Source organism: Corynebacterium sp. HMSC05H05 (assembly GCF_001807265.1).
Taxonomy (GTDB): domain Bacteria; phylum Actinomycetota; class Actinomycetes; order Mycobacteriales; family Mycobacteriaceae; genus Corynebacterium.
In genome coordinates, this window is the sequence record NZ_KV788396.1 from 1 (window position 1) to 56,482 (window position 56,482).

The 56,482-nt window shown below is 66.2% G+C and carries 51 protein-coding genes and 1 tRNA gene (1 of these 52 cut by a window edge); 35 read left to right on the forward strand and 17 right to left on the reverse strand.

The genetic code is table 11. The features are described from left to right. The first annotated feature begins 234 nt into the window (after positions 1–234). Positions 235–1,011, forward strand: coding sequence for a chymotrypsin family serine protease (locus HMPREF3151_RS06865; protein WP_141741359.1), 777 nt, complete (start codon positions 235–237; stop codon positions 1,009–1,011). 194 nt (positions 1,012–1,205) lie between these two features. Here the strand turns inward: HMPREF3151_RS06865 and HMPREF3151_RS06870 are convergent, their stop codons facing one another. From HMPREF3151_RS06870 to putP, 3 genes are read right to left on the reverse strand one after another with little or no spacing between them, the layout of a single operon-like run. Next, positions 1,206–1,688, reverse strand: a complete 483-nt coding sequence (locus tag HMPREF3151_RS06870) for a DUF2269 domain-containing protein (protein WP_070474821.1) — start codon at positions 1,686–1,688, stop codon at positions 1,206–1,208. A 33-nt stretch (positions 1,689–1,721) separates the two neighbouring features. After that, on the reverse strand, positions 1,722–2,321 hold the full coding sequence (locus HMPREF3151_RS06875) for a GmrSD restriction endonuclease domain-containing protein (RefSeq protein WP_070474822.1): 600 nt from the start codon (positions 2,319–2,321) through the stop codon (positions 1,722–1,724). A 6-nt stretch (positions 2,322–2,327) separates the two neighbouring features. Continuing rightward, positions 2,328–3,896 carry a sodium/proline symporter PutP gene (gene putP / locus HMPREF3151_RS06880; RefSeq protein ID WP_070474823.1) on the reverse strand — a complete coding sequence of 523 codons (1,569 nt, stop codon included), beginning with the start codon at positions 3,894–3,896 and terminating at the stop codon, positions 2,328–2,330. A 166-nt stretch (positions 3,897–4,062) separates the two neighbouring features. Between putP and HMPREF3151_RS06885 the strand changes: the two genes are divergently transcribed. The 6 genes from HMPREF3151_RS06885 (at position 4,063) to HMPREF3151_RS06910 (ending at position 12,648) form a co-directional block, all read left to right on the forward strand. After that, complete coding sequence (locus HMPREF3151_RS06885) at positions 4,063–7,167, forward strand: DEAD/DEAH box helicase (protein ID WP_070474824.1); 3,105 nt, start codon at positions 4,063–4,065, stop codon at positions 7,165–7,167. Beyond that, positions 7,160–7,981 carry an SWIM zinc finger family protein gene (locus tag HMPREF3151_RS06890; RefSeq protein WP_070474825.1) on the forward strand — a complete coding sequence of 274 codons (822 nt, stop codon included), beginning with the start codon at positions 7,160–7,162 and terminating at the stop codon, positions 7,979–7,981. Before HMPREF3151_RS06885 ends, HMPREF3151_RS06890 begins: the two co-directional genes overlap by 8 nt. 57 nt (positions 7,982–8,038) lie before the next feature. Next, positions 8,039–9,190, forward strand: coding sequence for a metallophosphoesterase family protein (locus HMPREF3151_RS06895; RefSeq protein WP_070474826.1), 1,152 nt, complete (start codon positions 8,039–8,041; stop codon positions 9,188–9,190). A 3-nt stretch (positions 9,191–9,193) separates the two neighbouring features. Further along, positions 9,194–11,842 carry an AAA family ATPase gene (locus tag HMPREF3151_RS06900; RefSeq protein WP_070474827.1) on the forward strand — a complete coding sequence of 883 codons (2,649 nt, stop codon included), beginning with the start codon at positions 9,194–9,196 and terminating at the stop codon, positions 11,840–11,842. Positions 11,843–11,853: 11 nt separating this feature from the next. Next, positions 11,854–12,327, forward strand: a complete 474-nt coding sequence (locus HMPREF3151_RS06905; protein ID WP_070474828.1) for a MarR family winged helix-turn-helix transcriptional regulator — start codon at positions 11,854–11,856, stop codon at positions 12,325–12,327. Positions 12,328–12,417: 90 nt separating this feature from the next. Then, on the forward strand, positions 12,418–12,648 hold the full coding sequence (locus HMPREF3151_RS06910) for a PspC domain-containing protein (RefSeq protein ID WP_070474829.1): 231 nt from the start codon (positions 12,418–12,420) through the stop codon (positions 12,646–12,648). On the opposite strand, the gene HMPREF3151_RS06915 is transcribed toward HMPREF3151_RS06910, so the two are convergent. The 7 genes from HMPREF3151_RS06915 to HMPREF3151_RS06945 all read right to left on the reverse strand — a co-directional run bounded on the left by HMPREF3151_RS06915 (position 12,645) and on the right by HMPREF3151_RS06945 (position 19,254). Beyond that, positions 12,645–13,475 (reverse strand): polysaccharide deacetylase family protein, encoded by an 831-nt coding sequence (locus tag HMPREF3151_RS06915; protein ID WP_246815228.1) that lies wholly within the window; start codon positions 13,473–13,475, stop codon positions 12,645–12,647. The genes HMPREF3151_RS06910 and HMPREF3151_RS06915 overlap by 4 nt on opposite strands. A gap of 46 nt (positions 13,476–13,521) precedes the next feature. Then, positions 13,522–14,049 (reverse strand): YceI family protein, encoded by a 528-nt coding sequence (locus HMPREF3151_RS06920; RefSeq protein WP_070474830.1) that lies wholly within the window; start codon positions 14,047–14,049, stop codon positions 13,522–13,524. A gap of 139 nt (positions 14,050–14,188) precedes the next feature. Continuing rightward, positions 14,189–14,265 (reverse strand) — tRNA-Arg (locus tag HMPREF3151_RS06925). A gap of 211 nt (positions 14,266–14,476) precedes the next feature. Next, positions 14,477–15,151: a LutC/YkgG family protein gene (locus HMPREF3151_RS06930; RefSeq protein WP_070474831.1), complete on the reverse strand. Its 675-nt coding sequence runs from the start codon at positions 15,149–15,151 to the stop codon at positions 14,477–14,479. Then, a complete protein-coding gene (locus HMPREF3151_RS06935; protein ID WP_070474832.1) occupies positions 15,152–16,705 on the reverse strand; it encodes a LutB/LldF family L-lactate oxidation iron-sulfur protein in 1,554 nt (517 codons plus the stop codon). Next, positions 16,702–17,487, reverse strand: a complete 786-nt coding sequence (locus tag HMPREF3151_RS06940) for a (Fe-S)-binding protein (RefSeq protein WP_070474833.1) — start codon at positions 17,485–17,487, stop codon at positions 16,702–16,704. Before HMPREF3151_RS06940 ends, HMPREF3151_RS06935 begins: the two co-directional genes overlap by 4 nt. 96 nt (positions 17,488–17,583) lie before the next feature. Beyond that, complete coding sequence (locus HMPREF3151_RS06945; RefSeq protein ID WP_070474834.1) at positions 17,584–19,254, reverse strand: L-lactate permease; 1,671 nt, start codon at positions 19,252–19,254, stop codon at positions 17,584–17,586. Positions 19,255–19,417: 163 nt separating this feature from the next. Here HMPREF3151_RS06945 and argS point away from each other — a divergent pair, with 163 nt between their 5' ends. The 4 genes from argS to thrB all read left to right on the forward strand — a co-directional run bounded on the left by argS (position 19,418) and on the right by thrB (position 24,816). Further along, positions 19,418–21,070, forward strand: a complete 1,653-nt coding sequence (argS, locus tag HMPREF3151_RS06950) for an arginine--tRNA ligase (protein WP_070474835.1) — start codon at positions 19,418–19,420, stop codon at positions 21,068–21,070. After that, the gene (lysA, locus tag HMPREF3151_RS06955) at positions 21,071–22,435 is read left to right on the forward strand and encodes a diaminopimelate decarboxylase (protein WP_070474836.1); all 1,365 of its coding nucleotides are present in this window, start codon (positions 21,071–21,073) and stop codon (positions 22,433–22,435) included. An 86-nt stretch (positions 22,436–22,521) separates the two neighbouring features. Further along, the gene (locus HMPREF3151_RS06960; protein ID WP_070474837.1) at positions 22,522–23,874 is read left to right on the forward strand and encodes a homoserine dehydrogenase; all 1,353 of its coding nucleotides are present in this window, start codon (positions 22,522–22,524) and stop codon (positions 23,872–23,874) included. Between the two features lie 12 nt (positions 23,875–23,886). After that, entirely contained in the window at positions 23,887–24,816 is a 930-nt protein-coding gene (thrB, locus tag HMPREF3151_RS06965) for a homoserine kinase (RefSeq protein WP_070474838.1), read from the forward strand. On the opposite strand, the gene HMPREF3151_RS06970 is transcribed toward thrB, so the two are convergent. The 3 genes from HMPREF3151_RS06970 to HMPREF3151_RS06980 form a co-directional block, all read right to left on the reverse strand. After that, positions 24,817–26,124 (reverse strand): HNH endonuclease signature motif containing protein, encoded by a 1,308-nt coding sequence (locus HMPREF3151_RS06970; protein WP_070474839.1) that lies wholly within the window; start codon positions 26,122–26,124, stop codon positions 24,817–24,819. It abuts the gene before it with no gap. A gap of 324 nt (positions 26,125–26,448) precedes the next feature. After that, positions 26,449–27,594: a glycerol dehydrogenase gene (locus tag HMPREF3151_RS06975; RefSeq protein WP_070474840.1), complete on the reverse strand. Its 1,146-nt coding sequence runs from the start codon at positions 27,592–27,594 to the stop codon at positions 26,449–26,451. A gap of 29 nt (positions 27,595–27,623) precedes the next feature. Beyond that, positions 27,624–29,354 (reverse strand): long-chain fatty-acid--CoA ligase, encoded by a 1,731-nt coding sequence (locus tag HMPREF3151_RS06980; protein ID WP_070474899.1) that lies wholly within the window; start codon positions 29,352–29,354, stop codon positions 27,624–27,626. 183 nt (positions 29,355–29,537) lie between these two features. On the opposite strand from HMPREF3151_RS06980, the gene rho reads away from it, so the two are divergent. The 19 genes from rho to HMPREF3151_RS07075 all read left to right on the forward strand — a co-directional run bounded on the left by rho (position 29,538) and on the right by HMPREF3151_RS07075 (position 45,823). Continuing rightward, entirely contained in the window at positions 29,538–31,346 is a 1,809-nt protein-coding gene (rho, locus tag HMPREF3151_RS06985) for a transcription termination factor Rho (RefSeq protein WP_070474841.1), read from the forward strand. Beyond that, positions 31,346–32,425: a peptide chain release factor 1 gene (gene prfA / locus HMPREF3151_RS06990; RefSeq protein ID WP_070474842.1), complete on the forward strand. Its 1,080-nt coding sequence runs from the start codon at positions 31,346–31,348 to the stop codon at positions 32,423–32,425. Before rho ends, prfA begins: the two co-directional genes overlap by 1 nt. Next, positions 32,412–33,257 carry a peptide chain release factor N(5)-glutamine methyltransferase gene (gene prmC, locus HMPREF3151_RS06995; RefSeq protein WP_083290233.1) on the forward strand — a complete coding sequence of 282 codons (846 nt, stop codon included), beginning with the start codon at positions 32,412–32,414 and terminating at the stop codon, positions 33,255–33,257. Before prfA ends, prmC begins: the two co-directional genes overlap by 14 nt. Before the next feature lie 25 nt (positions 33,258–33,282). Further along, positions 33,283–33,939: an L-threonylcarbamoyladenylate synthase gene (locus HMPREF3151_RS07000; RefSeq protein ID WP_070474843.1), complete on the forward strand. Its 657-nt coding sequence runs from the start codon at positions 33,283–33,285 to the stop codon at positions 33,937–33,939. A gap of 6 nt (positions 33,940–33,945) precedes the next feature. Beyond that, positions 33,946–35,109, forward strand: coding sequence for an MraY family glycosyltransferase (locus HMPREF3151_RS07005; protein WP_070474844.1), 1,164 nt, complete (start codon positions 33,946–33,948; stop codon positions 35,107–35,109). 19 nt (positions 35,110–35,128) lie between these two features. Then, positions 35,129–35,527, forward strand: coding sequence for a Cg1360 family ATP-synthase-associated protein (locus tag HMPREF3151_RS07010; RefSeq protein WP_070474901.1), 399 nt, complete (start codon positions 35,129–35,131; stop codon positions 35,525–35,527). Positions 35,528–35,882: 355 nt separating this feature from the next. Continuing rightward, entirely contained in the window at positions 35,883–36,677 is a 795-nt protein-coding gene (gene atpB / locus HMPREF3151_RS07015; RefSeq protein WP_034999809.1) for a F0F1 ATP synthase subunit A, read from the forward strand. A 97-nt stretch (positions 36,678–36,774) separates the two neighbouring features. Then, positions 36,775–37,020, forward strand: a complete 246-nt coding sequence (locus HMPREF3151_RS07020) for an ATP synthase F0 subunit C (protein ID WP_034999811.1) — start codon at positions 36,775–36,777, stop codon at positions 37,018–37,020. Positions 37,021–37,068: 48 nt separating this feature from the next. Continuing rightward, a complete protein-coding gene (locus HMPREF3151_RS07025; RefSeq protein WP_070474845.1) occupies positions 37,069–37,641 on the forward strand; it encodes a F0F1 ATP synthase subunit B in 573 nt (190 codons plus the stop codon). 5 nt (positions 37,642–37,646) lie between these two features. Continuing rightward, a complete protein-coding gene (locus HMPREF3151_RS07030; protein ID WP_070474846.1) occupies positions 37,647–38,480 on the forward strand; it encodes a F0F1 ATP synthase subunit delta in 834 nt (277 codons plus the stop codon). A gap of 8 nt (positions 38,481–38,488) precedes the next feature. After that, entirely contained in the window at positions 38,489–40,153 is a 1,665-nt protein-coding gene (gene atpA / locus HMPREF3151_RS07035) for a F0F1 ATP synthase subunit alpha (RefSeq protein ID WP_070474847.1), read from the forward strand. A 51-nt stretch (positions 40,154–40,204) separates the two neighbouring features. Next, positions 40,205–41,173, forward strand: a complete 969-nt coding sequence (locus tag HMPREF3151_RS07040; RefSeq protein WP_070474848.1) for a F0F1 ATP synthase subunit gamma — start codon at positions 40,205–40,207, stop codon at positions 41,171–41,173. 3 nt (positions 41,174–41,176) lie between these two features. Beyond that, the gene (gene atpD, locus HMPREF3151_RS07045; RefSeq protein ID WP_246815229.1) at positions 41,177–42,688 is read left to right on the forward strand and encodes a F0F1 ATP synthase subunit beta; all 1,512 of its coding nucleotides are present in this window, start codon (positions 41,177–41,179) and stop codon (positions 42,686–42,688) included. An 11-nt stretch (positions 42,689–42,699) separates the two neighbouring features. Then, a complete protein-coding gene (locus HMPREF3151_RS07050) occupies positions 42,700–43,068 on the forward strand; it encodes a F0F1 ATP synthase subunit epsilon (protein WP_070474849.1) in 369 nt (122 codons plus the stop codon). 140 nt (positions 43,069–43,208) lie between these two features. Continuing rightward, complete coding sequence (locus HMPREF3151_RS07055) at positions 43,209–43,673, forward strand: DUF2550 domain-containing protein (protein ID WP_070474850.1); 465 nt, start codon at positions 43,209–43,211, stop codon at positions 43,671–43,673. A gap of 22 nt (positions 43,674–43,695) precedes the next feature. After that, a complete protein-coding gene (gene nucS, locus HMPREF3151_RS07060; RefSeq protein ID WP_070474851.1) occupies positions 43,696–44,388 on the forward strand; it encodes an endonuclease NucS in 693 nt (230 codons plus the stop codon). After that, positions 44,388–44,675: a hypothetical protein gene (locus tag HMPREF3151_RS07065; RefSeq protein WP_070474852.1), complete on the forward strand. Its 288-nt coding sequence runs from the start codon at positions 44,388–44,390 to the stop codon at positions 44,673–44,675. Before nucS ends, HMPREF3151_RS07065 begins: the two co-directional genes overlap by 1 nt. A gap of 10 nt (positions 44,676–44,685) precedes the next feature. Next, complete coding sequence (locus tag HMPREF3151_RS07070) at positions 44,686–44,988, forward strand: MTH1187 family thiamine-binding protein (protein WP_070474853.1); 303 nt, start codon at positions 44,686–44,688, stop codon at positions 44,986–44,988. A 1-nt stretch (position 44,989) separates the two neighbouring features. After that, positions 44,990–45,823: a tetratricopeptide repeat protein gene (locus tag HMPREF3151_RS07075; RefSeq protein ID WP_070474854.1), complete on the forward strand. Its 834-nt coding sequence runs from the start codon at positions 44,990–44,992 to the stop codon at positions 45,821–45,823. Here HMPREF3151_RS07075 and glgB read toward each other — a convergent pair. Beyond that, a complete protein-coding gene (gene glgB / locus HMPREF3151_RS07080; protein ID WP_210383721.1) occupies positions 45,820–48,009 on the reverse strand; it encodes a 1,4-alpha-glucan branching protein GlgB in 2,190 nt (729 codons plus the stop codon). The two genes, HMPREF3151_RS07075 and glgB, sit on opposite strands and share 4 nt — an antisense overlap. Positions 48,010–48,017: 8 nt before the next feature. Next, positions 48,018–50,045: a maltotransferase domain-containing protein gene (locus tag HMPREF3151_RS07085; protein ID WP_070474855.1), complete on the reverse strand. Its 2,028-nt coding sequence runs from the start codon at positions 50,043–50,045 to the stop codon at positions 48,018–48,020. A 139-nt stretch (positions 50,046–50,184) separates the two neighbouring features. On the opposite strand from HMPREF3151_RS07085, the gene HMPREF3151_RS07090 reads away from it, so the two are divergent. Genes HMPREF3151_RS07090 through HMPREF3151_RS07110 form a run of 5 tightly spaced genes read left to right on the forward strand, consistent with a single transcriptional unit; the run spans position 50,185 to position 55,238 of the window. Next, on the forward strand, positions 50,185–50,979 hold the full coding sequence (locus HMPREF3151_RS07090) for an ABC transporter ATP-binding protein (RefSeq protein WP_070474904.1): 795 nt from the start codon (positions 50,185–50,187) through the stop codon (positions 50,977–50,979). An 18-nt stretch (positions 50,980–50,997) separates the two neighbouring features. After that, positions 50,998–51,873, forward strand: coding sequence for an NUDIX hydrolase (locus tag HMPREF3151_RS07095; protein ID WP_141741360.1), 876 nt, complete (start codon positions 50,998–51,000; stop codon positions 51,871–51,873). Further along, a complete protein-coding gene (locus HMPREF3151_RS07100) occupies positions 51,863–53,002 on the forward strand; it encodes a THUMP-like domain-containing protein (protein WP_070474906.1) in 1,140 nt (379 codons plus the stop codon). The genes HMPREF3151_RS07095 and HMPREF3151_RS07100 overlap by 11 nt, the downstream gene beginning before the upstream one ends. Before the next feature lie 10 nt (positions 53,003–53,012). Then, complete coding sequence (locus HMPREF3151_RS07105; RefSeq protein WP_070474907.1) at positions 53,013–54,122, forward strand: cysteine desulfurase family protein; 1,110 nt, start codon at positions 53,013–53,015, stop codon at positions 54,120–54,122. Positions 54,123–54,173: 51 nt separating this feature from the next. Beyond that, positions 54,174–55,238, forward strand: coding sequence for a glycoside hydrolase family 25 protein (locus tag HMPREF3151_RS07110; protein ID WP_070474856.1), 1,065 nt, complete (start codon positions 54,174–54,176; stop codon positions 55,236–55,238). 8 nt (positions 55,239–55,246) lie between these two features. Here HMPREF3151_RS07110 and HMPREF3151_RS07115 read toward each other — a convergent pair whose 3' ends face one another. After that, the gene (locus tag HMPREF3151_RS07115; protein ID WP_070474857.1) at positions 55,247–56,035 is read right to left on the reverse strand and encodes a spermidine synthase; all 789 of its coding nucleotides are present in this window, start codon (positions 56,033–56,035) and stop codon (positions 55,247–55,249) included. A gap of 14 nt (positions 56,036–56,049) precedes the next feature. After that, a protein-coding gene (locus HMPREF3151_RS07120) for an ABC transporter permease (protein WP_070474858.1) crosses the window boundary here: on the reverse strand, positions 56,050–56,482 show its 3' portion. 317 nt of this gene lie beyond the right edge of the window; the window shows 433 of its 750 coding nt (coding positions 318–750); the start codon falls outside the window, past its right edge; it ends in the stop codon at positions 56,050–56,052.

Here is a 56,482-nt window from a genome sequence, read left to right on the forward strand (position 1 = left end):
CGCGGCGGCCGCGGGGGCTACCGCGGCGGACGCGGACGCGATGACAGGGGCGATCGCGGGGGACGCGGCGGTTACCGCGGCGGACGAGGCCGTGGCCGCGACGACAGGCGCGACCGCTGGGATTAACCCCTCAACCTGATGCAACCGGCACAGCTCACAAGCAGCGTGCCGGCTGCTTGGGGTTTGGGTGGGGGCCGGAGGGCGTCGATAGGCAAGAGTGCTAGGTTAATGCGCATGTCTTCCCAGTGCACGCACCGAATTTCCCGAGCTTTTCTCGCAGCGGCCGTGGCGCTGGGGATGCAGGCCGCACCCGCCGAGGCGCAAACGCGGGTGGAACAAGGCGCGCCCGTGCTTATCCACGGCACCGGCACCTGCACCATCGGCTTCAACGACCCCGCGCGCCACCGCAGCCTCGTCGCCGCGCACTGCGGAGCCGAAGGCACGCGCGTCAACGCTGGCGGCGCCACCGGCACGCTGTACCGCTCCAAGGCCTACGACGGCCACCTGAGCAACGACTGGGCCGCCATCCAATGGGACGCAGGCGTGGCTGTCGGCGGCAACCGTTTCTCCGGCGATAGGTGGGTCCACCCGGGTGACGTGCGGCTCGGCGAGACCATCTGCTACTTCTCCCGCACCCGCGGCGCGCAGACCTGCGGGCGCTTTGCTGGCTCCGCCGACGGCACCTTCTTCGTCGCCGCGCCGTTGAGCCACCCCGGCGACTCCGGCGGGCCCATGTGGGTGCCCGGCCGCGGCTTCGTCGGCGTGGTCTCCAGCATGTGGACCTCCAACCCGCTGCCGTTTCTGCGCGGTGGGGACTACGTCATCGGCATCGTGCCCCACGACGGCCCCGCCGTCCCCGAAGCCCGCCTGGTGGGCGTGTGGGCGCAGAACGCGCTGTTCGGCGGGCTGACCGGGCCCGTGGCGGAGGTGCTGCGCAAGGCCGTGGACGGGATCTTCCGCTTCTTCGCCAGCCTGGGCCTCGGCGGCGCCTCCGCGCTGCGGTACACGTAGGGGGTCGTCCCGGTCACCGGGATCAGTCCGAAACTGGGTCGATCTCGGCCCGCGCCACCCCCAAATTCCTGTTTTCAGCTAGTAAGGCCCAGCTATCCGCCGAAAAATCGGGAATAGCTGGGCCTTAGTAGCTGGATCCAGCCGAGCGAGGGGGCGAAACGCGCCCGGGAGAGGGGGCGAGCCCCCGCGCTCCTTTACGCCGGGGTCGGCAGGAACATCAGGATCAGGGTGAGCATCCACAGCAGGTTGAAGATGCCGGCGCCGGCGGTTGCCTTTGCCTTGGACTTCTCAAAGTTGTTGGTCACATCGGCCGGGTCTGCGTCAGCGGCCGGCAGCGCGCCGAGGGTGCCCATCATCTTGCGCTGCTGCGGGATGACCATGCCCAGCAGGATGGCCCAGGCGATCACGGAGAGCACGATGGCGGTGTGGAACCAGTAGTTGGCCTTGTAGGTCTCCCAGTCGGAGGCGAGCACGGCGCCGCCGAGCAGCGGGACGAGCAGGGAGAGCATGCCGTAGGTCTTGGTGATGCGGTAGAGCACCGACGCACGGCCGGTGGCCTCCTCGCCGCCGGCGCGGGATTCTGCGACCTGGCGCGGGAACATCGAGGTCGACACGACAACGGGGCCGAGCAGCAGGATGGCCGCGACCACGTGCAGGAAGATGAGGAATGTAGTCATGGGCCCACACCTTACGGCATGGTGGGAAAATCCTCACAGCTCGCCGCGCGACAGCAGACCGGCGACCCCAGAGCACGCGCGCCGCACCGCCCGCAGGTCAGGCTTCGGCAAAGGGAGGGCGTAGTGCTTTGCGACGTCCACGAGCCTGCGCCCATACGCACAGCGCGAGCGTCTGTCTGAGGGCATCCATTCGGAGGGGAGTTTGTCGCCTTTGGCCTGGTTGGCGGCGGAGGAAACGGCGACGAGGTTTCGCGGGTCGTTGTAGAAGCGCTCGCGCGTGGCGGCGTCCCACCGGTGGGCGCCTAAGTCCCAGGCGGCGGAGACGGGCAGGATGTGGTCGATTTCCACGTCGTGGGGTAGAAGAAAATCCCCGGTGTAGGGGTCTACAACTCGGGGATTGCCCCACTGTGGCCAGGGCTGGGCGCAGTCCGCGTCAAACGCGGCGGCCATCACCGCGGCGCGGGTGTCGCAGCCGCGGGTGCCGGCGGCCCAGCCGGGGCCGAACTCGGCTCTGTCATAGCCAAGGGTGGTGGTGCGGTGGGGCACCGTTGGGACGTCGCTAGGCAAACGCCCCGTGGGAAACGGCACCACCAGAACAGTGAGAGCGGACAGAATAAGAAGGTATTGGCGCATACCTTCTTAGACTGCGGTGGAGCCTCCGCGGTTCCCAAGGGCTGCGGCGAAGTCCTCGTCAGGGTGGGCCAGCGCGTAGTCGGTGGCGTCCGCGGCGGACTCGAACTCTTCTTCCACACCCTCCTTCGGGCGGGTGGCCAGGGAGACGATGACCATGGCCAGGGTGGCCAGGATGACGCCCGGGACAATCTCGTAGATGATGCCGTTGAGCGCGTCGACGGAACCCCAAATAAAGGAGGTGACGGCGCCGACGATCATGCCGGCGATCGCGCCCTGGGAGGTGAGGCGCTTCCAGTACAGCGACGCCACAACCACTGGGCCGAACGCGGAGCCGAAGCCAGCCCACGCGAAGCCGACCAGGCCGAGGATGGTGTCGGACGGGTTCAGCGCCAGCGCCATGCCCACCAAGGCCACGCCGATGACCATGGCGCGGGAGAGCACGAGCAGGGTGGTGTTGTTCGGGTTCTTCTTGAAGATGCGGTAGACATCCTCAATCAGCGCGGACGAGGTGACCAGCAGCTGCGAGGACATGGTGGACATGATCGCGGCGAGCACGGCGGTGAGCACGATGCCGGCGATCAGCGGGTGGAACATGAGGCGGGCCAGGTCCAGGAACACGGTCTCGTAGCCGGACTGGTCGGTCACGGACGCGGACTTCTGGGAGAAGTAGACGGTTGCCACCAGAGCGGTGAAGATGCCGCCGATGTAGCAGATGGCCACCCAGATGGTGCCGGTGCGGCGGGCCGCCTTCGCTTCAGACGGGGAGCGCAGCGCCATGAAGCGTGTGATGATGTGCGGCTGGCCGAAGTAGCCCAGGCCCCAAGCAATGTTGCCGATGATGGTGCCGGCGGACACGCCCGCGACGATGTTGAAGTAGTTCGGGTTGCCGTCCTCCCACGGGCCGTACGGGTTGGAGGTGGCCCAGCTGAAGATGTCGGACGGGTTGTCCAGGGACATAAGCGCCATGATCGGCACGGCGATCAGGGCGAGGAACATCAGGCCGCCCTGCACGACGTCGGTGTAGCTCACGGCGAGGAAGCCGCCGATGAACGTGTAGAGCACGGTAATCGAGCCGACGATGAGCACGCCGTGGATGTAGTCGCCACCGAAGGTGGATTCGTAGTAGCGGCCGCCGGAAACCATGCCGGAGGAGACGTAGAACGTGAAGAAGAAGATGATGATCACGGCGGAGGTGAAACGCAGCACGCGCGAGGTGTCGTGCGTGCGGTTTTCGAAGAAGCTGGGCAGCGTGATCGAGTTCTTGGCCACCTCGGTGTAAGCGCGCAGGCGCGGCGCGATCCACTTCCAGTTGGCCCAGGTGCCGAGGAACAGGCCGATGACAATCCACAGCTCACTCATGCCGGCGACGAACAGTGCGCCAGGCAGGCCCATGAGCAGCCAGCCGGACATGTCTGATGCGCCTGCAGAGATGCCGGCGACCAGCGGGCCGAGGCCGCGGTCACCGAGGACGTAGTCGTCGTATTTAGTTGTCTTGCGCCACGAGTAGAACCCGATGGCGACCATCACCCCGAAATACAGGACGATGGCAAGCACTAGCCAGAAACTATCGGACATGTGCACTCCCTTGCGTCTATGTAGATGTCGGTCACAGTTCGCCACACTGTAACGCATCCTTCCCCGCCGCTGTTTTAATCTAAGGAATTGCCTGAATGGGTGCTGAAAAATTTTGTTCGAATGCTCGGCGGGGGCGGGTGTCGGCGTCGGTGGTATAAGGGTGGGTATGCCTGAATACCTTCTCCATGGCCTGTGGCTCCCCGAGTCCGGGCTTTCGGTGTGGGTTGAGCGCGTACAGGGACACCGCATTGTGACCATGGATGACGTGCCGCCCGGCACGTTTCCGCCGATCGTGCATTCGCTTTTGGACGGCCAAAGGTTCCACCACATCCACACCCTGATCCTGCAAACCCCGAAGGGTCGGCATGTCAGCTTGAGGGCGCCTCTGGCGCAGTTCGCACCCGAAGATGCAGTGCGTTTTTTAGACAACCTGGCGCACCTGGACGGGGATTCCCCGGCGGCCACGCCTGCGCAGCGCGAGGCGGTCGCGCCGGACATGTACTGGATCCTGCGCATGTATCGGGGCCTGACCCAGTTCGTGCGCGCGGGGCGCGTGAGCATCAACGTGCCGTACCACGACGGGCTGTGGTACGCGCAGTGGCAGTTGGGCACCGGGCTGGAGGAGCGCAGCTGGCTGGCGGAGATGATCGCCGCCTCGCCGGGTGTGCTCACGGTGAACAACGCGAACTTGAGCGAGGACTGCGCGCAGATGTTCACGCACTGGATCGCCACGGAACGCCTGCAGGGCGCGGCGGAGAAGGCGTCGACTAGGCCGTATCCCTGGCACGATTTTGTGAAGTCGCTGCTCTACAGCATCCCGCTGCGCCGCGGCGGGGCGGTGCTGGCCCGTCAGATGGGGGATTGGAACGGCACGATCACGGCGGTGAACATGCAGCTGGTGTTCATCGTGGAGTCGCCCGACGAGGCGGAGGAGTCGGGGCCCGAGACGCTGTGGCCGGTGCGGGTGCAGGTGCGCTCCAGCTCGGATTCGCCGCGGCCGGTGCGGTTGGGGGATTACGACTCGAAGACGGCGGACGTCCTGCGCGGCCAGCTCGATGTGGCGATCGAAGCGACCTCGCTTGTGGATCCGGCGAAGCACGGCAGGTTCCGCTCCACCGCGGACCACGGCTTCGACCCGAACGCGGGCGACTGGGATCTGTACTTAAATGGCGACGAGATTGTGAAGTTCGTCCGCGAGAGCGCCTCTTACCTGAGGGCCCACGGCTTTGTGGTGCTGCTGCCGCGCGCGTGGGCGACGGCGGAGACGGCGTCCAAGCTCAAGGTCGGCGAGCACCAGGACCCGCACGATTCCTCCACCGTGACCATGATGGGCTTTGACACCCTGGTCAAGTACGACTGGCGGCTCTCCGTCGGCGGCGTGGAGCTTTCGGACGAAGAGATGGCCCAGCTGGTCAAGTCCAAGTCCGGCCTGATCAAGCTGCGCGGCGAGTGGGTGCTGGCGGATAGCCGCGAGGTGGCCAAGACGGCGAAGTACCTGGAGAAGCTGCACGACACCTCCCTGGAAAACGCCATGCTCGAGGCGGAAAGCGCCATCAAGCGCGCCCGCATTGCACAGGCCGCCGGCTCCGAGGACGCCGAGGAGCTGCAGCGCCTCGCCGAGGAGGCGCAGGCGGAGTACGAGCGGCTCAAGAATGCCGAGGGCGAGGGCGTGGTGTCTGCCGCGGAGCTGCGCCAGCTCGCACTGGAGGCGGGCGCGGACAGCCCCATCGAGTTCACCGGTTCGCCCTGGTTCACCTCCCTGGTCGGCGGCACGGACCGCCCGGCGCCGGAGCGCGTGGACATCCCGGACACCGTCACCGCGGAGCTGCGCGAGTACCAGCGCCGAGGCGTGGACTGGCTGTGCTTCATGTCCCGCAACAACTTGGGCGCGGTGCTTGCGGACGACATGGGGCTGGGCAAAACCCTGCAGCTGCTCACCCTGCTCGCGGTGGAAAAAGCGCAGGGCACGAGGCGCGGCCCGTCACTGATCGTGGCGCCGACGTCTGTGGTGAACAACTGGGCGCGCGAGGCCGCCCGTTTCGTGCCGGACATGCGCGTGCGCGTGCATCACGGCGCGGGCAGGCTCAAGGGCGACGACCTTTTTGCGGCCGCCGAAGAGTCCGACATCGTCATCACCTCCTACGGCACCGCCGCGCGCGACGCCAAGGATCTGGCTGCAGTGCAGTGGGATCACGTGGTGTTGGATGAGGCGCAGGCGATCAAGAACGCGGGCACGCAGTCGTCGAAAAGCGTTCGCGCAATTCCCGCACGGCACCGCATTGCACTCACCGGCACCCCGATTGAAAATAAGCTCTCTGAGCTGCGCAGCATCCTAGATTTCGTCAATCCCGGAATGCTGGGCTCGCAGAGTTTCTTCCGCAACCACTTCGCCAAAGCCATCGAATCGCGCAGGGACCCGGAGCTCGCGGACGAGATGGGCGAGCGCCTGCAGCGCCTCACCGCGCCGTTTATCCTGCGCCGCCTGAAAACGGACACGGCGATTATCTCCGATTTACCGGACAAGGCCGAACACGTCATCGCCGTGGACATGACCCCGGAGCAGGCCGCGCTGTACAAGGCGCTGGTGGACAGCACGCAGGCGGAGCTGGATGAGCGTAAGGGTATTGCGCGCAAGGGGCTCGTGCTGGCCACGATCACCCGCATCAAGCAGGTGTGCAACCACCCGGCGCACTTTCTTGGCGACGGCTCCGCGGTCACCGACAAAGGCCGCCACCGCTCCGGCAAGGTGGAAAAACTCATGGAGCTTCTGGAGGAAGCCGCCGCGTCCGACCAGCGTGTGCTGATTTTTACCCAGTACAAGGCGTTCGGCGACATCTTGAAGCCCTACCTGTCCGAGCGCCTCGGCGAGGACGTGCCGTTCCTCCACGGCGGCGTGGGCAAATCCGCGCGCGACGCGATGGTGGAGCGCTTCCAGCAGCCGGACGGGCCCCGCGCGATGATCCTCAGCCTGAAAGCCGGCGGCACCGGCTTGAACCTGACGGCGGCGTCCATGGTCATCCACCTGGACCGCTGGTGGAACCCGGCGGTGGAAAACCAGGCCACGGACCGCGCGTTCCGCATCGGGCAGGAGAAGAACGTCACGGTGTACAAGATCATCACCCGCGGCACGATGGAGGAGTCCATCCAGGACATCCTGGACGGCAAGACCCAGCTCGCCGGCGCCGTGGTGGGCCAGGGCGAGGGCTGGATCACCGAGCTGGGCACCGAGGAGCTCGCCCAATTGATCAGTTACAGGGGGCAAAATGACTGAGAAAAAGAAGCGCCCGCAAGAAGACAACGTCATCTACGCCAACTTCGGCGCGCGAAAACGCGTGTCCAGCGCGGCGGAAACTGGCGGCACGGACGTCGGCACGTTCCGTCCGCGGTCGCTGTCGCCTGCGGCGATGACCATTTACAACGCCGCGGTGCGCCAGACCGACGTGGGCCGGGCGAAACGTGGTGCGGAGTACGCCGCCCGCGGGCATGTGGTGGAGCTGCAGGCGGTGCCCCACGGGGTGCGCGCGGAGGTGGTGGGCAGCCAGAACGACCCGTTCCGCGTGGCCATGTACTTGCCGCGGCGCAACGCCGAGGAGATCCGCCGCGCCACCAGCGCGATCGTGCGCGCGCCCGGCTCCATCGCTGCGGCGAAGGCCGGCACGCTCGCCGAGGACGTCCTGGAGATCCTGCTGTGCAAATCCCCGGGGGAAGTCACTTTCTACTGCGATTGCCCGGATAGCGCGGTTGTGTGCAAGCACGCCGTCGCCGTGGCGCAGCGCACCGCGGAACTCATAGACAAAGACCCGAGCGTCATTTTCACCATGCGCGGGCTGCGCCTGGAGGAGCTGGAGAACCGCAAGCGCAATCAGGCGGAGGACTTGGCCAAGGAGAACGCCGAGCCCGGCTCCGACTACTTCTGGTCCGGCCGTCAGTTGCCTGAGCTGCCGCGTCCGAAGGTGGCGCCGATGATCGATGATTCGGACATCGACCTGCTCCACCGCGCGATGCAAACTGTGTCGTTTACCAACATCGACCAGTTGCGCGCGGTGGCGGACATTGAGGATCTCTACGACGAGCTCACCCGTTAGATCATGTGTTCGAATGTTCGTGCTTGGGTGTCGGCCGCAATGGTAGGTGTATAAGACATGACGCACACCACCTTCATCCACACCTCCGACCTGCAGTTAGGCATGCGCCGAAAATTCTTGTCGCCCGAGGCGCAGTCGCGTTTCGACGACGCACGGCTCCGCGCCGTCACCCGCTTGGGGGAGATAGCAACGGAGCGCGGCGCCGAGTTCATCGTGGTCGCCGGCGACGTGTTCGAGCACAACTCGCTCGAGCCCACCACACTCGGCCGCGCGCTCGAGGCGCTGCGCAAACTGCCCGTGCCGGTCTACCTCCTGCCCGGCAACCACGACCCCCTCGTGGCGGACAGCATCTTTCAGCGCACAGAGGGCATCGAGGGTGTCACGGTGCTCACGGACTCTGAGCCGGTGGTCGTGCGCGAGGGCGTCGAGGTGGTGGGCGCCCCGCTGCTAACCAAGCACGCCTCGGAGGACCTCTGCGCCAAGGCCGTCCGCGGCCTGGAGCCGACGGAGGCGGTCCGCATCCTCGTCGGCCACGGCGCCGTGGAGGGCTTCGGGGAAGAGGAGGCGCATTCGCTTATCGACGTTGCTTCGCTCGACACCGCCATCGACCAGGGCACGATCGACTACGTCGCCCTAGGGGACACCCACTCCACCGCGGCACTGACCGCCTCGGAGCGGATCTGGTACTCGGGTGCGCCAGAGACCACGGACTACTTCGACCGCACCCCTGGTGTGGCCGGCGGCGAGGTGGATTCCGGCAACGCGCTGGTGGTCACCGTGGACAAGAGCAGCGGGCGCGCCGACGTTGCGGTGGAGAAGGTCCCGGTCGGTGCCTGGACGTTTGAGGCCCGCTTCTGGGAGGTCGCCGGAGCCGATGACGTGGCCGGGGTGATCGAGGACCTCAAGGCGTACCCGGAGAAGGACCGCACCGTGATCAAGTACGCGCTTTCTGGCACGCTCGGCCTGGAAGACACGCGCACCCTCGAGCGCGAGCTCGCCGAGCTCGAGCCGGTCTTTGCGGCGCTCTACCCGCGTGGTCGGCTGATGAGCCTGCACCTCGAACCCGACGACGAAGAGCTAGAAAACCTGCCGCTGACCGGCTTCGCCCAAGACGCAATGCGGGAGCTGATCGGCCAGGCTGCCGAGGACAAAGCCACCGCCCGCGATGCCGTGAACCTGCTGTTCCGCCTGTCCAAGGAGGTGGGCTAGACCATGCGCATCCACGACCTAGTCATCGACAACTTCCGCGCCATCGAGCACCTGGAGCTGCGCGACCTGCCGGATACCGGCGTGATTGTCATCCACGGCCAAAACGAGGCCGGCAAGTCCACCATCCTTGACGCCATCGGCACCGTGCTGCAGGAGCGCCACTCCGCCGGCGGCAAGAAAATCAAGGTGTTCGCCCCGGTCGGCCGCGACGCTTCCCCCGAGGTCACCATGACTGCGACGGTGGGGGAGACCACCTTCACAATCCACAAGCGCTGGCTGAAGGGCAAGCTCTCGGAGCTGGAGATCCTCTCGCCGGTGCACAAGAACTTCACCGGCCGCCAGGCGGACGACGAGCTCGCGCGCATCATCGCCGAGCAGATGGACACCAGTCTCGCCAAGACCCTGTTCCTGCGCCAGGGCGAGCTGGATCCCGGCATCGCCGCCGCCGGCATTCCGTCCATCTCCCAGGCCCTTGACGCGGAGGACGGCTCCGAGCGCTCGGGCGAGGAAGACACTGAGCTCATGGCCGCCATCGAGGCGGAGTACGCGCGCTACTGGACGGCCGCGACCCCGCCGAAGCCCAAAGCCTCCTTCAGCGCGAAGTCCGAGGCCGTGGACACCGCCCGCGAGACTCTGCGCGCCGCAGAGGCTGAGGTGCAGCAGCTCGCCACGTTTGTGGATGAAGTATCCCGCCGCGAGGACGAAATCCGCACGGTAGATACGGAGCTGCCGCAGGCCCACGAGGAGCTCGCCGAGCGCGAAGCCGAGTACGCCAAGGCCAGCCAACTCGCAGACAAGGCTAAGGCGGCAACCGAGCAGCTGGAGCGCGCCACCGTCGCCAGAAAGCGCGCCGAGCAGGACCTCACCGAACGCACCGCCCTTTCCGAGCGCGTGGCCGCGCTGCGCAAGGAAGAACAGGACCTGCAGGCCGCACTCGCACCGGCCCAGGAGGCGCACGACGCCGAGCGCGAGAAGGTCGCTGAGCTGACGGCGCAGGTCGAGCAGGCCAAGACCCGCCTCGCCACCGCCCGCACCACCTTGCGCGGCGCCGAGGACGTCCGCGATCACGTGCGTGCTTCTCGACGCCTCACGGTCGTCACCGACCAACTCACCCTCATCGGCAAAGCCGAAGAGGCCTACGCCACCCTGCTGAAAAACGCCCCCGCCCTGCAGGTCACGGACGCGGACGTGCGCAAGCTGGAGAAGGCCGAGAGCGAGCTGACCCTGCAACGCCGCCTGCACGAGGCCGCCTCCGCCAAGCTGGAGATCACCGCCGAGAACAAAACCATCCAGGTCGACGGCGACACCGTGGAGATCGACGGCACCGAGTCCGTCGCTGTCTACGAAGGCACGCGCCTGACCCTCGACGAGTTCGACGTGGTCTTCCGCGCCGCCCAAGGTTCTGAGGACCCCCGCCGCGCCGTGGAGAAAGCCGAGGATGCCCTCGCGAGCCTGCTGTCCAAGCTCGGCTGCGCCGACGTCGAGGAAGCCCGCGCTGCCCGCGACGCATGCAAGGCGCACGACGCGGAGGTGAAGTCCGCCCGCCAGCGCCGCGACGACGCTCTCGCAGGCACCGACGCCGACGAGCTTCAAGCCGAGCGTGACCGCCTCACAGCCCAAATCGAGGAGCTCGCCGAAGCGCTCGACGGCATCGAGCTTCCCGATACCGAGCAGTCCGCGGAGCTGGCCGTGAAGGACGCCCAGAAGGCGTTGGACAAGGCGGAAAAGGATGTCGACGCCGTCGACGCCGCGCTCAAGCCTTACGCCGACCGCACCGCCACCAGCGAACTGACCGTGGTGCAGACCAAGCTCGAGGCGAAGCAGGCGGAGGCCAGCCACGCCGCTGACGAACTGGAGCGGGCCGAACAGGCTGCCACGAAGTCGTCCCTCGAGAAAGCGCTCGAAACTGCCCGCGAGCACGAGCGCGACGCCGACGAGGCGCACGCTGCCCTGTCCGCCGAACTCGCGGCCGCCGACCCGGAGATCGCCCAGCAGATGCTCGAGGGCGCCAAGACGCGCCTGCAGAACCTGGAGAAGCGCCAGGCCGAGGCGAAAAACCGCATCACCGAGCTGACCGGCCGCATTGAGATCGCCGCCGGCGCCGCCGAGAAAGCCGACCGCGCTGCCGCGGAACTGGACGCCGCGGAGACCGAGCTGGCTCGCACCACCCGCCGCGCCGACGCCGTGCGGCTGCTGCGCGAGACGATGCACACCCACAGGGATGCTGCCCGTGCCCGTTACACAGCGCCATTCAACGACGCGATCCGCAACCGCGCACGCGTGCTGTTCGGCCCGACCGTGGATTTCAACTTCGGCGACGACCTCACCGTCACCGAGCGCACCGTCGACGGGGTGAGCGTGCCGCTAGATCAGCTCTCCGGGGGCACGAAGGAGCAGCTGGCCATCCTCACACGGTTCGCCATCGCGGACCTGGTCACCGCCTCCGGGGAGACCACCCCGGTGCCTGTAGTGGTCGACGACGCCTTAGGCGCCACCGACCCGGAGCGGCTCGCCCGCATGAACTCGCTGTTTTCCCAGGTGGGCACGACCTCGCAGGTGTTGGTGTTGACCTGCTTCCCGCAGCGTTTCGACCGTGTCGCGGCGGCACGTACGTACTCCATGGACGAGTTGAAAACCGGTTTCATGAGCTAAGATCTGCCGGTATGAGTACTCAACCGCGGTGGCTTGACGATGACGAGCAACAACTATGGCGGTTGATATTGAACGGGTTTAACAAAATCTCGCGGACCATCGACGATCGCCTCCAGGAAGGCAGCGATATCTCATCGTCGGAGTTTTCTGTGCTCGTCACGTTGTCGGAGGCGGAGAACCGGACCCTGCGCCTGCGCGAGCTGTGCGAAGAACTCGGCTGGGACCGCTCACGTGCCTCCCACCAAGTCACCCGCATGAAAAAGCGCGGGCTGCTGACCAAAAACAAGTGCCCCGGCGACGCGCGCGGCGTGTTGGTCACCCTGACCGACCAGGGCATGGCGCACCTCGAGGAAGCGGTGCCGGACCACGTTGAAACGGTGCGCCGCCTCGTCTTCGACAACCTCGACCCGGACCGCTCCGACGGGATCCGCGAGTTCTTCACCGACGTGCTTGCTTCCAAGGAACTCCCCGCCAACCAGCTCTAACCGTGCGATACGCGATAGCTGTCCTTGCGAACGCGCAGTAGCAGGGGTTGGATGGGGCCCACCAATTCCACGGACGAAAGGACCCCGGAAATGTCCAGCCCCTACAACCCGCAGAACATCAACCCCGGCAACTCCCCGAAGCGCCTCGAGCGCTCCATGACCGACAAGTACATCGCCGGCGTCTGCGGCGGCATCGCCCAGTACCTCGGCGTGGACCCGACCGTCGTGCGCGTCATCTTCATCGTGCTCGTACTTGCCGGTGTGTTCCCGGGCTTGCTTGCCTACGGCGTGGCCTGGCTGATCATGCCGGCCGAGTTCTAAGGCCGGCTCCCGTCTAGGAACGTAAACCGCACAGCGTCGCCGCGTAGTTGTTCCAGCGCGTGGCGCACACCCGGCCCTGTGCCCGAGGTGGGGTGGTTCATGTGCGCCAGCACGATCGCCCCGTCGGGGGCATGCATGATTGTCGACGCCACATGGCCCGCCGTGGCCGTCGCCCCGACGTCAGCGTTGACGCTGAAGCCGGCGATTTTTACCCCGCGATCGCGGGCGATGTCGACGGCGACGTCGTCGTAGTGGGCCGTGCCTGAGCGAAACCACGCAGAATCCACCCCGTACTCCGCCAGCAGCGCGCGGTTGTCGTCGATTTCCGCGATGGCCTCCGCCGGCGTTGCGGTGCCCGCGATGCCGTAGGCCGCCTGGCCGTTGACGCTCAGCGGCAGGTGGCGCGTACCGTGGTTTTCCAGGCGGAACAGGGGATCGGCCGCAAGCTTCCGCGTCGCCTCCGGGTTTGCCTCGATCCAGGTGGCGCTCAAAAACAGCGTCGCGGGCACGGCATACTCGCGCAGCGCGTCTATCAGTCCCTGGTCCACTGCTGAACCGCTCGGCCCGCCGCAGGCGTCGAACGTCAGCGCAATCGCGCGCCTGCCCGGGGTGACCGGCACCGTCTCCACGATGCCGCGCATGGAGGTCCCAAACGCTTGCGGCGTCCGGCCCGCGTAGCGCTCCGGACCGGGATACGCCGTCACCGTCTCGCGGGCGGTGGTGGTAGCCGTCTCCGTCACTGTCGTGCCCCGCGGGCCGGCACACCCCACCAACGCAGAAAAGCCCGCCACTGCCGTGGCGGACATGAAGGTTTTCCTGCTCAGCACAGGCTGAGAGTCTAATGGGTGGGGGAGCGGAGTGCTCGTCGAGAAGCTACTGCTTGATCGCGGAACCCTCGATCTCGATGCCCACCTTTTCGCTGACCAGCATGCCGCCGGAGTTCAGCGGCGCCTGGAAGTCGATGCCGTACTCGCTGCGGTTGATGGTGGTGTGCGCCTCGAAGCCGAGACGGGTGTTGCCGAACGGGTCCTCCTCCACGCCGAAGGTCTCGACGTCGAAGGTGACCGGCTTGGTGGTGGTCTTGATGGTCAGGTCGCCGGTGACGGCGCCGTTGCCCTGCGCGTCCACGTCGAAGCTGGTGGCGGTGAAGGTCATCTCCGGGTACTGCTCGACTGCGAAGAAGTCCTCGCCGCGAACGTGTGCGTCGCGGTCGGCGTTGCGGGTGTCCACGCTGGCGGTGCGCACGGTGCCGGAAGCGGTGCTTGCGGACGGCTCCTCCGCGATAGTCACGGACGCGTCGAAGTCGGTGAACTCGCCGCGGACCTTGGTCACCATGGCGTGACGCACGGTGAAACCGATGGAGGAGTGGGCGGGGTCGAGGGTGTAGGTACCGGTCTGCATGATTGTCTCCTTCGAATCATGTTGATGAGTCAACAATGGAACGAAGGTAATGTTACGGCCGCTATGGTGACGTGTCAACAATGAGGGGAAAGATGAAGGGTTTTGCCACAGTATCTATGTGGCAAAACCCCTGTAAACGTGGTGTCCCCGACAGGATTCGAACCTGCGACCTTCGGTACCGGAAACCGATGCTCTAATCCACTGAGCTACGGAGACAATGCCGTCTAGGTTAGCACCCGGATCCACAGCCAACGAAATTGGAACGAACCCTAGGGCGACTCCCAGCTTCACCCCATGGATTTGCAACACCCATGTCGCATAATCATTGGTGCGCGCCGCGGGAACGGCGTGACACGGGAAACAATGACAGCGAAACGGCCGGCCCCGAAAGGGACCGGCCGCTTCGTTATTCCAGGCTAAGCGCTGGCTACTTCACAACCATCACGATCAGGTCGCGCGGGCCGTGCACGCCCTCGACGCGTACGAGCTCGATGTCGGAGGTCGCGGACGGGCCAGAGATCATGGTCGCTGGGCGCTCCGGGTCGATGCGGGAGATCATCTCCGGCACGCCGAAAACGACGGAGTCCGGGCGCACGATGCAGATGTGGCGGTCCGGCACCAGAGACAGTGCGCGGCGGCCGCACACGTCACCGGACTCCAGCACGATGGAGCCGGTCTGCGCGGAGGTCACCTTGGAGTCGGTGACTACGGCGTCGACGTCGGAAAGCTCGCGCGGGTCGGTGTCGTTGGAATCGGGGCGGGCGGTGCCAGCGAAGCCGTCGAAAAGCGAGGCGTCCAGGCCGGGGGCGTAGACGACCTCGTTGCACTTGCGGTCCGCGAGCACCTTGGCGATGTCCTCAGCGAGGGTAGCCTCGGTGGTCTCCACAACGTCCGCCTTGTAGTCCACGAGGCGGTCGATGAGGATCTCGCGCAGCTCGTCTCCGGAGATGTCGGAGGAGGTGTTGTAGTTGCGCACCACCTCAACGTGCTCCGGGGTGTTGGACAGCTGCTGCGCGTCGCGGATGCGCTTGAGGATCTCGCGCTTGGCGTCCTCGTTGCGGGCGTCGCGCGGGGCAGAATTACCGGTTACTCGAGTGGTCATTTACTTGTCCTCTTCCTCGAATCGCTTGCCGGCGACCTTCTGGCCCTCCGGAATGCCCTGCTCGCGGGCCTCGGCCAGCAGACGCTCGGCCTCCTCGGAGCCCCACCACTGGCGGAAGGACTTCTTCGGCGGCACGGCCACGTCGCGGTACTCGGTCCAGCCGGAGATCGGCGGCGGCATGAGGTCGATCTTGCCGTTGAAGCCGCCGAGCACGCGGCCCAGGGCCACCATGCGCACCAGCTTGTCCCACACGCCGCTGCGGCCCCAGACCTGGGCCAAGGAAGCGAACGCTGCGCGTTCAACGTGGTTCGGCTCGTTCTTTGCCTTCTGGTAGCGCAGCTCCAGCAGAATGTCCGTGATCGGGATCTTCACCGGGCAGACCTCGTTGCAGCGGCCGCACAGGGACGACGCGTACGGCAGGGAGCCGTTCGGGTCGTCCGCGGAGTCGATGCCGGTCAGCTGCGGGGTGATGATCGCGCCGATCGGGCCCGGGTAGGTGGAGCCGTAGGAGTGGCCGCCGGCACGCTCGTAGACCGGGCAGACGTTCAGGCAGGCGGAGCAGCGGATGCACTTCAGCGCCTCGCGGCCGATCTCGCTGGACAGGGCGGCGGTGCGTCCGTTGTCCAGGAGGATGATGTGGAAGTTCTGAGGGCCGTCGCCCTCGGTCACGCCGGACCACAGGGAGGTGTACGGGTTCATGCGCTCACCGGTGGAGGAGCGCGGCAGCAGCTGCAGGAACACGCCGAGGTCCTCGAAGTTCGGCAGCAGCTTTTCAATGCCCATGACGGTGATCAGGGTCTCCGGCAGGGTCAGGCACATACGGCCGTTGCCCTCGGACTCCACGATGGAGACGGTGCCGGTGTCGGCGCAACCGAAGTTCGCGCCGGAGATGGCCACTTTGGCCTCCATGAATTGCTGGCGCAGGAACTTGCGGGCGGCCTCAGCCAGCTCCGCCGGGTCCTGGGTCAGGGTCTCGTCCGTGTTCGGCATCTTCGCGGCGAAGATGTCGCGGATCTCCGCGCGGTTGCGGTGGATCGCGGGGACGAGGATGTGGGAGGGGAAGTCCTCGCCGAGCTGCACGATGAGCTCAGCCAGGTCGGTCTCCTGCGCGAAGATGCCGGCCTTATCCAGCTCCTCGTTCAGGGCGATTTCCTGGGTGGCCATGGACTTGATCTTGACTACCTTGTCCTCGCCGGTGGCCTTGACCAGATCCTGGATGATCTCGTTGGCTTCCTTGGAGTCGCGCGCCCAGTGGACGTGGCCGCCGCGCTTGGTCACGTTCTCCTCGAACTGCTCCAGCAGCTCGGGCATGCGTGCGGCGACGTCGCGCTTAATGGTGGAGCCCGCCTCGCGCAGATCCTGCCAGTCGTCCACCTCGTCCACGACGTTCTGGCGCTTCACGCGGATGGTGGTGGTGGCGTACTGGTAGTTGCGGCGCTTGGTTACGTCGTTGAGCTCGTGGTGCGCAGCCTTCTGGAACTTCTCCTTGCCGCGCAGGTGGGAAGGGCCGCTCGCGTACGGCGGCATGGTGGGTTGACCGAGTGCGACCTTCACAGCATCTTCTCCTTCTTGTACGCCGCGGACGTCGGGGTCAGCGGGTGCTCCTTGGTGGAGGCGAGGATCTCCGCCATGTGCACAGCGCGGATGCCCTGGTGCTGGCGGGACATTGCGCCCGCGATGTTCATCAGGCAAGAGGAGTCACCGGCGGTGACGTACTCGGCCTGGGTGTCCTTGATGTGGCGGACCTTGTCGGAGACCATGGCGGAGGAGACCTCCGACATCTTCACAGAGAAGGTGCCGCCGAAGCCGCAGCACTCCTCGGAGTTCGGCAGGTCCACCAGCTCCAGGCCCTCGACGTGGCGCAGCAGCTTGGTCGGGCGGTCGCCGACCTTGAGGAAGCGCAGGGAGTGGCAGGAGGAGTGGTAGGTCACGCGGTGCGGGAAGAACGCGCCCACGTCGTAGGTGCCTGCGACATCCACGATGAACTCGGAGAGGTCGTAGGTTTTCTTCGACGCGGTCTTCGCGCCGTCGACAAGCGCCTTGGAACCGAAACGCTCCGCGAGTTCGACGTGCTGCTCGCGCACAGCGCCTGCGCAGGAGCCGGACGGGGCGACCACGTAGTCGATCGACGGATCCGAGAAGGCGTCGACGTAGGTTTCGATGATCGGAAGCGCCTGCTCCTTGTAGCCGGTGTTCACGTGCATCTGGCCACAGCAGGTTTGTTGTTCGGGGAAGACAACGTCGTAGCCCAAGCGGGAAAGCACAATGGCCGAAGCCTTGTGCGCGTCGGGGAAGAGGGCGTCGCCGATACAAGTAGAAAACAGCGCTACTCGCATGTTCGGACTCCTAAAAAGCGATGTGAGATCACAGGGAAATAATGAAAGCCCCCGCAGGCTGTGATGACCTCGAGGGCTCCGATATTCGGTTGTCAGTTACGGAACGACCGGCGCAAGTACGCTCAGAACGTTCGACTGAAGGAAGACTATCACGCACACAGCAACCAAGAAGCCGAAGCTCCAGCCGACCACCTTCTTGAAGATCTCGGACTCTTTGCCCTCCATGTTCACCGCGGTGGCGGCGATGGCGAGGGACTGCGGGGAGATCATCTTGCCCACCACGCCGCCGGTGGTGTTCGCGGCCAGCAGCAGGTCCGGGTTGAGGCCCAGGTTATTCGCTGCGGTGACCTGCAGGTTGGCAAACAGGGCGTTGGCGGAGGTGTCGGAACCGGTCACGGCAACGCCAACCCAGCCGAGCACCGGCGAGAAGAAGGCGAACGCCGGGCCGAGGTTGGCGAAGAACTCGCCGATGGTGACGGTTTGGCCGGAGTAGTTCATCACGTAGGCCAGCGCCAGCACGAGCACGATGGTCAGCGCGGACCAGCGCATCTTCCATACGGTGTCGGTGAACTCCTTGCCCACCTGGCCCCAGGTCAGGCTGTAGCGGCCGTTCTCGTTGAACACCATGTAGGCGACAGACACGATCAGGGCGGAGATGACCAGCAGCGTGCCCGGGTTGTTGATCCAGGCGAAGCTGTAGTCGCTGTTGACGGCCTCGCCGGCGGCGTCGAGAAGCTTGCCGTCCAATCCCGGCCACGGGAAGGAGATCTGGAACTTGTTCAGCCACTCCGGGATGGTGCTGCCCAGGTTGGCCAGGCCGAAGATGACCACCACGACGGCGTAGGGCATAAGTGCCATCCACACGCGGTGGCCCGGCAGTTCCGCGTCCTCCGTGTGCTCGGGCAGCTCGAGGCGCTCGCGCATCTCGTTGATGCCCTTCGGCTGCCAGAAACGCAGCAGCAGGAACGCCGCACCCAGGGCGACGATGCAGGCGACGACGTCGGTGAGCTGGTAGGCGAAGTAGTGGGAGGTCCACCACTTGGCCACGGCGAAGGTCAGGCCGATGGTGAATGCGGCCGGTGCGGTCTCGCGCACGCCGCGCTTGCCGTCGATGATCAGGGCGATGATGAAGGGGACGAAGAAGGCCAGGATCGGGGTCTGGTTACCGATGATTGCCGCGATGTTCTCGGTCTGCTCGACCGTGCGGCCGCCGACCTCGCCTGCGGTGGTGATCGGGATGCCCACGGCGCCGAAGGCGACAGGGGCGGTGTTGGCCAGCAGCACCACGGTGGCGGCCTTCAGCGGCGGGATGCCCAGAGCCAGGATCATGGTGGCGGTGATCGCCACCGGCGCGCCGAAGCCGGCGAGCGCCTCGAGCAGGCCGCCGAAGCAGAACGCGATGAGCATCGCCTGGATGCGTACGTCGCCGTTGCCCATCTTGTCGAAGACCAAGCGCAGGTCTTCGAAGCGGCCGGAGGCGACGGTGATCTGGTAGAACCAGATCGCTGTCAGGATCACAAAGACGATGGGGAACAGGCCGAACAGGCCGCCGCGGAAGGCGGCCGAGATGGCCATCGCGGTGGGCATGTGGAAGCCGAGGATGGCTACCAGCAGTGCGACAACGAGTGCGACGGCGCCGGAAGTGTGCGCTCGGGCCTTCAGACCCAGCAGCATGATGAAGAAGGTGAGCAACGGCAGGGTAGAAACCAGTGCCGAAAGGCCCACGCTGCCACCGATTGCGTCGGTGAACACTTGGAATTGATCCATGGGAGGCTCTTTCGAGTAGGTACGGGCAATGACTGGAAAACAATATGCCACTCACGCCAGTTCGTGACGAATGGAGGGGTATCGCTTTGGTGTGACCTATTGCACCGTGGTGCCTGTGGGCGCGCTGCATGCGGCGTCGGCGGGTGCTTTAGACTTGTGCCCCATGACGCCAGCTGAACTCGCAACCACCGTGAAAGAGGCCGCGACCCGCGTGCTCGCCGCCCACGAACTCGACGCCTCCGTCGTCCCTGAGACCGTGACCGTGGAGCGCCCCCGCAACCCCGAGCACGGCGACTACGCCACAAACATCGCGCTCCAGGTGGCCAAGAAAGCTGGCACCAACCCGCGCGAGCTCGCCACTTGGCTTGTCGACGACCTGTCGGCCAACCCCGCAATCGACTCCGCCGAGATCGCCGGTCCGGGCTTTATCAACCTGCGTCTCGCCGCCGGTGCTCAGGGCCAGCTCGTTGCAAAAGTGCTGGATGAGGCGGAGAAGTTCGGCCACTGCGACCTCTACGCGGACGAGAAGATCAACCTCGAGTTCGTCTCCGCCAACCCCACCGGCCCGATCCACCTCGGCGGCACCCGCTGGGCCGCGGTGGGCGACTCGCTCGGACGCGTGCTCCAAGCCGCCGGCGCGGAAGTAACCCGCGAGTACTACTTCAACGACCACGGCGGGCAGATCGACCGCTTCTCCCGTTCGCTCGTTGCCGCGGCGAAGGGCGAGCCCACCCCGGAAGACGGTTACGGCGGCGATTACATCCGCGAGATTGCCCAGGGGGTCGTCGATAAGCACCCTGATGCTCTCGACGGCACCGATGCCGAGGTGCAGGAGACCTTCCGTGCGGCCGGCGTGGAGATGATGTTCGCGCAGATCAAGCAGTCCCTGCACGAGTTCGGCGTGGACTTCGACGTGTACTTCCACGAGAACTCCCTGTTCGAGTCGGGCGCCGTGGACAAGGCCGTGCAGACGCTGAAGGACAACGGCAACCTGTACGAAAACGATGGCGCGTGGTGGCTCCGCTCGTCCGACTTCGGCGACGACAAGGACCGCGTCGTGCTCAAGTCCGACGGCGACGCCGCCTACATCGCCGGCGACATCGCGTACGTGGCCGACAAGTTCGACCGCGGCCACACCTTGGCTATCTACATGCTGGGTGCGGACCACCACGGCTACATCGCCCGCCTCAAGGCGGCGGCCCAGGCGCTGGGCTACAACGCGGACGCCGTCGAGGTGCTCATCGGCCAGATGGTCAACCTGGTGCGCGACGGCCAGGCCGTGAAGATGTCCAAGCGCGCAGGCACCGTGATCACGCTCGAAGACCTCGTGGACGCGATCGGCGTCGACGGCGCGCGCTACTCGCTGGTGCGCTCCTCGGTGGATTCCACCCTGGACATCGACCTGGACCTGTGGACGAAGCAGTCCTCCGACAACCCCGTCTACTACGTGCAGTACGCCCACGCTCGCCTGTGCTCCATCGGGCGCAAGGCGGAGGAAGCTGGCGTGTCCTTCGCCGACCCGGACCTGGCGTTGCTCACCCACGACAAGGAAGGTGACCTCATCCGCACCCTCGGCGAGTACCCGGCCGTGGTGCGCGCCGCGGCCGAGCTGCGCGAGCCGCACCGCATCGCCCGTTACACCGAGGAGCTAGCCAGCGCGTTCCACAAGTTCTACGACTCGTGCCAGATCCTGCCCAAGGCCGGCGAGGACGCCGAGCCGATCCACACCGCGCGCCTGGCCCTGGCGATGGCCTCGCGCCAGGTCATCGCGAACGCCCTCGGCCTGATCGGCGTGAGCGCACCGGAGCGGATGTAAATGACCGTTTTTGTCTCCACGCCTTACGAGAAAGACAGCGGCGACTTCAACGACCTGCCCGACCACGTCTGGCCACGCTGCGCCAAGCGCGAGGAGGACGGCGTGGTCACCATTGCCGGTGTGCCGCTGCCGGAGATCGCCGCGGAGTACGGCACCCCGGTCGTGGTCATCGACGAGGACGACTTCCGCTCCCGCTGCCGCGACATGGCTGCTGCGTTTCTGGCGCCCGGCAACGTGCACTACGCCTCGAAGGCGTTTCTGACCCGCCGCGTTGCCCGCTGGGTGGACGAGGAGGGCCTCGCCCTCGACGTGGCCAGCGAAAACGAGCTGCGCATCGCCCTGGCCGCGGACTTTCCTCCGGAGCGCATTACCGTGCACGGCAACAACAAGTCGGACGAGTTTCTGCGCCTGTGCGTGGAGTCCAAGGTCGGCCACGTGGTCATTGACTCGCATCAGGAGTTGGCGCAGCTCGAGGCCGTCGCTAAGCAAGCTGGCGTGAAGCAGGATGTCTTCATCCGCGTAAAGCCCGGCGTGGACGCGCACACGCACGAATTCATCGCCACCAGCCACGAGGACCAGAAGTTCGGCATCTCGCTCGCTACTGGCGACGCGCTTACGGCCGCCACCGCAGCCATCGCGTCCGACTGGCTGGAGCTGACCGGGCTGCACTGCCACGTCGGCTCGCAGGTCTTCGACGCCGAGGGCTTCAAGCTCGCCGCCGAACGTGTGCTGGGCCTGTACGCCGAGATCTGGAAGACACAAGGCGTGGCGCTGGGCTACCTCGACCTCGGCGGCGGCTACGGCATCGCCTACATGCCGGGGGAGTCGCCTTTGGACGTCAACGCTGTGGCCCGGGACCTGCTCGCCGCGGTGCAGGAAGTTGCCGACGAGCTGGGCATCGCCGCGCCCACCGTGGTGGTCGAGCCCGGCCGCGCGATCGCCGGCCCGTCCGCGGTCACCGTGTACACCGCCGGCGTGATCAAGGACGTGGACACCTCGTACACCACCTCGCGCCGCTACATCGCCGTCGACGGCGGCATGAGCGACAACATTCGTCCCTCGCTGTACGGCGCGCTTTACGACGCCCGCGTGGTCAACCGCTTCACCGATGGCGCCCCCACCGACACGCGCCTGGTGGGATCCCACTGCGAGTCCGGCGACATTCTGGTGGAGGAGGCCTCCTGGCCCGACGACATCGCCCCAGGCGACCTCATCGCCCTCGCCGCCACCGGCGCCTACTGCTACTCGATGGCCTCGAACTACAACGCGTTCGGCCGCCCGGCGGTGGTTTCAGTGCGCGGCGGTGAAGTCACGCCGATGGTACGTAGGGAGACGGTCGAGGATCTCATCGCCCGCGAATATTAATTGACCGTCGGTGCCATTTGCGCGATAGTAGACAAAGCGGTTCACCGCTGATCCCCGCCACGTACGACGAAGGAGCTACACGCATCATGACTTCCGCCACCGCCGAGGGATACAACGGCAACTACCCGGGCAAGGGCATCGGCACCCCCGTGGGTATCGCTGTGCTGGGCAAGGGCACCGTCGGCACCGAGGTGCTGCGCCTGCTGTCCGAGTTCTCCTCCAACCTGGAGAACCGTATCGGTGGCCCGATTGAGGTGAGGGGCGTTGCGGTATCGGACGTCGAGAAGCATAAGGACGCCCCTGAGGTCCAGGGCTTGTACTTGACCGACGACGCACGCGAACTGGTCACCCGCGACGACGTGGACATTGTGGTCGAGCTCATCGGCGGCATCGACTACCCGCGCGAGCTCGTGCTTGAGGCGCTCAAGGCCGGTAAATCGGTTGTCACCGCGAACAAGGCTCTCGTGGCCGCCCACAGCGCCGAGCTCGCTGACGCCGCCAACGCCGCCGGCGTGGACCTCTACTACGAGGCCGCCGTCGCCGCCGCCATCCCGGTGGTGGGCATGCTGCGCCGCTCCCTTGCAGGCGACCAGGTGCAGAGCATCTCCGGCATCGTCAACGGCACCACCAACTTCATCCTCGACGCCATGGCATCCACGGGCGCGAGCTACGAGGAAGCGCTCGCTGAGGCCACCCGCCTGGGCTATGCGGAGGCCGACCCGACCGCGGACGTGGAGGGCCACGACGCCGCTTCCAAGGCCGCCATCCTCGCCTCCATGGGTTTCCACACCCGCGTGACCTTCGACGACGTGTACTGCGAAGGCATCACCAAAATCACCGCTGACGACATCGAGGCCGCGAAGAAGTCCGGCCACACCATCAAGCTGCTGGCCATTTGCGAGCGGCTTGTCGACGATGCCGGCAACACCACCGGCGTCAACGCCCGAGTCCACCCGACCCTGGTGCCCAACGAGCACCCGCTCGCGTCCGTGGACAAGTCCTACAACGCCATCTTCGTCGAGGCAGAAGCAGCAGGTCGACTCATGTTCTACGGCAACGGCGCCGGCGGCGCCCCCACCGCATCCGCAGTGCTCGGCGACCTCGTCGGCGCCGCCCGCAACAAGGTCCACGGCGGCCGTGCCCCGGCCGAGAACCCCTACGCGGACTACCCGGTCGTCGCGTTCGAGCAGGTGACCACGCGTTACACCATCAACATGACGGTCAACGACCGCGTCGGCGTGCTCGCCGACCTCACCGCCCGCTTCGCCAAGGCAGGCATTTCCCTGTCCGCGGTGCGCCAGGAGGAGTCCGGCGACGAGGCCCACCTGATCGTTGTCACCCACGCCGCGCTGGAGGAGGACCTCAAGGCGATCGTGGAGCAGCTTTCCGGCCACGACGACGTCCTCGCCGTCAACTCCGTTATCCGCCTCGATTCCTAAGGTTTCCGTTTTATGGCTATCGATCTGCAGCCCGGCCTGAAAGTCAAGGTCACCGTCCCCGGCTCGTCGGCGAACCTGGGCCCCGGCTTCGACACCCTCGGCATCGCGCTGAGCATCTACGACACCGTTGAGGTGGAGGTCACCGAATCCGGCCTCGAGGTGGAAATCTTCGGCGAGGGTGCAGACGACCTGCCCCGCGACAGCTCCAACCTCGTCGTCCGGGCCATCCAGTCCGGCCTGACTGCCGCCGACGTCTCCGCACCCGGCCTGCGCGTGGTGTGCCACAACAACATCCCGCAGTCCCGCGGCCTCGGCTCCTCCGCCTCGGCCGCCGTCGCGGGGGTGGTCGCCGCCAACGCGCTGGCAGGCTTCCCGCTGGACGAGGATGCGGTCGTGCAGCTGTCCTCCGAGTTCGAGGGCCACCCCGACAACGCCGGCGCGTCCGCCCTCGGCGGGGCAGTAGTGTCCTGGACGGACATCCCCGTCGACGGCCAGTCCAAGCCGTCTTACCGCGCCGTGCGCATCCCGGTGGACGAGTCAATCAAGGCCGTCGCCCTCGTTCCTGATTTCCACGCCTCCACCAACGCCGTGCGCAAGGTGCTGCCCAGCCACGTCACCCACACCGACGCACGCTTCAACGTCTCGCGCACAGCAGTGATGACGGCCGCGCTGCAGCATCACCCGCAGCTGCTCTTCGAGGGCACCCGCGACCGCCTCCACCAGCCGTACCGCGCCGACGTCCTGCCGGTGACGGCTGAGTGGGTCAACCGCCTGCGCAACCGCGGCCACGCCGCCTACCTCTCCGGCGCCGGCCCGACCGCGCTGGTGCTCACCACGACCGAGGTGGAGCCTTCGCTTCTCGACGAAGCCCGTTCCGCCGGCCTCCGCGTCATCGAACTCGACGTCGCAGGCCCAGCCACCGCGGAGCTCGTGCGCGACTAACTATTCCGCGAACGAGTCACCCGGCGTAACTGTGTCGCGCAGCGGACCAGTGTGGTCGCGCGTCCTCGTCGGCAGGGAGCGGTTCCTAGACACATACTGCGTTCCGTCCTGAAGTCGGAAGTACAGGTCAGGGCCGTGCGGCTGAATATAGGCGAGTCCGTGGCTAATCTTTGCGTGGCAGCTCGAGCACAGTGGGATCAGGTTGTCCATGTTCGTCTCGCCACCTTCTTCCCATTCCCGGATGTGGTGGATCTCGATGAAACGCTTGTGGTTGCAACCGGGCATCGCGCACTGGTGGCCCCAGGCCGTGAGCAAGGCGAGCACCTGGGCGTCCGTGGCGAAGCGGCGGGACCGGCCGACGTGGATAGTCAGTCCTTTCTTGTCTAGCAGGTGCAGCCGAACATTCGCGTTTGCGATGTAGCTTCGAACCTCCGCTGAGCGAGCCGAGGTGTTCTGCGGCATCCATGCCCCGCCGTCCTCCGTGAGCACAATATTGACGTGGGCGCCCGGTGCGCGCAGGGCGCTGACTGGGTTCGTACGCACCATCTCCATCATGGCAACAAAAGCGGGGTAGAGGTCCTTCCTTTCCGGATTGCCGTAGCGGGACGGGGGCCGCAAGATGCTGTCCATGTCCAACTTTGTCCGTGGGCGTTCTGTTTCCACCGTCTCGTCTGCAGGGCACGCCTCCGGTTCGTTTTCTACTGCGTCAATGAGCCTCTCTAGCTCCTCTGGGTCTGCAAGCTCGTCCACATCGGGGAGTTCTGCGCAGTAGTTCGCCAACTGCGCGATTTTCAGCGCGCAGAGCAGCGCCTGGCCCTGGACAGCCGGAAGCAGTGCGCGGAAATCGAGCATGCCGTCCGTGCGAAACTTCGCGGTGACCACTGGTTCCTCCGGCTCCCGTTCCTCGGCGGGATCGCTGCCGGCAAGGACCTGCTCGAGTTCGGAGTAACCGTGAATTAGAGCGAGGTCTACCAGTTCTTCCTCGTTCTGCTCGTGCATGTAGCGCAGCAGCAGGCGCATGGTGGAGTACGGCATGATGCCGGAGCGAAACGTCTCATACAGCAGGCGGAATCTGCGAAGACCCCGGGAGACGTGGACGTATTCGTAAGCCGTGGCCGTGGCAAGGTTGAGCTCGCGTTTGAGCCAGGTGGCGGTGGATGTCTCACCTCGCTGGGAGGCGATGTCGGCTTCATCGAGTTGGCCGAGGGCGTTAAGCATTTCGGCGCGGTGGAAGTGGGAATTGCGGTGGTGGTGCTTTAGCTCGTCGATAAGCAGAGATGTGCGCTCGGTTTCGATGGCTGCTGTCATGGCAGGTCCCCCGGGGATGGTTTGGCGGTTGCTGTTTGGCGTCGAGCGTAAACGCAAGAGTGTTCGATGGAAAGGATTTTTGTGTTCATTTTAGTGGACATCTGGGGGCGGATCCTGCAATTGCGGAACCATCTCAAGTGCACATTTAGGGAAATGTCCGATTGTGTCCGATCGTTCCGCAACTGCAGAATGGAAAATGGAAAACGGGGGTATGTTCGATATGTCCGGTTGTGTCCGAACGTTCTGCAATTGCGGAAACAGGCATAAAAACGGGCATAAAAAGGGGCCGCACGACAGCATCGTGCGGCCCCGGATCGCGCGAGCTTAGTGCTTCGCCTCGTACTTCTTCGGTTCCGGCAGGCCGCGCTCTTCGCGGACGCGGCGGGCGGTGTGCTCGAGGGTGATCAGCGCCTCGACAACCTGGGCCGGCTCGACCGGGAACGGCATGTTGTGGATGGTCTCCTCTTCGGCGGTCGCGGCCTTGGCAACAGCCTCGAGGACGTCGGTGTCCTCGGGGGACAGGCCCACCTCAGTCAGCGTGGTAGGCAGACCGACCTTGGTGGTGAACTCGATGAAGTCTTCGATCTCCTCGGAGTCGGCGCCCTCCATGATCAGCTGGGCGAGAGTGCCGATGTTGACCTTCTCGCCGTGGGAGAGGCCGTGGGTTTGCTCGGCGGCGGACAGGCCGTCGTGGATGGCGTGGGCCGCGGCCAAGCCGCCGGACTCGAAGCCGAGGCCGGACAGCAGGGTGTTCGCCTCCACCACGGCGTCAAGCGCCGGGGTGACTACGCCTGCGCGAACCGCATCGAGGGCGGCGAAGGAGTCCTTGCGCAGAATGTCAGCGCACAGCTCTGCAAGAGCAGCGCCTGCGCGAGTGGGGTGGCCGCCGTTCATGGTGGTGCCATTGCCCCTTGCGGTCGCGCGTGCCTCCACCCAAGTAGCCATGGCGTCGCCGATGCCAGCGATGAGGAACTGCTCCGGGGCGCCGGCGACCAGCTGGGTGTCAATGAGCACCAAGTCAGGGTTGCGGGGGAAGAAGCGGTATTCGTCGAAGGCGCCGTCCTCGGTGTATATCACCGAAAGCGTGGAAGTCGGAGCGTCGGAAGACGCCGCGGTGGGCACCGAAGCCCAGCGGATGTCCGCCTCGAAGCCGGCGGCCTTCGCGGAGTCGATGGCGGAGCCGCCGCCGAGGCCGACCACCACGTCGTAGTTATTGTCCTTGATCAGCTTGACCGTGTCGTTGACACGCTCGGCGGTTGCGAAACCTTCGAACTTGACGCGGTTGACCGGGAGGCCTTCCTTTTCAAACCCGTCGGTGAGGGACTGTTCGACGAGGCCCCACACCGTGTCGTCGGAAAGCAGCAGCGGGTTCTCGCCGAGCTGCTTCAGGTACTTGCCCAGCTCGTGGATGGCATCTTTGCCCTGCACGTAGCGGGATGGACTGGAGAAAATGCTTGGCTTTGCTGTCATGCCCCGCCATCGTACCGTGACTTTTCGCTTTACGACGTCGCCTTCGGCCGGCTGCCGGGGCCGGGCAAGGCGATGATGTCGAACTCGTCTTTGGCGAGGTGTTTGCGCAGGTCCTTCTTGTCGAACTTGCCCACGGACGTCTTGTCGATGGAGTCGACAAAGGTCCAGTACTCGGGCGCCATCCACTTCGGCAGCACGTCGGCGAGCCCGGCGCGCAGGCGAGCGGCGGTCTCCGCAGTGGGGGCGACCTCGGCGGTCAGCTTGGTCACAGCGAGGGGGCGCTCGCCCCACTTGTCGTCGGGGATGCCGATGACGGCGCACTCGATGACTTCTTCGGATTCCATGATCAGGTTTTCCACCTGGGCGGAGTAGATCCATTCGCCGCCGGAGCGGATGACGTCGCGGGCGCGGTCGTAGAGCGTGAGGAAGCCGGCGTTGGTCACGGTGCCCACGTCGCCGGTGCGCAGCCAGCCGTCGGCGGTGAAGTGCTCGCGCTCGTCGTCGACATCTTCGCCGCGGAAGCGCGAGGCGATCTCGCCGGGTTCCTGGGTGGGCGAGTGGTAGTAGCTGGCGGCGACCATGTTGCCGCGCACCTGGATCTCACCTTGGGTGAGGTCGGTGGGCGCCATGACTTGGCCGTCGTTGACCACGCGGTACTGCAGGGTGGGGGCGAAGCGGCCCTGGGAGACGCGGTAGGCCCAGCGGGCCTCACCCGACGCGCCCGACGGCGGCCGGGCTACGGTACCGACGGTGGACGTCTCGGTCATGCCCCACACGTGCACCACGTCCACGCCGTAGCGCTCCTCCCACACCTTGATCAGTGCGGGCGGGGCGGGGGAGCCGCCGACGAAGATCTCCTGCAGGCTCATGCGCTCGGGCGGGTTGTGCAGGTAATGCACCATCAGCTGGATCCACAGGGTAGGCACGCCGTGCGCCACGCGAGGGTGGGTTCCGGCGATGAGCTTGGCCAGGGTGGGCGCGGACATGTCCGAATCCGGCAGCACCAGTGGAGTGCCGGCCAAAAACGCGGCGAGCGGCACACCCCAGCTGAGTACGTGGTAGATGGGGATGCAGCACAAAAAGGTCTCGCCGTGGGTCACAGCGAGCGAGTCTGTGGCGCGCAGGCCCGTGGCCTCCAACCACAGGGAGCGGTGCGAATACGCCACGCCCTTCGGGGCGCCGGTGGTGGCGGTGGAGTACACCAGCGCTGCGGCGGTGTTTTCCGGCAGTTCGGGCCATGGGTAGGACGTCGGCCGGCCGTCGAGAAGCTGCTCGTAGCTGTACACGTTGACTGTGCCGGGGAGGTGCGAAGCTGCGTCGTCAAGCGGGGCGATGCCTGTAAACGCCACCGCGCGCACGGTGGGGCAGTCCCGCAAGATCGTGCCCAGCTTCTCCGCCAGGCGAGGGTCCGCGACGATGACTTCGGACTCGGAGTGGTTGACCACGTACGCGATCTGATCCGCCATGAGCTGCACGTTCAACGGGTTGAACACCGCGCCCTTTGCGGCGACGGCGAACATGACCTCGATGTGCTCCGCGCAGTTGTACAGCAGGGTGGAGACACGCTGGTCGCCGTCGATGCCCAGGTCGCTGTGCAGCGCGTGCGCAAAGGCCGCGGCGCGCGCGCCAATCTCGGCGAACGTGGTTTCCTCCGCGCCGGATGCGCGCCACGTCGTGCACTTCGTGTTGGCGTGGGCGGTGGTGCCGAACTCCAAAATCCTGGCGACGGAGAACGGCACCTCCTGCATCGTTGAAAGCATGCAGGCCATGTTAGCGCGGGCCTGATTAGCGCAGGGCCTTCTATGCGCTACACTTCTGCGTGGATCGTGCGAATTGCACCCGTCCCGGAACTTTTCCGGTCGAGGGTGTTGGCGGAGCAACCGGGAGGAACGTTTCCCCGGGCCCGCGGGATCCGTAAGACCGCACACGACCGCTACCGGTGCATGCAAACGCGAATATCTGCGCGAATAAGCAGCTGGCTTAGCGACGAAAGGAAACACGTGACCGAAACCGGCACCGCGGCCGACCTCGCCGCAATGAAGATTCCGGAGCTGCGCAAGCTCGCCGCCGAGAAGGGACTCAAGGGGATCTCTGGGCTCCGCAAGGGGGAACTCATCCAGGCCATCGTCACCGGGCAGGTGCCGCGCAAGGCCGCCGCCGAAAAGGCTGCGCCGGTGGAGAAGCCGGAGAAGGCGGAGAAGCCGGCCGAGCCAGCTGAGCAGCAGCAGCCTGGCGACGACGACGAGTCCCGCGGGGCGTCGCGCTCCGCGGCACGCCGCGCCCGCCGCAACCGCGCGCGCTCGCAGCACGACGAGCAGCAGGGCGGCGAAAACCGGGACAACCGGGACAACCGCGACGAGCAGGACGGCAATCAGGAGCGCGGCAACAACGACCGTGGCGGCCGCAACAACCACGGCAACAACAACCACGGCGGCAACAACAACGACGACCACCACGGCGGGGGACGCCGCGGCCGCCGCGGGCGCCGCAACCGTAACCGCAACCGGGACCACAACAACGGCGGTGGCAACCACGGAAACAACGGCAACAACAACGACAACCAGAACTTCAACCCGGAGGACCTGCAGGATGTCGCGGGTATCGCGGACGTGCAGGACAACGGCTCCGCGTTCATCCGCACCACCGGCTACCGCCAGTCCAACGCGGACGTCTACGTGCCGCAGAAGCTGGTGCGCCAGTCGGGCCTGCGCTCCGGCGACGCGGTGACGGCCCAGGTGCGCGCGAACGGCCAGTCCCACTCGCAGGGCAACGGCCGTAACCGCCGCAGCTACAACCAGGTTGTGCGGGTGGATGCCATCAACGGCCAGACCACGGAGGCGGCGAAGGGCCGCAAGGAGTTCCACAAGCTCACCCCGCTGTACCCGAACCGCCGTCTGCGCCTGGAAACTGAGCCGAAGATCCTCACCACCCGCGTGATCGACCTGGTCATGCCGATTGGCAAGGGCCAGCGCGCGCTGATCGTCTCCCCGCCGAAGGCCGGTAAGACGACGATCCTGCAGAACATCGCCAACGCGATCGCCACCAACAACCCGGAGTGCTACCTCATGGTGGTGCTGGTGGACGAGCGTCCGGAGGAAGTCACGGACATGCAGCGCAGCGTCAACGGCGAGGTCATTGCCTCCACGTTCGACCGCCCGCCGTCAGAGCACACCGCCGTGGCCGAGCTGGCTATCGAGCGCGCGAAGCGCCTGGTGGAGATGGGCCAGGACGTGGTGGTCCTGCTGGATTCCATCACCCGCCTAGGCCGCGCGTACAACAACTCATCCCCGGCGTCCGGCCGCATCCTCTCCGGTGGCGTGGACTCCAACGCGCTGTACCCGCCGAAGCGCTTCCTGGGCGCCGCCCGCAACATCGAGGAGGGCGGCTCGCTGACGATCATCGCCACCGCGATGGTGGAGACCGGTTCCGCCGGCGACACCGTGATCTTCGAGGAGTTCAAGGGCACCGGCAACGCCGAGCTCAAGCTGGACCGCAAGATCGCGGAGCGCCGCGTGTTCCCGGCTGTGGACGTCAACCCGTCCGGCACCCGCAAGGACGAGCTGTTGATGAGCCCGGAGGAGGCGCGCGTGATGCACAAGCTGCGCCGCATCCTTTCTGCGCTGGATCCGCAGCAGTCCATTGACATGCTGATCAAGCAGCTGAAGAAGACGAAGACCAACGGCGAGTTCCTCATCGGCGTGGCCAACTCCGCGCCGATGGCGCAGACCGAGACGGAGGAGGACTACTCCTAATGGCAGACAAGACGCAGGTTTCGCTTGTCGACGACTACGTGGCCGAATACCAGGGCATCCAGGCCCAGATGGGCGACCCGGAGGTCGCGGGCGACCAGGACCAGTTCCGTAAGCTGTCCAAGCGCTACGCGGAGCTGCAGCCGATCATCAACGTCTACAACGACCTGACCCAGGCACAGGAGGACCACGAGGCCGCCGCCGAAATGGCCAACGAGGACAAGGAGTTCGCCGAGGAAGCCAAGCGCCTCGAGGGCGAGATTGTCCGCCTGGAGGAGGAGCTGGCCGACCTGCTCGCGCCGCGCGACGAGCACGACGGCGACGACATCATCATGGAGCTCAAGGCCGGCGCCGGCGGCGAGGAAGCCGCGTTGTTCGCCGGCGACCTGGCGCGCATGTACCAGAAGTACTGCGAGAAGCACGCCCTGGCCTGGGAGGTCCTCGACGTCGCAGAGTCCGATCTGGGCGGTGTGAAGGACATGACCGTCGCGGTCAAGTCCAAGAACCCGTCGCGCGACGGTGCCTGGTCCAAGCTGAAGTTCGAGGGCGGCGTGCACCGCGTGCAGCGCATTCCCGTCACCGAGTCCCAGGGCCGCATCCAGACCTCTGCCGCCGGTGTGTACGTCTTCCCGGAAGCGGACGAGATTGAAAGCGTCAACATCGACGAGAAGGATCTGCGCGTCGACGTGTACCGCTCCTCCGGCAAGGGCGGCCAGGGCGTGAACACCACCGACTCGGCCGTGCGCATCACCCACCTACCCACCGGCATTGTGGTGACCTGCCAGAACGAGCGTTCCCAGATTCAGAACCGTGCCCGCGCCATGCAGGTGCTGCAGGCCCGCCTGGACCAGCTGGAGCGCGAGAAGCAGGAGGCGGAGGAGGCCGAGGGCCGCGCGTCCCAGGTGCGCACCATGGACCGCTCCGAGCGCATCCGCACCTACAACTGGCCGGAGAACCGCATCTCGGACCACCGCATCAACTACAAGTCCAACAACCTGGATTCGGTGCTGGACGGCAACATGGACGACCTCATCACGGCGCTGCAGACCCACGAGCGCCAGGAGCGTCTTGAAGCAGAGTAGCGTCCGTTCCCAGATCGCGAGCGCCGCAAACACGCTGCGTGAGGCGGGCGTCGACTCGCCTGAGGTGGACGCGCGCCTGCTTGCCGCGCACGTGCTCGGCGTCGCGCCGATGCAGCTGATGTTCGCCGATGCACCGGCGGGCTTCGACGAGCGCTACACAGGACTCGTCGCCCGCCGTGCCGCGCGCGAGCCGCTGCAGCACATCACCGGCACCGCGCCGTTTTACGGCGTCGACCTCGCCGTCGGCCCCGGCGTGTTCATCCCCCGGCCCGAAACAGAGGTCCTCGCCGAGTGGGCGGTGCGGAAGCTTATCGACGCACCTCCGGCCCCCACCGTCGTCGACCTCGGGTCCGGCACCGGAGCCCTGGCCATCGCGGTTGCCCGGGCCAGGCCGGACGCGACCGTCTACGCGGTGGAAAAATCCCCGGCGGCGCGGGCCTACCTGCAGCGCAACGTCGATACGCATGCGCCCCAGGTCAACGTTGTGGCGGGCGACATGACCGACCCGGAGCTGCTCGCCGGAATCACCGCTGACGTGGTGGTGTCCAACCCGCCGTATGTGCCGGAGACACCCGAGCTACAGGCGGAGGTCTACGCGGACCCGCACGAGGCCGTGTTTTCGGGCGCAGACGGGATGGCGGCGATTCGCGGGCTCGTGCCCGCGGTCAAGCAAATGCTCAAAGATGGGGGAGCGGTGGGCATCGAGCACGACGACACCACCTCTGAGGCTGCGCAGGCTGAACTGCGCGGCGGCGGTTTTGCGGACGTGCGCGCGTTGGAGGACATGACCGGGCGGGCCCGGTTTGTCACGGCGAGTAAGCTAGCCCGGTAACTGCCCGACGGCCAAGGAGCGAACATTGAGGGAAACGTACAACTGCCTCGACCCGCAAAAGCGCGCCGAAGGTGTGCGCGCGGCCGCCGACGCCGTCCGGGCCGGCCGCTGCGTCGTGCTGCCGACGGACACCGTGTACGGCATCGGCTGCGACGCGTTCAACAACGACGCCGTGGACACGCTTCTGGCCACCAAGCGCCGCGGGCCCGACATGCCGGTGCCGGTGCTGGTGGGCTCCTGGGTGACCATCCAGGGGCTCGTGCGCGAATTTACCGAAACCGCCAAGACGCTGGTCGAGGCGTTTTGGCCGGGTGGGTTGTCCATCGTCGTGCCCGAGGCACCCAGCCTGCCGTGGAACCTGGGCGACACGCGCGGCACCGTGCTGCTGCGCATGCCGAACCAGCCGCTGGCGCTCGAGCTTTTGCAGGAGACTGGGCCGATGGCCGTGTCCTCCGCCAACATCTCCGGCAACCCGCCGGCGACCACCGCCACCGAGGCGCGGCAGCAGTTCGGCGACGCGGTGCCGATCTACCTCGACGGGGGCGCCGCGGAGATCGGGGAGCCGTCCACGATTATCGACATTTCCGGCCCCGCGCCGCGGATCCTGCGCGAGGGGGCGATTTCCGCCGAACGCATCGGTAAAGTCTTAGGGCTTGACCCGGAGAGCTTGCGAAGGAAGTAGCTGCCGATGAACGCCTCCGGTGTTCCGCTGCGAGAGCTGGGACTTGTCCTGCTAGTGGCGGCCGCAGTCACCTACTTGGCCACCGGCCCAGTGCGTTCCATGCTCGTGCGCACGGGCAGGGTGGCGGAGATTCGCCAGCGCGACGTGCACACGCAGCCGACCCCGTCGCTAGGCGGGCTGGCCATGTTCACCGGATTCTTGGCCGCCTACGGGCTCGCGCAGCAGTTGCCGGCCCTGACCCGCGGGTTCGCCCCAGTCACCCCGGAAATGACTGCGGTACTGGTGGGCGGGCTCGCCATCGTGCTCGTCGGCGTGGTGGACGACCTGTACGAGCTGCGCGCGCTGACCAAGCTAATCGGGCAGTTCGCCGCCGCGATCATCATGACCGCGCTGGGCATTATCTTCACCGTGTTCTATCTGCCGTTCGGGGAAGGCACCACGCTCATCCTGGATCAAGCCCATGGCATGGTCTTGAGCGCGCTGTTTACGGTGCTGCTCATCAACGCAGTGAACTTCGTCGACGGCATCGACGGGCTCGCCGCCGGGCTGGGCATGATCGCGGGCTCTGCGATCCTGATCTACTCGCTGGCGGTGCTCCACGACCAAGGCGGAGCGGTCTCCGCCTACCCGCCGGCGATCATCTGCGCGATCCTGGTGGGGATCTGCGCGGGATTTTTGCCCCACAACTTCGAGCCCGCGCGCATCTTCATGGGCGACTCCGGGGCGATGCTGATCGGGCTGCTGCTCGCCGCGGCGTCGATTTCGGCATCCGGCAAGATCAACATGTCGCTCTACGGCGCCGCCGACCTAGTGGCGCTGGTCAGCCCGATCATCGTTGTGCTGGCCGCGATCGCGCTGCCAGTGCTGGACCTGATGTGGGCCGTGATCCGCCGCACCGCGCGCGGGCAGAGCCCGTTTGCCGCGGACGCAGGGCACATCCACCACCGCCTACTTCGGCTCGGGCACACGCACCGCCGCACCGTGCTGGTGCTCTACATGTGGGTCTCCGCCGTCGCCTTCGGTGCAGTGAGCTTTTCCGTGGTGCCGTTCAAAATCGCGGCGTCGTTAAGCGTGGCGGCGCTGCTGGTTGCGTTTTTGCTCACGCTGGTGCCCTTGGCAAAGGGAAAGATCGGCCCGGCAGGTAGGATGACGCAGCGTGAAACCGCTTGAAGTCAACGACGCTAACGCCATGACCGACCACCGCAGGCCTCTCGTGCGCGCGCTGAAGGTGGCCAGCTGGGCGCTCGTGATGCTCACTGTGGTCGCGCTGATGGGGTGGGGCGCCGCCCGCGACCTGCCCGGCATCTGGGCCGCGCTGATGGGCGTCGCAGTGGGCGGAAGCTTCGTGCTGCTCACCGCCGCAACCGTGTTGGCCACCTCAAACTCCACCCCGAATGCCACGATGGCGATCGTGCTCGGCGGCTGGCTGCTCAAGATGGGTGTGCTGGTGCTGTTTTTCCTGTGGATCCGCGGCTTCGACTTCTATGACCACCAGGCGTTCGGCATCACCACGATGGCGGCCCTAGTTGTCGCCCTGGGTGCCGAAACCTGGGGCTTGATCACCACTCGCACCACCTACCTGGATTAGAGGTACGCGCAAGCTGTGACAGACCTAACAGCAGGGCGGAAAAGCGTCCGAGCTGGGTAGTTGCCCGGTTTCGTGGGTTGGGGTGGTGCGTCGGGGGGACAACTACACAGGTAAAACCTACTTTGCGCGGACGGCCTGTTAGGATTACCGCTGGGTTTGTTCCGAGTCGATATTAACCCTCGTAAGCAGGGGAAACCGGCGTAAGAACGACATCCCCTGCCCCCGCGGAAGCAGATGTGCGACGGAGTCCGCCGCGGAGGCAGTCTTTGTTGAAGACGTCCATCGCACCGCGCACCGAGCGCATCGGAGCGCGGCCCGAGAACGGGAGAGAACGCTGAGCGTTACAACTTTGGCCATGAAGGGTGAATTCCACGCACCTTCGCTTGGTCCAGAATTTTTCCCGGGGCAGACGTACGGCCAGCTCATTGGTGAAGACTTCGCTAATGGGTGGTTCGCACTCGATCGCATCATGCTCGTCCGCCTCTTCATGGCGGCGATTTTGGTGCTCCTCTTTGTTATTGCCTTCCGGAACCCGAAGCTGGTTCCCAAGGGCCTGCAGAATGTCGCCGAGATCGGTGTCGATTTCGTCCGCGTGAACATCGCGGAGGACACGCTGGGGAAGAAAGATGGCAAGCGGTTCCTGCCGCTGCTGTGCACCATCTTCTTCACCACGCTGTTCATGAACGTCGCAACGATCATCCCGGGCCTGAACATCTCGCCTAACGCACGTATCGGCATGCCGATCGTCATGGCAGTTGCGGCCTACATCGCGATGATCTATGCCGGCGTGAAGCGCTACGGCATCGCTTTCTTCAAGCACTCGACCGTGATCCCCGGCCTTCCGCCGCTGCTCCACCTTCTGGTGGTGCCGATCGAGTTCTTCTCGACGTTTATTCTGCGTCCGGTCACCCTGGCTCTTCGTCTTATGGCGAACTTCCTGGCTGGCCACATCATTCTCGTCCTGCTGTACTCTGCCACGAACTTCTTCTTCTGGCAGCTGAACGCATGGACGGCAGTGAGTGGCCTGACCCTCATCGCAGCACTGCTGTTCACCGCATACGAGTTGATCATCATCTTCCTGCAGGCGTACATCTTCGCTCTGCTGACTGCGGTGTACATCGAGCTGTCGCTGCACGCGGATGCGCATTAACAAAGCGCGACCACACGGCCAACTGAATAACCCCACAATCTGTCACTCGCTCACCCGCAACCCGCGGGAGAGCACTTAGAAAGGGAACGACTTTCACATGAACGACATCATTCTTGCTCAGGCAGCGGAGACCGTGAACCGCTACGAGGGTCTCGGCACCATCGGCTACGGCCTTGCAACCATCGGCCCGGGCATCGGCATCGGCATGCTCGTCGGCAAGACCGTCGAGGGCATGGCTCGCCAGCCGGAGATGGCTGGCCAGCTGCGCACCACCATGTTCCTGGGTATCGCCTTCGTCGAGGCGCTTGCCCTGATCGGCCTCGTCGCCGGCTTCCTGTTCTAAAAAACACGAACGAGTAACCCCGTACATTTTTTAGATCAGGAGCAACCAATGACTAACGTCACTGCATTCCTCGCTGCCGCAGAGGGCAGCGAGAAGCTGCCGCTGGAGAATGAACCTTCCATTCTTCTGCCGGCCGCCTACGACGTGGTTTGGTCTCTTGTCGTTTTCATCATCGTCGGCCTACTTTTTGCGAAGTACGTCATTCCGAAGTTCCAGGAAGTGCTGGCGGAGCGCGAAGACCGAATCAAGGGTGGCATCGAGCGTGCTGAGGTCGCCCAAAAGGAAGCCAAGGCTGCCCTGGAGAAGAACAACGCCGAGCTTGCGGAGGCGCGCCACGAGGCCGCTGAGATCCGTGAAGCCGCCCGCGCCCGCGGCAAGGAAATCGAGGCTGAGTCTCGTGCCCGCGCCGAGGAAGAGGCCCGCCGCATCATCGCCTCCGGCGAGAAGCAGCTGCAGGCCTCCCGCGAGGAGGTTGTCGCTGAGCTGCGCAACGAGATGGGCCAGAACTCCATCTCGCTGGCTGAGCGTCTGCTGGGCACCGAGCTGTCGGATTCGACCCGCCGCTCGAACACGATCGACGAGTTCCTGAGCGAGCTCGACCACGTGTCGACGAGGAAGTAGGCGAGATGAAGGCAGCTAGTCGCGAAGCACAGTCGCACGTTACGGAAAAGCTCGAAGAGCTGATCCGGAACGCCGACAATTCCGTCGCCGTGGCTGCGCAGATCGGTACCGAGCTGTTCCTCACCGTGGACCAGCTCGACACCGAGCGCGCGCTGCGTATCGCCGTGGCCGACACGTCGCTGGATTCCTCGCAGCGCGGGGGCATCATCCGCGACGTCTTCGGCAACAAGGTTGCGGAGCCCACCTTGAACATCCTCACCGCTGCAGCGCAGCAGGAGTGGTCGACCCCGCGCGAGTTTCGCGCTGGTCTGGTCAACCTCGGCCGTCGCGCGCTGGAGCTGGGTGCCAAGGAGCAGGGCCAGCTGGAGCAGGTGGAAAACGAGCTGTACCAGCTCTCCACGCTGCTCGAGGGGGAGAAGGAGCTGACCCAGCTGCTCTCCGACCGCACCGCAACCCCGGCGCAGAAGCGCGGACTGTTGGCTAGCGTGATTTACGGCAAGGTGACGATGTTCACCGAGGCACTGGCATTGCAGGTTATCGGCCGCCCCCACCACAACCCCGTCGACGACTTGGCCGAGCTGGCCGCGGGCGTCGCGGAGCTGCGTGGCAAGGCTGTCGCACGCGTGAAGGCCGCTGAGGCACTCAGCGACACCCAGCGCGATGCACTGGCCCGCAAGCTGGAGCAGATTTACGGTCGCGAGATGGCCATCCACTCTGAGGTTGACCCCAGCCTCCTCGGCGGAATGGTTGTCCGTGTGGGCGATGAGGTCATCGACGGTTCGACGCGCGGGAAGATTAACCGTCTTCGCACCGACATGGCAGCCCAGGCGGCCAAATAGAAAACAACATGCTGGAAGAAACTACCGAGAGCAGGAAGAACATGGCGGAGCTGACGATCTCCTCCGATGAGATCCGTAGCGCGATAGCGAACTACACCTCGAGCTACTCCGCGGAGGCCTCCCGTGAGGAGGTCGGCGTGGTGACTTCGGCTGCAGATGGTATTGCCCAGGTTTCCGGGCTGCCAGGTTGCATGACGAATGAGCTGCTCGAGTTCCCGAACGGCGTCATTGGCGTCGCACAGAACCTCGAGACCGACTCCATCGGTGTCGTGGTGCTGGGTAATTTTGAGACCCTTTCCGAGGGCGACGAAGTCAAGCGAACGGGCGAGGTTCTCTCGATCCCGGTCGGCGAGAACTTCCTCGGCCGCGTGATCAACCCCCTGGGCCAGCCGATCGACGGCCTGGGCCCCATCGAGTCCAACGAAGAGCGCGCCCTGGAGCTCCAGGCCGCAGGCGTTCTCGACCGCCAGCCGGTCGAGGAGCCGCTGCAGACCGGCATGAAGGCGATCGACGCCATGACGCCGATCGGCCGTGGCCAGCGCCAGCTCATCATTGGCGACCGTAAGACCGGCAAGACCGCGGTCTGCATCGACACCATCCTCAACCAGAAGGAGTTCTGGGAGACCGGTGACCCGTCGAAGCAGGTGCGCTGCATCTACGTCGCCGTCGGCCAGAAGGGCTCCACCATTGCTGGTGTGCGCCAGACTCTGGAGGAGGCCGGTGCTCTGGAGTACACCACTATCGTGGCGGCTCCGGCATCCGACTCCGCCGGCTTCAAGTGGCTGGCACCGTTCTCCGGTGCAGCCCTGGGCCAGCACTGGATGTACCAGGGCAAGCACGTCCTGGTCATCTACGATGACCTGACCAAGCAGGCTGAGGCCTACCGTGCCATCTCCCTGCTGCTGCGCCGCCCGCCGGGCCGCGAGGCATACCCGGGCGACGTGTTCTACCTGCACTCCCGCCTGCTGGAGCGTGCCGCCAAGCTTAACGACGAGCTCGGCGCAGGCTCTTTGACCGCACTGCCGATCATCGAGACGAAGGCGAACGACGTGGGCGCCTTCATTCCGACCAACGTCATCTCGATTACCGACGGCCAGGTCTTCCTGCAGTCCGACCTCTTCAACCAGGGCGTGCGCCCGGCTATCGACGTGGGCATCTCCGTGTCCCGTGTCGGTGGCGCCGCGCAGACCAAGGGCATGAAGAAGGTTGCCGGTAACCTCCGTCTGGACCTCGCCGCATACCGCGACCTGGAGGCCTTCGCGGCCTTCGCGTCCGACCTCGACGCCGCTTCCAAGAAGCAGCTCGAGCGCGGCCAGCGTCTGGTGGAGCTGCTGAAGCAGTCCGAGCACGCGCCGCAGGCCGTCGAGTACCAGATCATCTCGATCTGGTCTGCAAACGAGGGCGTTTTCGACGTCGTTCCCGTCGAGGATGTCCGCCGCTACGAGGCAGAGCTGCACGAGTCCATCCGCGCCAACGCTCCGCAGGTCTACGACCAGATTGCGGGCGGCAAGCAGCTTGACGACGACTCGAAGGCCGCGATCCTGCGCGTCAACGAGGACCTGGCACGCAACTTCCAGGCTTCCTCCGGCGAGCGCATCGTCCGCGAGGCCGAGGCAGAGCCGCTCGACTCCAAGCAGGTGGCCAAGAACGAGCTCAACGTCAGCCGCTCCTAGACCGCGTGAATCGCGACTAGGACAACTACTTAAAGGAAGGGAGGAAACACCATGGCAACGCTTCGCGAATTGCGCGACCGCATCAGGTCCGTCAACTCAACGAAGAAAATCACCAAGGCCCAGGAGCTGATCGCCACCGCGCAGATCACCAAGGCCCAGCAGCGCGTCGAGGCGGCTAAGCCGTACGCCGACGAGCTGAAAGACGTCATGGAACGCCTCGCGTCCGCGAGCTCCCTGGCCCACCCCATGCTCCATGAGCGTGAGAACGGCCGGGTCGCGGCAATCCTCGTGGTCACCTCTGACCGCGGTATGGCCGGCGGTTACAACCACAACGTCCTGAAGAAGGCGGCGCAGCTGGAGCGCATGCTCACCGATGCCGGGTACGAGGTAGTGCGCTACGTCACCGGCAACAAAGGTGTCACGCACTTCAAGTTCCGCGACATGGACGTTCAGGGTTCTTGGACCGGGTTCTCGCAGCAGCCGTCGTGGGATGACACCCACGGCGTGCGCCACCAGATCATCGACGGCTACATGGCAGGCTCCGAGTCCTCGGTGCCGCTGCGTGTCGACGGTGCCGAAGGTGGTTCCGTGCGCGGCTTCGACGTCGTGCACGTTGTCTACACCGAGTTCGTCTCCATGCTGTCGCAGGAGGCGCGGGTCACCCAGCTTCTGCCGATTGAGCCGGTGCTGGAGGAGTTCAAGTACGAGCAGCAGGACATGCTGACTACTTCCGGCGACGTGCGCCCGGACATGAACTTCGAGCCCGACGCTGACACGCTGATGGAAGAGCTGCTTCCGGTGTACGTCTCTAGGTTGCTCTACTCGATCTTCCTGGAGTCCGCTGCAGCGGAGTCGGCATCGCGCCGCACGGCTATGAAGAACGCGACGGATAACGCTACGGAGCTGGCTAACGACCTGTCCCGTGAAGCTAACCAAGCCCGTCAGGCAAAGATCACCCAGGAAATCACCGAGATTATCGGCGGCGCTGGCGCGCTGTCCGGTAGTGGAGAAAGTGACTAAATCATGACTACTGCTCACTCTTTTGATGAGCGCAACGACGAGCTGGCGGGTGCGGCTTCTGAGACCGACACCGCACCGGCTCAGGTCGAGAACACTCAGAACCCGCGCGGTTCTGAGAACGGCCGTGTCGTGCGCGTCATCGGCGCAGTCGTCGACGTGGAGTTCCCGCGTGGCGAGCTGCCCGCTCTGTACAACGCGCTCGAGGTCGACATCGACCTCGGCGAGATGTCCAAGACCATCGTGCTCGAGGTCGCCCAGTTCCTGGGCGACAACCTCGTGCGCACCATCGCTATGGCGCCGACCGACGGCCTCGTCCGCGGCGCTAAGGTGGCAGACTCCGGCAACCCGATCTCCGTGCCGGTGGGCGACCAGGTGAAGGGCCACGTGTTCAACGCGCTCGGCCAGTGCCTGGACGACCCGTCGGTGGGCGAGAACGGCGAGCGCTGGGGCATCCACCGCGAGCCGCCGGCGTTCAAGGACCTCGAGGGTAAGACCGAGATCCTGGAGACCGGTATTAAGGTCATCGACCTGCTCACCCCGTACGTCAAGGGCGGCAAGATCGGCCTGTTCGGTGGCGCTGGTGTGGGCAAGACCGTGCTGATCCAGGAGATGATTACGCGTATTGCACGCGAGTTCTCCGGTACCTCGGTCTTCGCCGGCGTCGGCGAGCGCACCCGTGAGGGCACCGACCTGTTCCTCGAGATGGAGGACATGGGCGTGCTGCCGGATACCGCGCTTGTCTTCGGCCAGATGGATGAGCCGCCGGGGGTCCGTATGCGCGTGGCCCTGTCCGGCCTGACCATGGCGGAGTACTTCCGCGATGTGCAGAACCAGGACGTGCTGCTGTTCATCGACAACATCTTCCGCTTCACCCAGGCGGGCTCCGAGGTGTCGACCCTGCTGGGCCGCATGCCTTCCGCCGTGGGCTACCAGCCGACCCTGGCCGACGAGATGGGTGTGCTCCAGGAGCGCATTACCTCGACCAAGGGCCGTTCGATTACGTCGCTGCAGGCCGTCTACGTGCCGGCGGACGACTACACCGACCCGGCTCCGGCCACCACCTTCGCCCACCTCGACGCGACCACCGAGCTTTCCCGTTCGATCGCGTCGAAGGGCATCTACCCGGCCGTGGACCCGCTGACCTCCACGTCTCGTATCCTCGAGCCGGGCATCGTCGGTGAGCGCCACTACGCGGTCGCGCAGAAGGTGATCGGTATCCTGCAGAAGAACAAGGAGCTGCAGGACATCATCGCCATCCTCGGTATGGACGAGCTGTCCGAGGAAGACAAGATCACCGTGCAGCGCGCGCGTAAGATCCAACGCTTCCTGGGCCAGAACTTCTTCGTCGCAAAGAAGTTCACCGGCGACGAGGGCTCCTACGTGCCGCTCGAGGAGACGATCGACGCGTTCGACCGTCTCTGCGAGGGCGAGTTCGACCTCTACCCGGAGCAGGCCTTCAACGGCCTTGGCGGTCTGGACGACGTCGAGGCTGCGTACAAGAAGCTGCAGGCGTAGGAGGGTAGAAGATGGCTGAACTTACCGCTCAACTGGTCGCGGTCGACCGCATGCTCTGGAAAGGCCAGGCAAGCATCGTCACCGCCCAGACCACGGAGGGTGAGATCGGCATCCTTCCTGGCCACGAGCCGCTCCTTGGCCAGCTCAAGGACAACGGTGTGGTGACCATCCGCCCGGTGGACGGCGAGCGCATCGTCGCCGCCGTCCAGGGTGGGTTCCTGTCCGTTGTGGGCGACAAGGTGACCATCTTGGCCGACTACGCGATCTTCGCCGACGAGGTTGACACCGCTGACGCGGAGTCCCACCTCCACGACGAGGACCGCGTTGTCAAGGCACGTTCCGAGGCGGAGCTCGCCGCGGTTCGCCGCCAGAGCCAGTAAAAGTCTCTGGCAAGGAAGGCATAGACGCCGACCGCCACGAACGCACCCCTTCCCGGGAAACCGGGAGGGGGTGTTTCGCATTTGTGCGATATGATCACTGGCAAATGTCTATCCAGCGTGGTCGAGGAGGTTGGGCCGGGATGATGGTCGTCGCAAGTGTTGCAGCGCTAGTCCTGGTAGTCCTCGCAGCGGCCGCGGGGTGGCGCTTTGCCATGGTGCGCAACTCCGGCGCGCGAGCGATGATGCGCGAGCTGCCGGCTGAGGGGATCCACGGCTGGCGGCATGGCGTGCTGCGCTACGACGGCGAGCGGCTGCTGTTTTTCAAGCTGCGCTCGCTGACGTTCCACCACGACGTGGAGCTGGATCGCCGCGGGGTGGAGTTCGAGGGGTTCAGGGACGTGACCGAGGGCGAACGCGAGTTCATGCCGGAGATCGGTCACGTCCTCCGCTTTACTGGCCCGCAGGGCGATTTCGAGTTCGCGGCGGACCGCCACACGGAGATGGGGCTGGTGTCGTGGGTGGAGGCGGCACCGGATGTGCGCCAGGAGCGTATCGACGTACGTTCGCTGGCCCAGCGCGCGCAGCGCGATGCAAACCAGCGTTAAGGGCGGCTGTACCCTGACAGGCATGCGTCTAGTCATAGCCCGTTGCTCTGTGGATTACGTCGGCCGCCTGGATGCGCACCTGCCTGAGGCAATGCGTCTGATCTTGGTCAAGGCGGACGGTTCTGTCTCCATCCATGCGGACGACCGCGCCTACAAGCCCCTGAATTGGATGACGCCGCCGTGCACCACCCGCGTGGAGCAGGTGGTGGACGTGGACGGCGAGGACACCGGCGAAGAGCTGTGGATCGTGGAGAACCCAAAGGGCGAACAGCTGCGCATCACCATTTCTGAGGTGCTGCTGGACGAGACGAAGGTGCTCGGCGAGGACCCCGGCCTAGTCAAGGACGGGGTGGAGTCGCACCTGCAGGAACTTTTGGCGGAGCACATCACCACGCTCGGCGACGGCGTGACCTTGGTGCGCCGCGAGTACCCGACTGCGATCGGGCCGGTGGACATTCTGGCGCGCGACCCGCGAGGAGGCACGTTGGCGGTGGAGGTGAAGCGACGTGGCGGCATCGACGGTGTGGAGCAGCTCAGCCGCTACGTGGAGCTGCTCAACCGCGACGAGTTGCTGCGCCCAGTGCGGGGCGTGTTTGCGGCGCAGGAAATCAAACCGCAGGCACGCACGCTGGCGGGCGACCGCGGCTTCGAGTGCGTGACCCTGGATTACGACGAGCTGCGCGGCATCGAGTCCGCGGAGCTGCGACTGTTCTAATGCCGCGCAGGAACCGCCGGCAGCACCAGGCTCCCCGGTACGTGCTGCCCAAAGACGGCTCCACGTTCATCGGCACCCAAGAGATGGAGGGGCCGAGCTGGACTAACGGGGAGATCTTCAAGGTCCGCCAGATCGGGTCGGCGGCCGCGACGAAGTACTACATCTGCCCGGGCTGCAACCAGAACATCCCGCCCGGGGTGGCACATGTGGTGGCGTGGCCGCGCGACACCGGCCGCCGCGCGGACGACAGGCGGCACTGGCACAAGCACTGCTGGCAGCGGCGCTAGTATTGGCCGCATGATTGCAGCGTTTTCTGTGGCACCGACCATGACCGAAAACTCCAACGCGGAGATGTCCGACATTGTCGCCAAGGCGGTGAAGGTGGTCCGCGAGTCGGGCCTGCCGCACGAGACCACGGCGATGTTCACCACCGTCGAGGGGGAGTGGGACGAGGTCATGGACGTGATCAAGCGGGCGACGCAGGCCGTGGAGGAGGTCTCCCCGCGTGTGTCGCTGGTGGTCAAGGCGGATATCCGCCCCGGCTACGAGAACATGCTGCAGCAGAAAGTCGAATCCCTGAACAAGCACTTGGAGGCGTAACATGACCAACCCGCAGTTCACCGGCGGCGCGATCGATCTGGGCGCGCTCGCGGACCGCAAGGAAGCGGCGCAGTCCGGCTTCGAGCCGTTCATCACGGTCACCGAGGCCAACGTTGAAAAGGACATCTTCGAGCGCTCCATGCAGATCCCCGTGGTGGTGCTCATCGGCACGCCGCGCAGCCCGGATTCGGAGAGCCTGAAGGCGCAGTTTGCAAAGCTTTCGGCGGGCCAGCGGGCCTTCATGGTCGGCTACGTCGACGCGGATTCCACCCCGCAGGTCGCCCAGGCGATGGGCGTGCGTGTGCTGCCCACGGTGGTCGCGCTCGCGGGCGGGCGTCCGGTGGCCAACTTCGAGGGCAACCAACCGGCTGACGAGCTCAAGCAATGGGTGGGTGCCCTGGTGAGCCAGGTGGGCCCGCAGCTGCAGGGGCTTGCCGACGACACCACGCCGGCCGAAAAGGCCGAGGACCCCCGCCTGGACCGCGCGACGGAGGCGCTCAACGCGGGCGACTTCGACGCCGCCACGGCGGTCTACGACGAGATCCTCGCGGACGATCCGAACAACGCCGACATCACACAGGCGAAGGCGACCGTGGCTGTGCTCAAGAGGGTGCAGGGACAGGGCGAACCGGAGGGTGACGTCGAGAAGCTGCTGTGGCTCGCGGACAAGGAGTTTGTGGCGGGCGACCCGGAGGCGGCCTTCGACCGTCTGTTGGAGCACGTCAAGGCCGAGCCGCGCGCGAAGGAGCGGCTGCTGGAGCTGCTGACGCTTTTGGAGCCGGGTGATCCGCGCGTGATCGCGGCGCGCACCCGGCTTGCCAGCGCGCTGTTCTAGCGGCGCAGGATGTAGTACTGCGCGCTCATCGCTGGCACGTGCAGTTCGGCGGACTGCTCGAAGCGGTCCCACTCGGTCGGCTCGGTGGAAAGCACCTGCGGCAGGTCGTTGCCGGCGCCGCCGTAGACAGCGTCGTCGGTGTTGACCAAAAGCTCCCATTCGCCAGCCTCGGGAAGTCCCAGGCGGTAGTTGGGCTGGGAGGCGCCGGAGAGGTTCACCACGGCGAGGACCGGTGTAGCGTCCACGCCCCAGCGGATGTAGGCGAGGATGTTGTTCGAGGCGTCGTCGCCCTTGACCCACTGGAAGCCCATCGGAGTGTTGTCCTGCGAGTACAGCGAGGGGGTGTCGCGGTAGACGCGGTTTAAATCGCGCACGAGGCGCTGAATGCCGCGGTGATAGCCGTGGCCCCAATCGTCGGCAATGTTGTCCCAGTTCACGGAGTGCGCCTCGTCCCACTCGGTGGTCTGGCCCCACTCGCAGCCCATGAACAACAGCTGCTTGCCGGGGTGCGAGAACATGTAGCCGTAGAGGGCGCGAAGGCCGGCGGCCTTGTTCCAGTCGTCGCCGGGCATGCGAGTCCACAGCGAGCCCTTCCCGTGGACCACTTCGTCGTGGCTAAAGGGCAGCACGTAGCGCTCGGAGAACGCGTAGACCAGCGAGAACGTGATCTCGTTGTGGTGGTAGGAGCGGTGGATGGGATCCAGGGAGAAGTACTCCAAGGTGTCGTTCATCCAGCCCATGTTCCACTTCAGCGAAAAGCCGAGTCCGTCGGCGTCGGTCTGCGCGGTCACGCCCGGCCAGGCGGTGGATTCCTCGGCGATGGTGAGCACGCCGGGGTGCTCGCGGTGCACGGTGGCGTTCATTTCCTGGAGGAACTGCACCGCCTCCCAGTGCTCGCGGCCGCCGTACTGGTTGGGCAGCCACTCGCCGGGTTCGCGGGAGTAGTCCAGGTAGAGCATGGAGGCCACGGCGTCCACGCGCAGGCCGTCCAAGTGGAACTCCTCGCACCAGTACAGGGCGTTGGCCACCAGGAAGTTGCGCACCTCGCGGCGGCCGAAGTCGAAGACGTAGGTGCCCCAGTCCTTCTGCTCGCCGCGGCGCCAGTCGGGGTGCTCGTAGAGCGCGGAGCCGTCGAAACGCGCGAGCGCGAAGTCGTCTTTGGGGAAGTGGGCGGGCACCCAGTCCACCAGCACGCCGATGCCGTTGGCGTGCAGGGTGTCCACGAGTTTGCGGAACTCGTCCGGGCTGCCCCAGCGCGCGGTCGGGGCGTAGTAGCCGGTGACTTGGTAGCCCCAGGAGCCGCCGAAGGGGTGCTCCGCCACGGGCAGAAACTCCACGTGGGTGAAGCCGTTTTCCACCAGGTAGGGCACGAGCTCCTCGGTCAGCTGGGCGTAGTTGGAGCCCTGCTTCCAGGACCCGATGTGGCACTCGTAGACGCTCATAGCGGAGTTGGTGGCGTCGATGCCGGCGCGCGCGGTCATCCACTCTTCGTCGGTCCACTCGAACTCGCTCGGCGCGGCCACCACGGAGACGGTCTCCGGCGGGGTGAGCGTGCGTTTGGCCAGGGGGTCGGCCTTGTCCACGCGGGTGCCGTCGGCGGTCTGGATGGCGTATTTGTAGGTCGCGCCGTCGCCGATGCCGGGGATGAAAACCTCCCACACACCGGAGGAGCCGAGGGAACGCATGGGGTACTGGTTCGGGTTCCACTCGCAGAAGTCGCCGATGACGGCCACGCCCTGGGCGTTCGGCGCCCACACGGCAAACGAGGTGCCGCGGACCTCGCCGAGCGAGGTCTCGTAGGAGCGCACGTTCGCGCCGAGGACCTCCCAGAGGCGCTCGTGGCGGCCCTCGTTGATCAAGTGCAGGTCCAGCGAGCCCAGGGTGGGCAGGAAGTGGTACGCGTCCGCCACAATGCGCGGTTCGGCACCCGGGTAGGTGACGCGGAAGCGGTAGTCGGGCGCGTGCTCGTCGTCAAGCGAGATTGCCCAGATGTCGTCGCCGATGAGCTCCATGGCGCGGGCGCCGTTGTGGATGAGCAGCTCCACGCGCTCGGCGCCGAGGAAGCGGGTGCGCACGACGGATCCTGCGCCCACGCGGTGCCAGCCGTAGAAATCGTGGGGCGCGTGGTGCTTGCACTCGATGAGGCGCTGGCGGTCGCCTTCGGGGATGAGCAGGTCGGTGTTCATGAGCTTCCTTAGGGACGGTAGTCGTGGTCTGAGATCTGACGGTACGCAAGTGCTTCTCGACGAACCGAAGGCACCTCCGGCAACCGGAAAATATGCGCGACGTTCTTCTCGGGTGCGAGGCGGATGAAGTTGCCGGTCTCGGCGGTGGTCCAGGTGTAGCGTTCGCCGGTGATCTGGTCGTGGACTTCGAAGGTTTCGCCGTCGTTGAGGCCGACCGCGGAGGCGTCGACACGCAGCATGCCCTCCTGGGTGGACGAAGGATCCAGGTTGACCACCACAAGCACCGCGTTGCCGGTCTCCGCATCGACCTTGGAGTAGGCGATGATCTGCTCGTTGGCGATGTCGTGGAAGCGGATCTGGCGCAGCTGCTGCAGCGCCGGGTTGTCGCGGCGGATGGTGTTGAGCAGCGTCAGGTACGGCTCGAGCGATTTACCCTGTTCCAGCGCGGCGGCGAAGTCGCGGTGGCGCAGCTGGTACTTCTCGCTGTCGTGGTACTCCTCGCTGCCTGCGGCGACGGGGCGGTCTTCGTAGAGCTCGTAGCCGGAGTAGACGCCCCACAGCGGGCTCATGGTTGCGGCCAGGGTGGCGCGCAGCGCAAACGCCGCCGGGCCGCCCTGCTGCAGCGAGGCGTGCAGGATGTCGGGGGTGTTGACGAAGAGGTTGGGGCGGGAGACGTCGGCGACGTCCACGAGCAGCTGGGCGAAATCGGTCAGCTCCGCCTTCGTGGTCTTCCAGGTGAAGTGGGTGTAGGACTGCGAGAACCCGGCCTTGGACAGCCCGTACATGCGCGGCGGGCGGGTGAACGCCTCCGCCAGGAAGATCACGTCCGGGTCCGTCTCGTGCACCTTCGAAATCAGCCAGTGCCAGAAATCCACCGGCTTGGTGTGGGGGTTGTCCACACGGAAGGTGGTGACACCCAGATCCACCCAGTACATGAGCACCCGGTAGATCTCGGCGTAGAGCTTCTCCGGGGCGTTGTCGAAGTTCAGCGGGTAGATGTCCTGGTACTTCTTGGGCGGGTTCTCGGCATAAGCAATGGTGCCGTCGGCGAGCACGGTGAAGAACTCCGGGTACTCTGTCGCCCACGGGTGGTCGGGGGCGGCCTGCAGGGCGAAGTCGAGGGCGATTTCCAGGCCCAGCTCGTTGGCGTGGTCCATCATGTCCAGGAACTCGTCCTCGCCGCCTAAGTTCGGGTCGAAGGCGTCGTGGCCGCCGTGCTTGGAGCCGATCGCCCACGGCGAGCCCACGTCGCCGTCCTCCGGGGTCAGCGTGTTGTTGCGGCCCTTGCGGTTGACCTCGCCGATGGGGTGGATCGGCGGGAAGTACACGGTGTCGAAGCCCATGTCGGCCACGCGCTGCAGCTGGTCCGCGGTGGTGGCCCAGGTGCCGTGGACGGGGTTGCCCATCGCGTCCACGCCGCCGGTGGAGCGGGGGAACAGCTCGTACCAGGAGTTCACCAGCGCCTCGCGGCGCTCCACCAGGATGTCGGCCACGGGACCGCGGGTGACCAGCTCGCGCAGCGGGTACTCGGCCAGCACGTCGCGCACCTCACTTGAGACGCAGGGGGCGATGCGGTCGGCGAGCGGCAGCGTGTCGTCGAGAAGCAATGTGCGAGCGTTTTCCAACACCTGTGGCGAGGGGGTCTGGGCGATGGCCGCAGCGAACAGGTCCGCGCCATGGGCGATGTCGTTGGCTAGTTCCCTCTCCGTCTGTCCCGCGGCGAGCTTCTTCTCCACCGCGTTGCGCCACGTGGCCATCACGTCGCTCCACGCGTCCACCCGGTAGCGCCACAGCCCCTTTTCGCGGGGGATGAAGATGCCGTGGACGTAATCCGGGCGGTAGACCTCCTGGTGCATCGGCACCGAGAACTGCTCGCCGGAAGGCGACACCAGCACCAGCGTCGCCGCGATGGCGTCGTGGCCCTCGCGCCACACCAGCGCCGAAACAGGCACCACCTCGCCGACCACCGCCTTCGCGGGCAACGTGCGACCGGAAACCTGGGGGCGCATATCGTCGATGCCAAAGCGAGCAACCATTTTTCAGACCCTCTCAACCTGCCTGCATTCCATCAGCCAGGGTAGCGCGGGCCTCCCACACACGCGGGCCGAAATAGGTAAAGATGGATGCGTGAATGCGAGTGAGGAATTGGTGACAGACCCGGACCTGCTGGTGGACATGCGCGACGTGGAGTTCATCCGCGGCGGCAACACCCTTGTAGGGCCCGTGACATGGCAGGTGGAGCTGGACGAACGGTGGGTGGTCATCGGCCCCAACGGCGCCGGCAAGACCACCCTGATCCGCATGGCCTCGGCCCAGGAGTTCCCGTCCAAGGGCACCGTGTTCATCATCGGCGAGCGCGTCGGGGCCACCGACATGCGCGACCTGCGCGCGGCGATCGGTTTGACGTCCACTGCGGTAGCCCAGCGCGTGCCGGACAACGAAAAGGTGGGCGACCTGGTGGTCTCCGCGGGCTACGCCATTTTGGGCCGTTGGCGCGAGGACTACGACGAGATGGACTACGAGCAAGCCCTCGAGGTGCTCGAGCAGGTCGGCGCGATCCACCTGATCGACCGCACCTGGGGCACCCTGTCCGACGGCGAGAAGAAGCGTGTGCTGGTCGCGCGGGCGGTGATGACCAACCCGGAGCTTCTGATCCTGGACGAGCCGGCCGCAGGCATGGACCTGGGCGGGCGCGAGGACTTGCTGGCCTACCTGGGCGATCTGGCCATGGACCCGGACGCCCCGGCGATTGTCATGATCACCCACCACCTGGAGGAGATTCCGGCTGGCTTCACCCACGCCATGCTGTTGGACGAGGGAGAGGTGGTCGCCCAGGGGCTCATCGACGACGTGCTGACCTCCGAGAACGTCTCTCGCGCCTACCACCAGCCCATCGAGGTCACGGTGGACGAGGGCCGCTTCACCGCGCGCCGGGCTCGCGCCAAGCGCGGGGGTGCGCACCGGGCGTAAGCCTGGGGGGTTTCGGCCATGCCCACGCAAAGGAATCGCACCCAGGGCGTGCTGACGCACGACGTCGGCGACACCATCGACGTCCACGAGCGCAGCGGGTTTCAAGGTGCCCGCCTGTCCGCGACGGTGATGCTGCTTCGCGACGGTGCGGACGGGCTCGAAGTGTGGATGCAGGAGCGCGTGTTATCCATGCCGAATTACCCCGGCATCACCGTCTTTCCCGGCGGCGGGGTGGATTCGCGCGATTTCCCGCCGCGCGCGTGGGACGACGGCGAGCTGTGGCTCGGCCGCTCCGCCATTTCCTTGGCCCGCCAGCTGGGCGTGACCAAGTACAAGGCGCACGCGCTGCTGTTCGCGGCGGTGCGCGAGCTGTTTGAAGAGACCGGCACGCTGCTCGCGGTGGACGACGACGGCGTGCTGCTGGGCGACGCACGCCCCTTCCACGAGCAACGCCTGAAGTTGGAATCACATGAGCTTTCGCTTACCGACGTGCTCCGCGAGTCCAACCTCAACGTCTGCGCCGACCTGCTGAAACCGCTCGCACGCTGGGTGGGGAAGTCTGAAAGCGGCAACTGGTTCGACACCTTCACCTTCGTCGCCGCCAACCCGGAGGGCCAGGAGCCGGACGCAAACACTGACGAGGCGGACGACGCCAACTGGTTTCCGCCGCAACTGATCTTGGAGGGGTGGCGCCACGGGCTGGTGCGGCTGGCCCCGTCGACGTGGGCGCAGCTGACCGAAGTGGCGCGGTTCAACGACGCGGAGGAAGCGCTGGCCGCCGCGTGGCGCGCGGACTTGTCGCCGGTGGTGGGCGACCCGGTGGACGACCTGCGCTACCACGACTTCTTCTCGTTCACGCCCATAGACAGGATTGGACGCCGCGGTGGGATTTAGCGTTGCAGAAGCCCGCTTTCTGGCGGCGCACGCTGGGGAGATCGCGGACGTTGCGCCGGAGGTGGCGCTGACTAAGCAGTCGGTGTTCGCGGACCGTGCGGTACTCGATGCCCGCTTCGGCGAGTACGCCCGCGCTGTCAGCGTGCTCATCTCCTCCCAGCGCGCCGCAGCGGGGAAGTTCCCGGAGGATTGGCTCACCGATGCCGACGCTGTGCAGCAGGCCACCCCGGCGCGCGTGGCGCGCGTGCGGTCGCAGCGGATCGCGGCGGCAGGGGTGGAGTTTGTCCACGACGTGACCTGCTCGGTGGGCTCGGAGGCGCCGGCCTTTTGTGATGCTGGCGTAACGTGGCTCGGCTCCGACCTGGACGCCGCTCGCCTGGTCATGGCCCGCCACAACCTTGGGCCGGACGCTTGGCTGGCCCGCGCCGACGCGCTTACGCCGGTGAGCAAGGGCGGGGCAGTGGTGGCCGACCCGGCGCGCCGCGCCGGCGGCAAGCGCATCACCGACCCGGCGAAGCTGTTGCCGCCGCTGCCGGATCTGCTGGCCGCGCACGCGGGCCGTGAGATGGCGGTCAAGTGCGCGCCGGGCATCGACTACTCCGGGTGGGACGGGCTGGTTAGTGTCGTGTCCGTGGATGGGGGAGTCAAGGAGGCGTGCCTGTATACGCCGGGGTTGGCGGGCGGAGCACGTCGAGAGGCAGTTGTGCTGCGGGACTTCGAGGAGCGCGTCACCGACGCCGAGCCGGACGAGGTGGAGGTCACCGCGCCTCGCAGGTGGATCATCGAGCCGGACGGGGCGGTGGTGCGCGCCGGGCTGGTGCGGCAGTGGGCGGCGCGCCACGGCCTGAGCATGCTGGACGAACACATCGCCTACACCACGGGCGACGCGATCCCGGCGGGCTACAGCGGCTTCGAGTTCATCGAGGCGGTGCCGCTGCGCGCGCTGAAGAAGACGCTCGCCGGCCACGGCGCGGGCAGCGCGGAGATCCTCGTGCGCGGCGTGGACGTGGACCCGGACCAGCTGCGCAAGAAGCTCAAACTGCGCGGGGACAGGCAGATGGGTGTGGTGATCGCGCGCGTGGGCAACGACGCGGTGGCGCATGTGTGCGGCGCGCGCGTGCACGCCTAACCTGTGGGGCATGGTCTACCTCGATCACGCAGCCACCACGCCCATGCGCCAAAGCGCCATCGACGCGTGGGTGGAGCACGCCGGCGCCCTCAACGCCGGCAGCCAGCACGCCGCCGGGCGCAAGGCGAACGCGGTGCTCGCCGACGCCCGCGAGCGCATCGCCGCCGCCCTTGGCGCGGACCCGGTGGAGGTGGTGTTCACCGGCTCCGGCACCGAGGCGAACAACATCGGGGTGCGCGGGCTTTACGACGCCTCCGGCGGCGGCCGCGTCGTGTCCACCCCGATCGAGCACCCGGCCGTGCTCGAGGTAGTCAAGTCTCTGGGCCAGACTGAATGGCTCCGGGTGGGGCGAGACGGCGTGGTTTCGGACCTTTCCGCGTTGGATACCCCAGCCGCGGTGGCGGCGGTGATGTGGGCGAACAACGAGACCGGCGCGATCCAGCCGGTGCACGAGGTTGTTGCTCGAGCCGAGGCCGCGGGCACCCCGGTGCACGTGGACGCGGTGCAGGCGGTCGGGCACATCCCGGTGGACTTCCACGAGCTCGGCGCGGCCACGCTTGCGTCTAGCGCGCACAAGTTCGGCGGCCCGCGCGGTATGGGCCTGCTTCTGGCGCGTCGTTCGCCGGCGCCGAAGCCGGTGATTCTGGGCGGCGGGCAGGAGCGCGGCATCCGCTCCGGCACGGTGGACGTGGCCTCGGCCGCGGCCACGGCGGCGGCGCTGGAGGAGGCTGTCGCCGAGATGGGGCAGGAGCAACAGCGGATCGCGGGCCTGCGCGATGCGGTGATTGCGGGGGTGAAAGAGGCGGTGCCGGAGGTGATCGTCGCAAAGCATGAGCCCTGCCTGCCGGGGCACGCGCACTTCATGTTCCCCGGGGCGAACGCGGACGCGCTGATCATGCTGCTGGATGCGCAGGGCATTCAGGTGTCGGCCGGCTCGGCGTGCGCCAGCGGTGTGCTGCGCATGAGCCACGTGTTGGAGGCGATGGGGTTTTCCGAGCGCGAAGCGATGGGCGCGCTGCGCGTAACGGTGGGGCGGACGAACACGCGCGAGGACGTGGAGAAGTTCCTCGCCGCGATCCCGGAGGTGGTGGAGCGGGCGAGAGCCGCCGGCGCGCTGTAACTTGCGTGTCGCGTGTGGTGCGTGTGACTTGAGTGGTTTAGTGTGTCGGTCATGCAGATTTCTCGCCGCATCCGTACCGCAGCCGCCGCCGTGACCGCGCTCGCCGTGGGCTTAAGCGTGGTCAACCCGGTGACCGGGCCCGCAGACGCCCAGTCCATCCCGGGTGTTGTCTCCGGCGTGGACGTGGCGGGCCACCAGCGCCCGGGCGGCGCAGCCATCGACTGGGGCTCCGTCCGCACCGCCGGCGGCCAGGACTTCGCCTACGTGAAGGCCTCCGAGGGCGACGGCTGGAAGAACGACTTCTACGACGAGGACGCCAAGGCCGCGGCCGATGCCGGGCTGAAGGTGGGCGCCTACCACTACGCGCGCCCGGCGGAGGACCCGGTGGCGCAGGCGCGCTACTTCGCCTCCGTGGTCAACGACGGCCCGGCCACCCAGCTGCCGCCCGTGCTGGATCTCGAGGTCGATGAAGGCCTGGGCCCGGTGCAGCTCGCCGGCTGGACGCAGGCGTTCCTTTCCGAGCTGGAGGCGCGCACCGGCAAGCGTCCGATGATCTACACGTACCGCTACTTCTGGTACGAGCGCATGAACGACACCCGCGCGTTCACCTCCTACCCGCTGTGGCTGGCGGCCTACCAGAACCGCCCGCCGGCCCCAGTCGGCGGCTGGGACAAGCTGACGTTCTGGCAGCGCAGCGAATCCGGCCGCGTGGTGGGCATCAACACGCCGGTGGACATGAACATCTTCAACGGCAACGGCGCGCAGCTGGACCAGTTCGCCGCAGGCGATCTGCGTGCAGGCGGCGGCGTGCTCGAGCAGTTCCAGGTGCAGGACTCCGGCGAGCTGAAGGTGCTCGAGCAGGACAGCACCAAGCTCGTGGTGGCCATTCTCGCGCTCGCCGCGGGCGGTCTGGGTGCGCAGCAGCTTATCGACGCCGCCCGCCTCGCCGGCTTCGACCCGACCGACGCGGACAACATCGCCAACCTCGTCCGCGCGTTGGCGGGCCAGGGCGAGCTGCCGATCGAGGACCTGCAGAAGATGATGGTCGGCGACTACCAGATCGGCGACCTGCTCATCCTGCTGGACAACGCCGCGAAGGAAGCGAACAAGGGCTAGATCGAGCGCTAGTCGTGCCGAGGTTGCGTCGCCAGGCGGCGGCACCACGCCTCGTCCTTGAACTGCGCCGGCACCCCGCCTTTGAGCAGGTTGCGGGTGAGCGCGTCGCTCGCCTCAAGCGGGGATCCCGCGCCGATGAGCACGATGTTGCCGTAACGGCGGCCCTTCAGCATCGGCGGGTCCGCGATGGCCGCGACGTGCGGGAACACCTCCAACATCCCCGCCAGCTCCTCTTTGGCCTCCTTGAGGTCCGAGTGCGAGCCGCAGTTGGCCACGTAGAAGCCGCCTTCGCTTAACGACGTCCACGCTGCCCGGTAAAACTCCACCGTCGTCAGATTGCGCGGGGTGGTGGCGGAGGTAAACACGTCGCGGATGATCACGTCGCGGGTCGCCGGCTTGAACGCGTCGGTGACCTCGCGGGCGTCGCCGACGCGGATTTTCACGGTGGGGGACCGGGGGACGTCGAAACGCTCGCGCGCAAGAACGGCCAGCTCCGAATCGATCTCCACGACCGTGCTTCGCGAGCCGGGCCACGCGGCGGCGAAGTAGCGGGCGAGGGTGCACGCGCCGCCGCCGAGGTGCGTCAGGCGCGACTTGGCGCGCTTTGTCTCCGGGTAGGCGGAATCGAGGAAGTCCGCCATCCAGCGCATGTACTCGAAATCCAGCCGGGTCGGCTCGCCGGGGACGACGTGGGAGCTGGGCACGCCGTTGACCAGCAGCACCATGGAGCCGTCGGGTTCGTGCAGGACTTCGGCGACGCCGGTGTCGATCTCGTAAAACTCGCTCTTTGCGGCCATGGCAGGTGAGGGTACTAGAGGCGCGCGTCGGTCCCGCGCAGGTAGGCCACCGAGGCGGCCCAGCCGGCTGCCGCGAGTGCGGCCGAGGTGAGCACCACGGTCAGAACGGTCCCGGCGTCGATTGCGCCGGCGTCGGCGACAGCGGTGCTGCCCAGCCACAGCGTTTCCGACAGCAGCGCCGGCGCCGAGACGAACCGCACGCCGGGCATGCCGGACGCGAGCGCGCCGAAGGAGATGAGGCTGGCCACCACGCCGATGCCGATGGGGACCGCGAAGTTGCGGATCACCATGGAGAAGAGCGACTGCCAGGCCGCCACCGCCACCATCGGCGCCAGCGACAGGAACGCGGCGGCGAGGAGGTAGACGGGGATCTCGCCCGGCACGCCGAGCACCAGCCCGACTGCGAGCGCGAGGATCACCAGCACCGCGTGCATCATTGCGGCGACG

Bases quoted from the DNA above. Each gene is read 5' to 3' on its own strand.
- HMPREF3151_RS06865 (WP_141741359.1), top strand. From the start codon at position 235: ATGTCTTCCCAGTGCACGCACCGAATTTCCCGAGCTTTTCTCGCAGCG.
- HMPREF3151_RS06870 (WP_070474821.1), bottom strand. From the start codon at position 1,688: ATGACTACATTCCTCATCTTCCTGCACGTGGTCGCGGCCATCCTGCTG.
- HMPREF3151_RS06875 (WP_070474822.1), bottom strand. From the start codon at position 2,321: ATGCGCCAATACCTTCTTATTCTGTCCGCTCTCACTGTTCTGGTGGTG.
- putP (WP_070474823.1), bottom strand. From the start codon at position 3,896: ATGTCCGATAGTTTCTGGCTAGTGCTTGCCATCGTCCTGTATTTCGGG.
- HMPREF3151_RS06885 (WP_070474824.1), top strand. From the start codon at position 4,063: ATGCCTGAATACCTTCTCCATGGCCTGTGGCTCCCCGAGTCCGGGCTT.
- HMPREF3151_RS06890 (WP_070474825.1), top strand. From the start codon at position 7,160: ATGACTGAGAAAAAGAAGCGCCCGCAAGAAGACAACGTCATCTACGCC.
- HMPREF3151_RS06895 (WP_070474826.1), top strand. From the start codon at position 8,039: ATGACGCACACCACCTTCATCCACACCTCCGACCTGCAGTTAGGCATG.
- HMPREF3151_RS06900 (WP_070474827.1), top strand. From the start codon at position 9,194: ATGCGCATCCACGACCTAGTCATCGACAACTTCCGCGCCATCGAGCAC.
- HMPREF3151_RS06905 (WP_070474828.1), top strand. From the start codon at position 11,854: ATGAGTACTCAACCGCGGTGGCTTGACGATGACGAGCAACAACTATGG.
- HMPREF3151_RS06910 (WP_070474829.1), top strand. From the start codon at position 12,418: ATGTCCAGCCCCTACAACCCGCAGAACATCAACCCCGGCAACTCCCCG.
- HMPREF3151_RS06920 (WP_070474830.1), bottom strand. From the start codon at position 14,049: ATGCAGACCGGTACCTACACCCTCGACCCCGCCCACTCCTCCATCGGT.
- HMPREF3151_RS06930 (WP_070474831.1), bottom strand. From the start codon at position 15,151: ATGACCACTCGAGTAACCGGTAATTCTGCCCCGCGCGACGCCCGCAAC.
- HMPREF3151_RS06940 (WP_070474833.1), bottom strand. From the start codon at position 17,487: ATGCGAGTAGCGCTGTTTTCTACTTGTATCGGCGACGCCCTCTTCCCC.
- HMPREF3151_RS06945 (WP_070474834.1), bottom strand. From the start codon at position 19,254: ATGGATCAATTCCAAGTGTTCACCGACGCAATCGGTGGCAGCGTGGGC.
- argS (WP_070474835.1), top strand. From the start codon at position 19,418: ATGACGCCAGCTGAACTCGCAACCACCGTGAAAGAGGCCGCGACCCGC.
- lysA (WP_070474836.1), top strand. From the start codon at position 21,071: ATGACCGTTTTTGTCTCCACGCCTTACGAGAAAGACAGCGGCGACTTC.
- HMPREF3151_RS06960 (WP_070474837.1), top strand. From the start codon at position 22,522: ATGACTTCCGCCACCGCCGAGGGATACAACGGCAACTACCCGGGCAAG.
- thrB (WP_070474838.1), top strand. From the start codon at position 23,887: ATGGCTATCGATCTGCAGCCCGGCCTGAAAGTCAAGGTCACCGTCCCC.
- HMPREF3151_RS06970 (WP_070474839.1), bottom strand. From the start codon at position 26,124: ATGACAGCAGCCATCGAAACCGAGCGCACATCTCTGCTTATCGACGAG.
- HMPREF3151_RS06975 (WP_070474840.1), bottom strand. From the start codon at position 27,594: ATGACAGCAAAGCCAAGCATTTTCTCCAGTCCATCCCGCTACGTGCAG.
- HMPREF3151_RS06980 (WP_070474899.1), bottom strand. From the start codon at position 29,354: ATGCTTTCAACGATGCAGGAGGTGCCGTTCTCCGTCGCCAGGATTTTG.
- rho (WP_070474841.1), top strand. From the start codon at position 29,538: ATGCAAACGCGAATATCTGCGCGAATAAGCAGCTGGCTTAGCGACGAA.
- prfA (WP_070474842.1), top strand. From the start codon at position 31,346: ATGGCAGACAAGACGCAGGTTTCGCTTGTCGACGACTACGTGGCCGAA.
- HMPREF3151_RS07005 (WP_070474844.1), top strand. From the start codon at position 33,946: ATGAACGCCTCCGGTGTTCCGCTGCGAGAGCTGGGACTTGTCCTGCTA.
- HMPREF3151_RS07010 (WP_070474901.1), top strand. From the start codon at position 35,129: ATGACCGACCACCGCAGGCCTCTCGTGCGCGCGCTGAAGGTGGCCAGC.
- atpB (WP_034999809.1), top strand. From the start codon at position 35,883: ATGAAGGGTGAATTCCACGCACCTTCGCTTGGTCCAGAATTTTTCCCG.
- HMPREF3151_RS07020 (WP_034999811.1), top strand. From the start codon at position 36,775: ATGAACGACATCATTCTTGCTCAGGCAGCGGAGACCGTGAACCGCTAC.
- HMPREF3151_RS07025 (WP_070474845.1), top strand. From the start codon at position 37,069: ATGACTAACGTCACTGCATTCCTCGCTGCCGCAGAGGGCAGCGAGAAG.
- HMPREF3151_RS07030 (WP_070474846.1), top strand. From the start codon at position 37,647: ATGAAGGCAGCTAGTCGCGAAGCACAGTCGCACGTTACGGAAAAGCTC.
- atpA (WP_070474847.1), top strand. From the start codon at position 38,489: ATGCTGGAAGAAACTACCGAGAGCAGGAAGAACATGGCGGAGCTGACG.
- HMPREF3151_RS07040 (WP_070474848.1), top strand. From the start codon at position 40,205: ATGGCAACGCTTCGCGAATTGCGCGACCGCATCAGGTCCGTCAACTCA.
- atpD (WP_246815229.1), top strand. From the start codon at position 41,177: ATGACTACTGCTCACTCTTTTGATGAGCGCAACGACGAGCTGGCGGGT.
- HMPREF3151_RS07050 (WP_070474849.1), top strand. From the start codon at position 42,700: ATGGCTGAACTTACCGCTCAACTGGTCGCGGTCGACCGCATGCTCTGG.
- HMPREF3151_RS07055 (WP_070474850.1), top strand. From the start codon at position 43,209: ATGATGGTCGTCGCAAGTGTTGCAGCGCTAGTCCTGGTAGTCCTCGCA.
- nucS (WP_070474851.1), top strand. From the start codon at position 43,696: ATGCGTCTAGTCATAGCCCGTTGCTCTGTGGATTACGTCGGCCGCCTG.
- HMPREF3151_RS07065 (WP_070474852.1), top strand. From the start codon at position 44,388: ATGCCGCGCAGGAACCGCCGGCAGCACCAGGCTCCCCGGTACGTGCTG.
- HMPREF3151_RS07070 (WP_070474853.1), top strand. From the start codon at position 44,686: ATGATTGCAGCGTTTTCTGTGGCACCGACCATGACCGAAAACTCCAAC.
- HMPREF3151_RS07075 (WP_070474854.1), top strand. From the start codon at position 44,990: ATGACCAACCCGCAGTTCACCGGCGGCGCGATCGATCTGGGCGCGCTC.
- glgB (WP_210383721.1), bottom strand. From the start codon at position 48,009: ATGAACACCGACCTGCTCATCCCCGAAGGCGACCGCCAGCGCCTCATC.
- HMPREF3151_RS07085 (WP_070474855.1), bottom strand. From the start codon at position 50,045: ATGGTTGCTCGCTTTGGCATCGACGATATGCGCCCCCAGGTTTCCGGT.
- HMPREF3151_RS07090 (WP_070474904.1), top strand. From the start codon at position 50,185: ATGCGCGACGTGGAGTTCATCCGCGGCGGCAACACCCTTGTAGGGCCC.
- HMPREF3151_RS07095 (WP_141741360.1), top strand. From the start codon at position 50,998: ATGCCCACGCAAAGGAATCGCACCCAGGGCGTGCTGACGCACGACGTC.
- HMPREF3151_RS07105 (WP_070474907.1), top strand. From the start codon at position 53,013: ATGGTCTACCTCGATCACGCAGCCACCACGCCCATGCGCCAAAGCGCC.
- HMPREF3151_RS07110 (WP_070474856.1), top strand. From the start codon at position 54,174: ATGCAGATTTCTCGCCGCATCCGTACCGCAGCCGCCGCCGTGACCGCG.
- HMPREF3151_RS07115 (WP_070474857.1), bottom strand. From the start codon at position 56,035: ATGGCCGCAAAGAGCGAGTTTTACGAGATCGACACCGGCGTCGCCGAA.